This is a genomic window from Micromonospora sp. NPDC005305 (genome assembly GCF_040607315.1).
Taxonomy (GTDB): Bacteria; Actinomycetota; Actinomycetes; order Mycobacteriales; family Micromonosporaceae; genus Micromonospora.
The window spans coordinates 1-55,219 of record NZ_JBEXGL010000022.1 but is presented as its reverse complement, the minus strand read 5'-3'; the positions used below and the strand labels follow the sequence as shown (position 1 = coordinate 55,219).

Genomic DNA, 55,219 nt, shown 5'->3' with positions numbered 1-55,219 from the left:
CGTCGGGCGGCTCGTCGGCCCGGCCCGCCGGCTGACCCTGATGCGCCCGCTGGCGGTGATCGCGCCGGCGGTGCTGGTACCCGCGCTGCTCGACCCGCCGCCGGTCGTGGTGGCGCTCCTCGCCGCCGCGTGCGGCTTCGCGGTGGCGGGGCTCATCCCGGTCGCCAACGGGCTCTTCGTCCAGGCGCTGCCGGAGGGCTACCGGGCCCGGGCGTTCGGCGTGATGGCCAGCGGGACCCAGATCATCCAGGGCGCCGCCGTGCTGGCCACCGGGGCGCTCGCCGAGCGGTTCGCCATCCCCTCGGTGGTCGGTGCGTGGAGCGCGGCCGGCGTGCTGCTGATGCTCCTCGCGGTGCTCACCTGGCCCCGCCCGGCGACCATCGAGGCGGCCGTCGAGGCCGCCCGGGCGGAATCCGCCGCCACGGCCGCCCCGGACGGGCGCGGCGGGCACACCCCGGGCCGCGGGGCGGCGGCGGGCGACCGGGGCGGCGAGCGCGGCCGGCGCCGGCATGCCGTGACCTGACTCCTTTTCCGAAGGTGGGCGTGGGCGGCCTCCGGGCGGCGCCTGGCAGGATGGGTGGCGTGACTTCCCCAGGCGAGTCGATGCCCCTCTTCGAGGCGATCGGCGGCGAACCCACCTTCCGCAAGCTGGTGGACGAGTTCTACGCCGGTGTCGCCACCGACCCGCTGCTGCGGCCCATGTACCCGGAGGAGGACCTCGGCCCCGCGGCCGACCGGCTGACGCTCTTCCTCATCCAGTACTGGGGTGGCCCGCACACCTACTCGGAGCAGCGCGGCCACCCGCGGCTGCGGATGCGGCACGCCCCGTTCCGGATCGGCGCGGTCGAGCGGGACGCCTGGCTGCGCCACATGCGCCGGGCCGTGGACCGGCTGGACCTGCCACCGCAGCTCGCCGCCGCGCTCTGGGACTACCTGGAGCGGGCCGCCTATTTCATGGTGAACGTGATGGAGGACCCGGCGGCCGAGGGCTGATCGGGCCCGCCGAGCGGGCCCTGAACGCCGCCCGGCGGACTCAGAGCAGGGCGCCCTCGTCGTGCAGCCAGTCGACGAAGGTGGTGGCCACCGCCGCACCGCAGTCGAGCATCTCGACCAGCAGCGCGTCGTGAGTGCCGGCACCGAGCGGGACCTGGAGCTCCGCGTAGATGGGCAGCTGGCCGCGCTCGGTCGGGTCGCCGATGTATGCCTTGCAGAACCGCCGGGTGTGGTTCCACTCGTTGACCACGCGGTAGGCGCGGTCGGCCCAGTCCGGCGGGACGGTCGCGTGCGGCCGGGCCCGCATCACGAGGATCTCGTCCTCGGGGCCCTCCAGGGTGACCAGCACGGCGTGGCGCTCCCACATGGCCAGCAGGTTGCCGTCGCCGTCGGCCAGGTAGCGCACGTCGAGCAGGTCGAGCGCGTCGCAGACCCGGCGGAGGGTGACCGGGGCGACGGTTGCCGGCATGTCGGCGATCACGGGCCGCTCGGCGGCCGCCGCGTCGTCCGCCGGCTGACGGGGGGTCGGTGGCCCGACCCGGACGGTGTCATCCACTGTGATCCCGCTTCGAGTTTCCGGGTCGCCGCCACCAGCGGGACCTGGGCGCCATGACCACCACGGCATCGCTCGCGCACCTCACTCCCCAGCGGATCCAGCCGCCTACGGTGCGTTGGATCCGAGGATGGACGGTACCCGGACAGCCGGCAGGAGGCATCCCCCCAACGGTCGCCCCAAACCGGAAGAACGACTATGGGTCATCCGTTCGGATGAACTCAGATGGGCGTCAGTGCGAGGTCCGCGACCTTCCGCGACCAGGCCGCTCCGTACGGTCCGACGAGCCCGACCCAACGGCCGGCCACGCGTACCTGGACGTCGCCGGCGCCGAGGAAGCCCATCCGGACCAGCCCCTGCACCAGCCGCTGCGGCACCTCCACCGGAACGCCCGGCGCCTCGTCCGGGGTCACCACCACGGCGACGTGGTCCAGCAGCGCGTCCCGCAGCGCCCGCTGCCCCACCGCCCGGCCCGCCACGCCGTGGGTGGCCGCCTCGCGCAGCGTCCCCGCCGCCGCGGCGGCGATCCGCCGGACCTCGGCGGCGGGCAGCGCCTCCACCGCCCGGCTGGCCGCCGGCGGCAGCGGCCAGCGCCACCCGTCGTCCCGGCGCCGGGGCAGCGCGTCGCCACCCGCCGACAGCTCCGCCAGCAACTCCCCCGCCGCCACCGTGGCGTCGCCCGGCGCCGTGCCGGACACGGTCCGGACCACGAACACGTCCCACGGCAGCCGGGCCCACAGGGCGGTGCGCCCGGCCCCCGGCACCGGCCGGAGCCGGACCAGGGTGCCCGGGTCGAGCCGGACCAGGCGGGCCAGGAACGCGCCCGCGTCGGCCACGTCGTCGAGCCCGTGCCCGGTGACCGGCGTGGTCATCCGGACAGCCCGGGCGCGTACCGGAGCAGGAAGGCCCGCTCGTCGGCGGAGATCCGGCGGGGCCGCTGCGCGGCCAGGTCGAACGGGACCAGGACCGAGCGGGCCCGGCTGGCCAGCACGTCGCGGTCGTAGAGCTCGTAGGCGACGGTGAACGACGCCGCCCGGATCTCCTCCACCCACAGCTCGATCCGGACCGTGGGGGCCGCCTCCGCGGTGGCCCGGCCCAGCGCGTAGTCGACCGGGCGCAGGTAGTCGACCTCGTGCCGGCGGATGACCACCCCGTCGGCGAACGAGCCCACTCCCCACGCCCGGCCGCCGGCGAACATCATCGCCACCCGCGCCTCCTCGTAGAGCGTGAGGAAGCGGGAGTTGTTGACGTGGCCGTACGCGTCCAGGTCGGACCAGCGCAGCGCGCAGTCGTAGACGAACCGGTCAGTCACGGGTGAGCTTGCGGTAGGTCACCCGGTGCGGCCGGGCGGCATCCGCGCCGAGTCGGTCGATCTTGTTCTTCTCGTAGGCCTCGAAGTTGCCCTCGAACCAGAACCAGCGGGCCGGGTTCTGGTCGTCGCCCTCCCAGGCCAGGATGTGCGTGGCGACCCGGTCCAGGAACATCCGGTCGTGCGAGATGACCACGGCGCAGCCGGGGAACTCCAGCAGCGCGTTCTCCAGGCTGCCGAGCGTCTCGACGTCGAGGTCGTTGGTCGGCTCGTCCAGCAGGATCACGTTGCCGCCGATCTTGAGGGTCAGCGCCAGGTTGAGCCGGTTGCGCTCGCCACCGGAGAGCACCTTGGTCGGTTTCTGCTGGTCCGGGCCCTTGAAGCCGAACGCCGCGATGTACGCCCGCGACGGCATCTCGACCTTGCCCACGAGCAGGTGGTCCAGCCCGTCGGAGACCGTCTCCCAGACCGTCTTGTCCCCGGCCAGGCCGGCCCGGCTCTGGTCGACGTACGACAGGGAGACCGTCTCGCCCACCCGGACCGAGCCGGCGGTCGGCTCCTCCAGGCCCACGATGGTCTTGAACAGGGTGGTCTTGCCGACGCCGTTCGGGCCGATCACGCCGACGATGCCGTTGCGCGGCAGGGAGAAGCTGAGGTCGTCGATCAGCACCCGGTCGCCGAAGGCCTTGACCAGGTTCTTGGCCTCGATCACCGTGCTGCCCAGGCGCGGGCCCGGCGGGATCTGGATCTCCTCGAAGTCCAGCTTGCGGGTCTGCTCGGCCGCGGTGGCCATCTCCTCGTAGCGGTCGAGGCGGGCCTTGGACTTGGTCTGCCGGGCCTTGGCGTTCGAGCGGACCCATTCGAGCTCGTCGTCGAGGCGCTTCTTCATCTTGGCGTCGCGCCGGCCCTCGACCGCCATGCGGGCGGCCTTCTTCTCCAGGTAGGTGGAGTAGTTGCCCTCGTACGGGTAGGTACGGCCGCGGTCCAGCTCCAGGATCCAGTTGGCCACGTTGTCGAGGAAGTACCGGTCGTGGGTGATGGCGATCACCGTGCCGGCGTACTTGGCCAGGTGCTGCTCCAGCCACTGCACGCTCTCCGCGTCCAGGTGGTTGGTGGGCTCGTCGAGCAGCAGCAGGTCGGGCGCCTCCAGCAGCAGCTTGCACAGCGCCACCCGGCGGCGCTCACCGCCGGAGAGCTGGAGCACGTCGGCGTCCGGCGGGGGGCAGCGCAGCGCGTCCATGGCCAGTTCGAGCTTGGAGTCGACGTCCCAGGCGTCGGCGTGGTCGAGCTCCTCCTGGAGCTTGCCCATCTCCTCCATCAGCTCGTCGGTGTAGTCGGTCGCCATCTGCTCGGCGATCTTGTTGAACCGCTCCAGCTTGGCCTTGGTCTCGGCGACCGCCTCCTCGATGTTGCCGAGGACGGTCTTGGCGTCGTTGAGCGCCGGCTCCTGCGCCAGCATGCCGACGGTGTAGCCGGGCATGAGCCGGGCCTCGCCGTTGCTCGGCTGGTCCCAACCTGCCATGATCTTGAGGAGGCTGGACTTACCGGCGCCGTTCGGGCCGACCACACCGATCTTGGCCCCCGGCAGGAAGTTCAGCGTCACGTTGTCGAGCACGACCTTGTCGCCGTGCGCCTTGCGCGCCTTTTCCAGGACGTAGATGAACTGGGCCACGGTGCGGGCTACCTCCGTCGGTTGCGATCGCGAGCTGGCGGCGCGGGCGCGGGCTGCGAGGTTTGCCCGCCGCCGCCGGCCGGGGCCGGCCGCGCGCACGCCGTCGCCAATCCTGACAGGTAAGCCCCGCTCCGCCCACATCACCCCGCCCCCGAGTGCGCGGCGCGCCGCCGCTGTCGACAAGATCACGATGTGGGTTCGGCGCTTCCGGGACGGGTAGGGAACTCCGGCACGGGGCAACAGAGGCCGCAGCTACGCTCAGTACGCTCAGCGCGGTGGACCCGTCAGCAACCGGAGGTGGCCGATCGTGACCGTCCGTAGCTCCTTTGTCGTTGTGGCGAACCGACTGCCGGTCGACGAGGTGAGCACACCCGAAGGGCGGCAGTGGCGACGCAGCCCGGGCGGCCTGGTGACCGCGCTGCATCCGGTCCTCGCCGAGCACCAGGGCACCTGGGTGGGCTGGGCCGGTGGCACCGGCGCCGCCCCCGAGCCGTTCGACCTGGAGGGGATCCGGCTGCACCCGGTGCCGCTGAGCGCCGAGGAGCTGGAGCGCTACTACGAGGGGCAGTCGAACGCGACCATCTGGCCGCTCTACCACGACGCGGTCGAGACCCCGGCCTACAAGCGGCGCTGGCGCGAGGCGTACCGGTTGGTCAACGCCCGGTTCGCGGAGGCCGCGGCGGACGTGGCGGCCGAGGGCGCCACGGTCTGGGTGCAGGACTACCAGCTCCAGCTCGTGCCGGCGATGCTCCGGGAGCTGCGGCCGGACCTGCGGATCGGGTTCTTCCTGCACATCCCGTTCCCGCCGATCGAGCTGTTCATGCAGATGCCGTTCCGCACCGAGATCCTGCGTGGCCTGCTCGGCGCCGACCTGGTCGGCTTCCAGCAGCGGCTGGCGGCGCAGAACTTCGTCCGGCTGGCCCGGCACCTGCTCGGCCTCCGCTACGAGGGGCAGATGATCCAGGTCGACGGGCGGCAGGTGAAGGCCGGCGCGTTCCCCATCTCGATCGACACCCGGGAGATGGAGCGGCTGGCCGAGGACCCGGCGATCCAGGCCCGCGCCAAGCAGATCCGCGAGGAGCTGGGCAACCCGAAGACGATCATCCTGGGCGTCGACCGGCTCGACTACACCAAGGGCATCGAGCTCCGGCTGAAGGCCTTCCGCGAGCTCCTCGCTGACGGAAAGTTGACAGTCCCCGACGCGGTCATGGTGCAGGTAGCCACGCCGAGCCGCGAGCGCGTGGAGCACTACCAGGCACTTCGGGTGAAGGTCGAACGCGAGGTCGGCCGGATTAATGGCGAATTCGGACGGGTCGGCGTGCCGGCGGTGCATTATCTGCATCAGTCGTACAGTCGCTCCGAACTCGCCGCGATGTACGTCGCGGCAGACGTGATGATGGTGACCCCGCTGCGAGACGGAATGAATCTGGTGGCCAAGGAGTACGTCGCATCGCGCGCCGACCAGGGCGGCGCGCTCGTGCTCAGTGAGTTCGCCGGCGCCGCCACCGAGCTGCGCCAGGCGTTCCTGTGCAACCCGCACGACCCCGACGCGGTGAAGGACGCGCTGCTGCGCGCCGTGCACGTCGAGAAACCCGAGGCCCGCCGCCGGATGCGGATAATGCAACGCCACCTGCGCAGCCACGACGTCGGCCACTGGGCCAAGTCCTTCCTGACCGAACTCGGCGTGCCCGATGCGGAGGCTGCGTGAGCACGAGCACCCCCACCACTCCGCCCGGCGGGGTGATGGATCCCGAGCTGCGCGCCGCCATCGGCCGGATCGCCCGGGTCCCCCAGCTCCTGGTCGCCTGCGACTACGACGGCACCCTGGCGCCGATCGTCGAGGACCCGAGCAAGGCCGTGCCGCTGCCGGAGTCGGTGGCCGCCGTCCGCGCCCTGGCGTCCCTGCCGCAGACCAGCGTCGCGGTGGTCTCCGGCCGCGCGCTGCGCGACCTGGCCACGCTCTCCCGGCTGCCCAGCGAGGTGCACCTGGTGGGCAGCCACGGGTCCGAGTTCGACATCGGCTTCGTCGAGCGGCTCACCCCGGAACTGATCGCGGTCCGGCACCGGCTCCGCAGCGAGCTGCGCGAGATCGCCGCGGCCCACCCGGGCGTACGCCTGGAACGCAAGCCGGCCAGCGTCGCGGTGCACACCCGCGGGGTCGACCCGCAGATCGCCGCCGCGGCCATCGAGGCGGTCCGCAGCGGCCCCGCCACCTGGGAGGACGTCACCGTCACCCAGGGCAAGGAGGTCATCGAGCTGTCGGTCGTGGCGACCCACAAGGGCACCGCGGTCGACCAACTCCGCACCCAGCTCGCGGCCAGCGCGGTGCTGTTCATCGGCGACGACGTCACCGACGAGAACGCCTTCGGCAACCTGCACGGGCCGGACGTCGGCATCAAGATCGGCCCGGGTGACACCCGGGCCGACTACCGGGTGGCCGAGCCGATCGAGGCGGCCCGGGCGCTGGGCCTGCTGCTGGAGACCCGGCGGCACTGGCTCTTCGGCGAGCGGGCGGTGCCGATCGAGCGGCACTCGATGCTGGCCAACGGCCGCACGGTCGCGCTGGTCACCCCCGAAGCCAAGATCACCTGGCTGTGCCACCCGAAGCCGGACTCGGCGGCGATCTTCGCGGACCTGGTCGGCGGCAGCCCGGCCGGGCACTTCACGGTCGGCCCGCAGCGGGGCGGCATCCCGCTGGGCCAGCGCTACCGCAGCAACACCATGACGGTGGAGACCCGCTGGTCCGGCCTGACCGTGACCGACTGGCTGGACCTGCCGGCCAAGGAGACCACGCCGGACGGCCCGGTGGTCGTCACCGGCGACTCGACGCTGGTCCGGGTGCTCAGCGGCACCGGGCGGGCCCGGGTCGACTTCGCCCCGCGCCCCGAGTTCGGCCAGGTCGCCGTGCAGCTCCAGCCGCTGGACGACGGGCTGCTGGTGCTCGGCTCCAACGAGCCGGTGGCCCTCTACTCGCCGGGCGTCGAGTGGGAGGTCACCAACGACGCCGGCTACGAGACGGCCAAGGCCGTGGTGGACCTGTCGGCCGCCGGCGGCCAGGTGGTGCTGGAGCTGCGCTTCGGCACGCAGAGCCTGGAACACCACCGGGTGCCGATCCACGAGCGGCAGGCCGCCGCCGAGCAGCCCTGGAAGGACTGGGTGGCCTCGCTGCGGCTGCCCGGCACCGCCCGGGACCTGGTGGCCCGCAGCGCGCTCACCCTGCGCGGGCTCTGCCACGAGCCGACCGGATCGATCCTCGCCGCGGCGACCACCTCGCTCCCCGAGGAGCTGGGCGGCGTCCGCAACTGGGACTACCGCTACTGCTGGCTGCGGGACGCGGCCATGACCGCCCGCGCGCTGGTCGACCTCGGTTCCACCGAGGAGGCGGAGGGCCTGCTGCGCTGGGTCGACGGCGTCATCGACCGCACCGGGGGGCACCCGGAGCGGCTGCACCCGCTCTACACGGTCGACGGCTACGAGCTGGGCGCCGAGGCGGTCATCGACACCCTGCCCGGTTACGCCGGCTCCCGGCCGGTCCGGGTCGGCAACCTCGCCAACCACCAGCTCCAGCTCGACGTCTTCGGGCCGGTCGCGGATCTGATCGCCGCGGTGGCCGACGCCCGGGGCTCGGTGCGCGACGACGAGTGGCGGGTGCTGGAGAACATGGTCGAGGCGGTCCGCCGCCGCTGGCACGAGCCCGACCACGGCATCTGGGAGGCCCGCCTCCCGCCCCGGCACCACGTCTTCTCCAAGGTCATGCTCTGGATGACCGTCGACCGGGCGCTGCACGTGGTGCGGCAGCACGGCGGCCAGGACCGGCCGGAGTGGGTCGAACTGCGCGACCGGATCGCCGACAACGTGCTGGAACACGGCTGGCACCCGGAGGCCGAGGCCTACAGCGTCGCCTACGGGTACGAGGAGATGGACGCCTCGTCGCTGTGGATCGGCATCTCGGGGCTGCTCGCCGGTGACGACCCGCGCTTCCTGTCCACGGTGCTGAAGATCGAGGCGGAGCTGCGCAGCGGCCCGGTCGTCTACCGCTACCACTGGGACGACGGCCTGCCCGGCCGGGAGGGCGGCTTCCACATCTGCACGGCGTGGCTGATCGAGGCGTACCTGCGCACCGGTCGGCGCACCGACGCGGAGGAGCTGTTCGCCCAGATGGTCGACACGGCGGGGCCGACCGGGCTGCTCCCCGAGCAGTACGACCCGCTCGCCGAGCGCGGGCTGGGCAACCACCCGCAGGCCTACAGCCACCTCGGGCTGATCCGCTGCGCCCTGATGCTGGACAACATGCTCAAGCAGTGATTTGAACGGCCACGACGGCGGCCCGGGACCATCAGGTCCCGGGCCGCTCGTCTGGTCCGCTCCGGCTCGGCGTCGTGGCGGTGCGCGGGCCCGTCAGGTGTCGAGGGCGCCCACGACGTCGCCGACGACCACGATGGCGGGTGGGCGCAGTCCGGCGGCCGTCACGTCGGCGGCCACCGTGCCGAGGGTCGAGCGGAGGGTCCGCTGCCCGCTCGTGGTGCCCTCCTGGATCACCGCGGCCGGGGTGCGCGCCGCCCGGCCGTGCGCCACGAGGGTGGCGCTGATCGCCGCGAGGTTCTTCAGGCCCATGAGGATCACCAGGGTGCCGCGCAGGCCGGCGAGGGACTCCCACCGGACCAGGGAGTCGGGCGAGTCGGGCGCGACGTGTCCGGAGACCACGGTGAACTCGTGCGCCACGGCGCGGTGGGTGACCGGCACCCCGGCCGCCGCGGGCACCGAGATGGCGCTGGTCACCCCGGGCACCACGGTCACCGGCACGCCCGCCTCGGCGCAGGCCAGCAACTCCTCACCGCCCCGGCCGAAGACGTACGGGTCGCCGCCCTTGAGCCGGACCACGGCCTTCCCGGCCCGGGCGCGGTCCACCAGGATCCGGTTGATCTCCTCCTGTGCCCGGGCCGGCCCGTACGGGATCTTGGAGGCGTCGACCAGCTCGACGTCGGAGCGCAGCTCGTCGAGGAGCAGCCCGGGGACGAGCCGGTCGGCGACCACCACGTCCGCCTCGGTGAGCAGCCGCCAGCCCTTCACGGTGATCAGCTCCGGGTCCCCCGGCCCGGCGCCCACGAGCGCCACCCGCCCGCCCGCGTTGGCAGGGGCCCCCTGCTCTACCGCAGGCGCTAACAGGGGGCCCTTCCTTTCAGCCAGGAGGTTGCGCACGGCGTCGCGAACAGCCATCGCGCGGCGGGGGTCGCCGCCGCCCAGCACGGCCACCGTCACCGGGCCGTGCCGGGTCACCGCCGGGGTCCACGCGGTGGCGGCGGTCCGATCGTCGGCGCGGACGCAGAAGACGCGCCGCTCGGCGGCGGCGGCGCTGACCGCGGCCGCGGCGATCCGGTCGTCCACGGCCACCTGGACCAGCCAGGCGCCGTCCAGGTCGTCCGGTGCGAACCGGCGCGGCTCCCAGCGCAGCCGGCCGGCGTCCACGTGCGCCCGCAGCGCCGGGGTCAGCTCCGGCGCCACGAGCAGGACGTCCGCTCCGGCGTCGAGCAGCGCGGGCACCCGCCGGGTGGCCACCGCTCCCCCGCCGACCACGACCACCCGCCGGCCGGCCAGCCGCAACCCGAGCGGGTACGGGTTGCCGCTCACCGGGCCGCCTCCCCGCCGGACCGGGCCGGCGCCCTGAGCCGAGGGCCTCGCCCGCTCACTTCTCGGCCACTCCCGCCGAGTCGAAGGTGGCGACCTCGTGCAGCACCCGGACCGCGCCCGTGACGACGGGGAGCGCGAGCAGCGCGCCGGTGCCCTCGCCGAGCCGCAGCCCGAGGTCGATCAGCGGGTCCAGGCCGAGGTGCCGCAGCGCGGCCGTCGCGCCCGGCTCGGCCGAGCGGTGCCCGGCGACCATGGCCCCGACCGCGTGCGGCGCGAACGCGGCGGCGGCCAGCCCGGCGCTGACCGCGATGACGCCGTCCAGCAGCACCGGCACGCGGCGCGCGGCGGCGCCGAGCACCAGCCCGGCCAGCGCGGCGTGCTCCAGGCCGCCGACCGTGGCCAGCACGCCGAGCGGGTCGGCCGGGTCGGGTGCGTGCCGGTCCAGCGCGGCCCGCACCACGCCGACCTTGCGGGCGTACGTCTCGTCGTCGACCCCGGTGCCCCGCCCGGTCGCCGCCGCCGGGTCGACCCCGGTGAACGCGGCGATCAGCGCGGCGGCCGGGGTGGTGTTGCCGATGCCCATGTCCCCGGTGAGCAGGATGCCCGCCCCGGCGTCGACCAGCTCCCCGGCGATCCGGATGCCGGTCTCCACGGCCGCGCGGGCCTCGTCGCGGGTGAGCGCGGCGGTGACCATCATGTCCCGGGTGCCGGGCCGCACGTTCGCGGCGACCAGGCGGGGGCCGGCCGCGTCGGCGGCGGGGTCGGCCGGGAGCGGGGTGGCCACCCCGACGTCCACCACGGTGACCGACGCGCCGGCCTGCCGGGCGAACGCGTTGACCACCGCGCCGCCGGCCAGGAAGTTGCCGATCATCTGGGCGGTGACCTCCTGCGGCCACGGGGTCACACCCTGGGCGTGCACGCCGTGGTCGCCCGCGAAGATCGCCACGGCGGCCGGCTCGGGCAGCGGCGGCGGGCAGGTCCCGGCGAGGCCGGCGAGGCGGACGGAGAGCGGCTCCAGGGCGCCGAGCGAGCCGGCGGGCTTGGTCAGCCGGCCCTGGAGTTCGCGGGCCGCCGCCATGGCGGCCTCGTCGAGCGGCCGGATCGCCGCGACGGTGGACTCCAACATCATGCCTCCAGGATCTCCGCCAGCACGTCCGTGAAGGCGTCGGTCGTCGCCGGATCGCGCACCGCGATCCGCAGCCAGTCCGGGCCCAGCCCGGGGAAGGTGTCGCCGCGGCGGACCGCCCAGCCGCGCTCACGCAGCCGTTCCCGCACGCCGGCGGCGCCGGCCAGGTGGACCAGGACGAAGGCGCTGGCGGGACGGCCGACGACGCGTACCCCCGGCAGGCCGGACAGGCGGGCCACCAGGTGGTCGCGGTCGGCGGCGAGCCCGGCGGCGATGGCGCGCTCGGCCGCGGCGGCGGCCGGGGACGCGCAGGCCGTGGCGGCGGCGAGCGCCGGGGTGGAGACCGCCCAGAGCGGCTGGGCGGCGGCGAGCCGGGCGAGCAGCGCGGGGTCGCCGAGCAGGTAGCCGATCCGCAGCCCGGCCAGCCCCCAGGTCTTGGTGAGGCTGCGGACCACCAGGAGGCCGGGCAGGTCGCGGCGGGCGGCGAGCGACTCGGGCTCGCCCTCGACATCGGGGGCCGCCGTGGTGTCGGCGAACGCCTCGTCGACCACGAGGACCCGGCCGGGGCGGGCCAGCGCGGCGAGCGCTTCGGCGGGGTGCAGCACGGAGGTGGGGTTGGTGGGGTTGCCGAGCAGCACCAGGTCGGCGTCGGCGGGCACCCGGGCCGGGTCGAGCCGGAAGTCGTCGCCCGCGTCGAGCAGCACCCGCTCGACGTTGTGCCCGGCGGCCCGCAGGGCGGCCTCCGGCTCGGTGAACTGGGGGTGCACCACGACCGGCCGGCGGGCCTCGCGCAGCGCCCGGGCGATCAGCACGAAGCCCTCGGCGGCGCCGGCGGTGAGGAGTACCTCCTCCGGGGGACGCCCGTGCCGGGCCGCGACGGCGGCCCGGGCCGGGCCGGGATCCGGGTACGCGGCCAGTGCCCCCATCGCGGCGACCAGCGGGTCGGCCAGCCACTCCGGCATCGGGGCGCGGCGGACGTTGACCGCCAGGTCGACCAGACCGGGCGTGGCCTCGGCATCCCCGTGGTGGCCGAGGTCGGGCTCGCCCGCCGCGGCGGCGGTCCTGATCAGCTGAGCACGCATGTCCGCGATCCTGCCGGGAAGCCGCCGCCCGGGACAGCGCATCCCGGCGTGGGCCGCGTCACCACCGCTGAACCCCCTCGCCCGTTTATGAATTCTTCTCATTTCCGAATCGGAAATGTCATAGCTTGACCACGTGAGCAACCGACCCCTTGCCTCCGCTGGTCGTGCCGTGCCCCTCCTCCGCGCCGGGCTCATCGCCGGCATCGTGGTCGCCGCCGCGGCCTATCCGCTGGCCGCCGTCACCGGCATCGGAGCCAAGGCCACCGCACACGCAGTGGAGCAGAAGACGAACATCCTCAAGACCGCGCTGCCCGCCGAGACCTCGTACCTGTACGCGCCGGACGGCAAGACCGTGCTGACGATGTTCTACGAGGAGTACCGGCAGTACACCAAGATCGACGAGATGTCGCCGAACATCCAGCAGGCGATCGTCGCCGCCGAGGACAACCGCTTCTACCAGCACCACGGCGTCGACCCGAAGGGCGTGGCCCGCGCCTTCGTGTCCAACGCCCGGTCCGGCGGCGTCTCCCAGGGCGCCTCGACGATCACCATGCAGTACGTCCGGATGGCCCTGCGGGACAGCGCGAAGACGCCGAAGGAGGTCCAGGAGGCCACCCAGCAGACCAGCCTGCGCAAGGTCAAGGAGATGCGCATGGCGCTGGACATCGAGAAGCACGTCAGCAAGGAACAGATCCTCGAGCGCTACCTGAACTCCGCCTACTTCGGCCACCGGGCGTACGGGATCTACGCGGCCTCGCAGATCTTCTTCTCCAAGACCCCGGCCACCCTCAGCCCGGTCGAGGCGGCCACCCTGGCCGGCCTGGTCAAGTCCCCGTCGGAGTACGACCCGATCACCTCCGACCAGAAGGACGCCACCGGCCGGCGCAACTACGTGCTCGACAACATGGCCCGCCTCGGCTACCTCTCGCCGGACGCCGTGGCGGCGGCCAAGACCGAGCCGATCAAGCTGCGGCTCACCAACCCGCCGAACGACTGCGCCTCGCTCCTGGAGAAGTACCGGGCGACCTGGGGCTTCTACTGCGACTACCTGAAGAACTGGTGGAGCAGCCAGCCCGCGTTCGGGGACAACCGGCTGGAACGGATGGACAAGCTGCGCCGGGGCGGTTATCGCATCGTGCTCGCCCTCGACCCGAAGATCCAGGAGGCGGCGGAGAAGAACGTGGGCGCGAAGGACGGCACGGGCAGCCCGTTCGCCAACGGGCTGGTGGTCGCCGAGCCGGGCACCGGACGGATCAAGGCGATGGCGGTGAACCGGACCTATTCGCTCGACCTGGCCGAGAACCCGAACAGTTCCAACCCGGAGGCCGGCCCGAACGTCAAGGCGAACTATCCGAACACGGTCGCGCCGTTGCTCGGCGGGGGCACGCTCCCCGGGTACCAGGCCGGATCGACGTTCAAGATGTTCACGATGCTCGCCGCCCTCAACTCCGGGACGAAGCTCTCCGACACCATCAACTCGCCGTACCGCTACCAGTCGAAGGTCTACGACGGGTGGGCGCCCTCGAACGCCAGCGGCGCGATGACCGGCGTGCAGACCATGTGGTCCGGCTTCGGCAAGTCGGTGAACACCTTCTTCGTGCAGTTGGAGGAGAAGGTCGGCGCGGAGAAGGGAGTGCGCCTGGCCGAGCAGCTCGGGCTGCGCTGGCGTACCGATGTGGACCGCGAGCACGCCGCGCCGGACAAGGCGAACAAGTGGGGCGCGTTCACCCTGGGCGTCTCCGACGCCACCCCGCTGGAGGTGGCGAACGCGTACGCCGCGGTCGCGGCCGACGGCCGGTACTGCGAGGCGATCCCGGTCAACTCGATCATGAACCGGGACGGCACGCCGGCCACGTACCGCACGCCGGGCGGCGTGCAGCGGGAGGTCGCCAAGCCGCGCTGCCGGCAGGTGGTGAGCGCCGACGCGGCCCGGGCGGCCACCGACGCGGCCCGCTGCCCGACCGGAGACTCCCCGGCCAAGGGGGGCTGCGGCGGCTGGTCGACCGCGGACAGCGTGCGGGGCACGGTCGGTCGCCCGGTCGCCGGCAAGACGGGTACCACCGACAGCACCCGGTCCGCCTGGTTCGCCGGCTACACCCCGGAGCTGGCCGCGGCGAGCTTCATCGCCGACCCGGACAACCCGTTCAACGCGGTGGGTGACGGGTTGTCCCAGGTACCCGTCAACGCGGTGGCGATGACCCTGCGCGACGCCCTGAAGGGCCAACCCACCCGCCAGTTCACCCCACCATCCGACCAGATCGTGGGCTGACCGCGCCACCCCGAACCGCCCGGGGGTGCGCCCGGGCTAGTCGATCAAGAGGTTTGCGTCAGGAACCAGCCGGTTCCGCGCGCGAACCTCTTGATCGACTTTCTGTTGCGTGGTCACCGGAGGTCGGCGCTCACGAAGGACCACAGTTCCAGGTCCACCCGGGCGCCGTGGACGAAGCCGGCGTTGCGGAGGAGGCCCTCGTAGCTGAAGCCGGCCTTCTCCGCCACCCGGCGGGAGGCGACGTTGCCGGCGGCGACCCGCAGCTCGACGCGCTGGAACCCGTGCTCCAGGATCAGCGCGATGGCGACCGCGTCGACCGCCTCGACGGCCAGGCCGTAGCCGCGGGCGTGCGGGGCGATCGCGTAGGACACCTCGGTCAGCCGGGCGCCCCAGTCGGTGCGCCGGGTCCAGAGGCAGCCGACCACCCGCCGGTCCTCGCGGCGGACCACCGCCCAGTGATCGCCGTCGCCGCTGTCCCGGCGCTGCCGGGCCAGCTCGGTGCACCAGGCCCGCCCGTCGATCTGCCCCGAGGCATCGGCCAGCGGCAGCCACCGCTGGGTCTGCCGGTCCGCGAACACCTCGTCGACCGCCTCGGCGTCCGCCGCGACGAGCTGGCGGACCTCGGTGCGCGGGGTGGAGACGGTCAGCGTCGGGAACCGGCGCACCGCCACCTGACCGATCACGCCGGGGCCTCCGCGGGGGCCAGGGCCGCCGCGACCAGCCGGGCCGCGACATCCGGGTACGCGGACCAGTGCGGCACGAGCTGCGAGGCGTGCACGCCCCGCCACACGAAGCCCTCCGGGGCGCCACCCTCCCAGCGCCACGCCGCCCGCTCGCCGGCCCGCGGGGTGAGCACCGCGGCGTGCTGCTTGTGCCCCACCACCGTGGTGCCGGCCCGGGCCACCACGCTGTCGACGGCCGCGGTCGCCTCCCGGTAGCCGACCACCAGGCCGTCCCGGCTGGCGCCGATCGCGTCGAGCACCCCGCACATGGGCAGGCCGTCCAGCTCCCGGGCCAGCCAGAGCAGGCCGGCCCCCTCGGCGACCACGGGGCGGCCGGTGCGGGCCAGCTCGGCGACCGCGATGCAGAGCCGGCGGTTGGCGGAGAGCTGCTCCGCGTACGTCTCGGGGAGCCCGCCGCCGACGACCAGCGCACGGGTGCCGGCGGGCAGCGCCTCGTCGCGCAGCGGGTCGACGGTGACCACCTCGGCGCCGGCGGCGCGCAGCAGCTCAGCGGTCTCCGGGTGGCTGTAGCTGCCGCCCGGGCCGCCGGCCAGCGTGACCACCGGCCGCTCCCCGGCGGGCGGGGCGGCCGGCTCCGGCGACCACGGCGCGGCGGTCAGCTCCGGGGCGGACCGGGCCAACGCCAGCAGCCGGTCGAGGTCGATCGTGGCGGCGGCCGCCTCGCCGAGCCGGCGGACCGCCCGCTCGGCCTCGGCGTCGCGCTGGACGACCGGCACCAGGCCGTGGCGGCGGGCGGGCAGCACCGGGGGCAGCTCATGGCGGCGCAGCGCGCCGTAGACCGGCACACCCACGTCGTCGAGCGCCTCGCGCAGCATCGCCTCGTGCCGGGGTGAGGCCACCCGGTTGAGGATCACGCCGCCCAGCCAGAGCTGCTCGTCGTAGGCGCGGAAGCCGTGCACCAGGGCGGCCACCGACTGGCCCATGGCGGCCACGTCGACCACCAGCACCACCGGGCTGCGCAGCGCGGTCGCGACGGCCGCCGTGGACTCGGTCTCCGGCCGGCCGGCGATCGAGTCGTAGAGCCCCATGGTGCCCTGGACCAGCGCGAACGCGGCGTCGGCAGCGCCGTGCGCGAAGAGCGGGGCGACCCGCTCCGGGCCGACCAGCCGCGGGTCGAGGTTGCGCCCCGGGCGCCCGGCGGCCAGCCCCAGGTAGGCGGCGTCGACCTGGTCCGGCCCGATCTTGAACCCGGCCACGTCCAGCCCCCGGTCGGCGAGGGCCGCGAGCAGGCCGAGGGAGAGGGCACCGGTGCCGTGCCCCGAGGAGGGCGCGCTCAGCACGACGCGCGGCACGACGGTCATCATCGACTCCTGCTCTGGGGTGGTTTCCGCCCGCGTGACCATACCCGTCCGGACCGACGCGCGGCGGCCGGCGATCGCCCCGTTCCGGGCCGGCCGGGGCCAGTGGCGCCGCTCATACGGGTAGCCTTGGCCAACGTGTACCGGTTCCTGCTGACCCCGCGCTGGCTCGGCTATCTCGCGCTGACCCTGGTCGCGGCCGCGGTGATGGTCTTCCTCGGCAACTGGCAGCTGGACCGCTACCGGGGCCGCACCGCGATCAACGAGCGGATCGACGCCGGCGCCACCATGACCCCCGCGCCGCTGCGCGACGCCCTGCCGGCCCCCACCGGTGGCCCGGGCACCGCCGGCCCGGCCCCCGCCGACCGGCTCACCTGGATCAGGGTCACCACCACCGGCCGGTACGACAGCGCCAACGTCGTCCTGGTCCGCGGTCGCACCGTCGACAACAAGGTCGGCTTCGAGGTGCTCACCCCGCTGGTCCTCGCCGACGGCAGCGCCGTGCTGGTCGACCGGGGCTGGGTCCCGCCCGTCCCCGGCGGAAACGCCACCGCCCAGCCGCAGGTGCCGGCCGCGCCGGCCGGCGAGGTGACGGTCACCGGCCGGCTGGTGTCCAGCGAGAGCGGCGGCGGCGCGGTCGACCGGCGCGACGGCAAGCTGGAGACCCGGCGGATCAGCATCCCCCGCCTGGCGAAGCAGCTTCCCTACCCGGTGTCCGGCGGCTACGTGCTGCTCGACCAGCAGACACCGGCCGCCGACCCGACCTTCCAGGCGGTGCCCATCGGGCACACCAACAACTGGCAGAACTTCGGCTACGTGGTGCAGTGGTGGCTCTTCGCCGCCATGAGCCTGGTCGGCTACGGCTGGGTCGCCCGCCGGGAGGCGCGCCGGCTGGCCGGCCTCGACGGGCCGCGCGAGCCGGTGGACCGGGCCGCCGAGCCGGCCGCCACCTGAGTCCCGCTCCGCGCCGGGCCCGATCGCCCGGTCAGCCGGTGACCCGACCGACGTGGATGGCCCGGACCGCGTCGATGGTGTCCGCCTCGGCGGCGGTCTTGTCGTCCCGGTAGCGGATCACCCGGGCGAAGCGCAGCGCCATCCCGCCCGGGTAGCGGCTGCTCGTCTGCACCCCGTCGAAGGCGATCTCGACGACCTGCTCCGGCCGGACCCGGACCACCCAGTCGCCCTTCTCCACGGCCAGCGCGAGGAAACGCTCGGTCTGCCAGCGCAGCAACTCGTCGGTGAGCCCCTTGAACGTCTTGCCGAGCATGACGAAGTCGCCGGTGCGCGGGTCGCGGGCGCCCAGGTGCAGGTTGGAGAGCCACCCCTGCCGCCGGCCGCTGCCCCACTCGACCGCCAGCACCACCAGATCGAGGGTGTGCCGCGGCTTCACCTTGACCCAGGCCGCGCCGCGCCGGCCGGCGTCGTAGGGTGCGGCCGGGTCCTTGACCACCACCCCCTCCTGGCCGGCGTCCACCGCCGCCGCGAAGGCGGCCCCGGCCTGCTCGGCGTCGTCCACCTCCACCCGGCCGACCAGCAGCGCCGGGTCGACCGCGCCGGCCAGCGCGGCCCACCGCTCCCGGCCGGGCAGGTCGATGAGGTCCGCGCCGTCGAGGTGCAGCAGGTCGAAGAAGTACGGCGTCAGCACCGTCTCGCCGGTGCGCTCGGCCGCGGCGAGCACGGCGGGCGCCACCGGTGCGCCCCCGGTGGTGCTCGGGGTGATCCGCCGGGCGGCCCGGCTGGAGGTCTCCTGGAACGGCAGCGGGCGGCCCTCGGCGTCCAGCCCGATCGCCTCGCCGTCGAGCACCAGCTCGCGGGCGGGCAGCGCGCGGACGGCGGCCACGACCCCGGGCAGCCGGCCGGTGATGTCGTCGAGGCTGCGGGTGAAGACCGCGATGTCCCGGCCGGACCGGTGCACCTGGATGCGGATGCCGTCGAGCTTGACGTCGACCACCGCCGGGGTGCCCGTGGCAGTGAGCGCCTCGTCGACCGAGGGCGCGCTCTGCGCCAGCATCGGGGCGAGGGGGCGGCCCACCTGGAGCCCGAACCCGGCCAGCGCGGCCGCCCCGCCGGAGAGCGCCGCGACCGCCACCGCCCGCAGGTCACCGGCGAGCAGCAGCGCCCGCCGGACGGCGGCGACCGGCACGTCGGCGGCCCGGGCCACCGCCTCGGTGAGCAGACCGGCCTGGGCGCCCTGGCGCAGCTCGCCGCGGAACAGGCCGACCAGCAGCCGTTGCTCGTCGGCGGTGGCCGCGGCGAAGAGCCGGCCGAGCAGCTCGCGCCGCCGGGCCTGCGAGCCGGCGCCGCCGACCGCCGCGATCTCCTCGATCGCCGCGTCGACGCCACCCACGGTCAGGCTCGGCTCGGCGGCCGGCGGGGGCAGGTCACGCAGGCTCGCCCAGCCCACCCCGGTCTGCCGCTGCCGCAGCTCGCCGGCCAGGTAGCCGGCGCCCGCCGGCACCTCGTCGGGATCGAGCGACCGCAGCGCGGCGGCCAGCAGCTCCACCTTGGCCCGTCGGCCGCTGGTGGCGCCCACCGCCGCCGACGTGGCCGCCAGCTCAAGGAACCGCACGTCCCTCATCCTGCCAGCCACCCCCGACACCTCGGGCGCTTCCGATCGTGGCGGGTTGGCGTCCCCCAGGAACGTCAACCCGCCACGATCGCGGAAACGGCGGGCCGGCTCAGGCCGAGACGGGCTCCTCGATGCGGAGGCCCCGGGCACGCACCTCGTCGGCGACCCGGGTGAGCAGCGTGTCGAGCGCGACCAGCACGGCGGAGAGCTCGCCGAGCTGATCCTTCAGCGTGTCCTCGGGCCACGCGGAGACATCGACGTCCCCCAGAGCACTGACGGCGGCCTGGAGCCGCGACATCTCGTCGTTCGTACGCATGTTCGAGAGGCTATAACACCCCGTCGCCCGACACACCGCAAACTCCGACATCGGCCCCGAAGTTGCGGTTTCGACACCTCAGGGGCGGTTCGCGCCCGCCTCCGCGACGTTCGCGAGCAGCAGCGCCTCGGCCACGCAGACCCGGGCGAACTCGCCCAGGTGCAGGCTCTCGTTCGGCCCGTGCGCCCGGGCGTGCGGGTCCTCCACACCGGTCACCAGGATCGCCGCGGCGGGGAACATCTCCTGGAAGGTGGCGATGAAGGGGATCGACCCGCCCACGCCGATGTCGACCGGGTCGGTGCCGTCCCAGGCCCCCCGGAACGCCGCCCGCGCCGCCTCGAACATCGGCCCGGTAGCGTCGATGACGCAGGGCGAGCCGTCGTGCTCGAAGGTCACCGTCACCCGGGCGCCCCACGGGGCGTGCTTCTCCAGGTGCGCGGTCAGCGCCGCGTACGCCTGCTTCGGGTCGTCGCCCGGCGCCAGCCGTACGCTCAGCTTGGCCTTGGCGGCCGGGACCAGCGCGTTCGGCGCCTCCCCGGTGGCCGGGGCGTCGACACCCAGGATGGCCAGGGCCGGCTTCGTCCAGAGCCGGTCGGTGATCCGGCCGCTGCCGAAGAGCTGCGCGCCCTCGACGAGGCCGGCCTCCGCGCGGAACCGGTCCTCCGGGTAGTCGACGGCGGCGCCCTCCCGGCCCACCAGGCCCTCGACGGCCACGTTCCCGGCATCGTCGTGCAGCGTGCCGAGCAGCTTCACCAGGGCGGTGAGCGCGTCCGGCACGGCACCGCCGAACATGCCGCTGTGCACCGCGTGGTCGAGGGTGCGCACCTCGACGAAGCAGTTGACGATGCCGCGCAGCGAGGTGGTCAGCGCGGGCACCCCGATGTCCCAGTTGCCGGAGTCGGCGATCACGATGACGTCCGAGGCCAGCTCGTCGCGGTGCTCGGCCAGCAGCCGCTCCAGCGAGTCCGAGCCGTACTCCTCCTCACCCTCGATGAAGAGGACGACGCCGACCGGAAGCTGGTCGCCGAACGCGCGCAGCGCGGCGACGTGCGCCATGATGCCGGCCTTGTCGTCGGCGGCGCCCCGGCCGTAGAGGCGGCCGTCCCGCTCCACCGGCTCGAACGGGTCGGACTCCCAGAGCGAGAGGTCGCCGACCGGCTGGACGTCGTGGTGGGCGTACAGGAGGACGGTCGGCGCGCCGGGCGGGGCCGGCTTCGTCCCGATCACCGCCGGCTGGCCGCCGGAGCGCACGATCTTCGTGTCGAGGCCGCAGCCGCGCAGCAGCTCCGCCACCGCCTCGGCGGAACGCTCCACGTGCGAGTGGTCGAAGCCCGCGAAGGCGATGCCCGGGATGCGGACGAGTCGCTCGAGGTCGGCACGGACGCCGGGCAGTTCCCGCTCGACGGCGGCCCGCACCTCGGACTCGGACATGATCGGTGTGGTCATGACCGGAATCGTATGCCGGCCTTACCTGCCCTCGCCGTCCGAGCCCGTCTCCCCCGGCCGGCGGACGTAGTAGCGGTCGGCGTCGTGCGGCAGGTCGGGTGCGCCGTCGACCACCAGGTCCACCGCGGCCGCGGTGCCGTCGGCGGCGAAGTGCGCCCGCTCCCCGGCGTGCCAGCGGCGCAGCTCCGGCAGGGTCTCCGCGCCGTCGCGGGCGAGCGCCCGGGACAGCCGCAACCCGGCCGGCGCGGTGACGAGGACCGACAGGGTCAGCTCCGGCCGGATCGCCGCCCGCGCGGCGCTCACCCCCTCGACGATCAGCACCGGCCCGGCCGGCACCGGCACCGCCCGGTCCAGGAAGCGCCGGCGCACCCAGCTGTACCGGCGGTAGGCCCCCGGCCGGCCGGCGCGGACCGGCCCGAGCACCCACTCCTCTAACCGGGGCCAGAAGGTGAGCTGGTCGTCCCAGCCGTCGAGCAGGTCGTCGGTGCGGACCACCGGCGGCCGGGCGCCGCCGGGCAGCGCCGCGACGGCGTCCGCGAGGCGCGTGGCGAAGACACTCTTGCCCGCGCCGCTCGGCCCGTCGACCGCCACCAGTCGGGTACGCCCCAACCGCGCCGGCCCGGCCAGCACCCGCCGGGCCAACCCGGCGTACGCCTCGACCACCGCCACCGTCACCCGGCCGACGTTAGCCGTCCCCCGTCCGCTGGATCCTGCGGCACCAGCGGGCCGTTCACCGGGCGGGTCCGCCTCGCCGTCGGCATGATCGGGGGGTGCTCCATGACGTGATGAGTCCGGGCGTCGACGCCCTCCTCGAACAGGCTCGGGCCGGTCTCCGCCGGCTCACCCCGCACGACACCGTCGAGGCGGTCCGCGCCGGGGCGCTGCTGGTCGACACGCGCTCCGAGGCGCAACGCCGCGAGCAGGGCGAGCTGCCCGGGGCGATCGTCATCGACCGGACCGTGCTGGAGTGGCGGCTGGACCCGGCCAGCGCCTGGCGCATCCCGGAGTCGACCAGCTACGACCGGCAGATCGTGGTGGTGTGCCGGCAGGGTTACAGCTCCAGCCTGGCGGCCGCCAGCCTCCAGGCGCTCGGCCTGCGCCAGGCCACCGACATGATCGGCGGCGTGCAGGGCTGGCGGGAGGCGGGCCTGCCGATGTCCGACCGCCCCGCCGACATCCGCCACTGACCCCTCACACGTTCGGGGCGCCGGGTGGGATGAACGGCAGGTCCGCCGGCGGGCCGGACTCGATCAGCCGCCACAACGCCTCGGTGTCGAGGTGCTCCTCGACCAGGTCGCCGAGCAGGTCCAGGGTGCGCTCCCGGGCGGCGGCGAACGAGGTGTCCGGGGCGACCTTGAACCCGGTCCGCCCGGCCAGCGCGGCGACCTCGGTGAGGAAGCGCCGCCGGAAGGCGTCGGACTCGAAGGCGCCGTGCCAGTGGGTGCCGTGCACCGCGCCCAGCCGGGCACCCTCGCCGGCGCCGTCGGCGTAGCGGAGCAGCGGCGGCAGGCCCGGGTCGGCGGCCGAGACCTGGCCGTGGTGGATCTCGTAGCCGTGGACCGGCACATCCCCCGCCGCGGTGCCGGCGGCACGCCGGACCGTCTTGCGCGGATCGAAGGTGATCTCGACGGGGAGCAGCCCCAGGCCGGGCACGCTGCCCTGGCGGCTCTCCACCGGATCGTGGATGGCCCGGGACAGCATCTGGAACCCGCCGCAGATGCCGAGCAGCGGCTTGCCGGCGGCGGCGTGCGCCAGGACGGCGTCGGCCAGGCCGGACTCCCGCAACCATGCCAGGTCGGCCACGGTCGACTTGGAGCCGGGCAGGACCACCAGGTCGGCGGCGGCCAGCTCGGCCGGCTCGATGGTGAGCCGCACCCGGACGCCGGGCTCGGTGGCCAGCGCCTCGACGTCGGTGGCGTTGCTGATCCGGGGCAGCCGGACCACCGCCACGTCGAGCCATTCGGTGCCCCGGGGCGCCGCCGGCCGGCCGAGCACCCGCCCGTACGCGAGCGAGTCCTCTGCGTCCAGCCAGAGGTCGAGCGCCCAGGGCAGCACGCCGAGGCTGGGGCGGCCGGTGACCCGGTGCAGCATGTCCAGCCCGGGTTGGAGCAGCCCGAGGTCGCCCCGGAACTTGTTGATCACGAAGCCGGCCACGAGGGCCTGGTCGGCCGGGTCGAGCAGCGCGACCGTGCCGAACATCGAGGCGAACACCCCGCCGCGGTCGATGTCGCCGACCACGACGGCGGGCAGGCCGGCGTGCCGGGCGAGCCCCATGTTCACGTAGTCGCCGGCCCGCAGGTTGATCTCGGCCGGGCTGCCCGCGCCCTCGCAGATCACCACGTCGTACTCGGCCCGCAGTTCGGCCAACGCCGCGTACGCGGTCCCGGCGAGCCGGGGACGCAGCTCCCGGTAGTTGCCGGCGGTGACCGTGTCGACCGCCTCGCCGAGCAGCACCACCTGGCTGGCGTGGTCGCTGCCCGGCTTCAGCAGCACCGGGTTGAAGCGCAGGTCCGGCGCGAGCCCGCAGGCGGCGGCCTGCATGGCCTGGGCACGCCCGATCTCCCCGCCGCGCCCGTCCGGCCCGACCACCACGGCCGAGTTGTTGGACATGTTCTGCGCCTTGAACGGGGCGACCGACACACCACGGCGGCGCAGCCAGCGGCAGATCCCGGCGGTGAGCACGCTCTTGCCGGCGTCGGAGGTGGTCCCGGCGACCAGCAGCCCGCCGCTCATCGTCCGCTCCCCCGTCGCGTCCCGCTCCCGGCCCGCGCCCCGCTCCCCGATCGCGCCCCGCTCGCGGCCCGCGCCTGGTGGAGGGCGCGCAGCGCGGCGCGGCCGGTCGCGCCGACGAGGCGGCCGACGGTCACCGGGTACGCCGCCGCGAGGCCGAGCGCGGCCAGACCGACCGCGCCGGAGATCCGGGCGGCCCGCTTCAGGTGCCGCGCCTCGGGCCGGGGCCCGTCACCGAGGAACGGCCGGGTCTCCTCGCGTCCGAAGTAGACGTTGCGCCCGCCCAGCCGGACTCCGAGCGCCCCGGCCATCGCCGCCTCGCACTGGCCCGCGTTCGGGCTGGGGTGGTCGTTGCGATCCCGCCGCCAGACCCGCCAGGCGGTGGCGCGGTCCCCGTGCGCGGCCGGCGCCACGGCGACGGTGAGCAGCCCGGTCAGCCGGGCGGGGATCAGGTTGAGCAGGTCGTCGAGGCGGGCGGCCGGGGTGCCGAACCGCGCGTAGCGGGGCGAGCGGTGGCCGACCATGGCGTCGAGCGTGTTCGCCGCCCGGTAGCCGAGCAGGCCGGGCAGCCCGGCGACGGCGCCCCAGACCAGCGGGGCGACCACCGCGTCGGAGGTGTTCTCGGCGACCGACTCGACGGTGGCCCGGGCCAGTTCCGGCTCGTCGAGCGCCGACGGGTCCCGCCCGCAGAGGTGGTTGAGCCGGCCCCGGCCGGCGGGCAGGTCACCCGCGTGCAGGGCCCGGGCCATCAGCCGCGACTCGTGCCGCAGGGTGCGCCCGCCCAGCACCGTCCAGGTGCCGGCAGCCACCAGCGCGGCCCGGGCCACCGGGTGACGCCGGGTGGCGAGGCCGGCGGCCACCCCGAGCAGCACCGGCGCGCCGACCGCGAGCGCGGTGAACGCGGCGCCGGCCGATCGCTCGGGTCGGTGGATCCGTCGCTCCAGGGCGCCGGCCGCCCGGCCGAAGCCGGCCACCGGGTGCCACCGTTGAGGATCGCCGAGCAGCGAGTCCAGGGCGTAGCCCGCCACCAGTCCCGCCGCGTTCGCCATGGCGGTCGCCTGCCGCACCCGTCACCACCTCCGGCCGGCCAGCCTAGCCGTACGGCGGGGTGGCCACGCCGGCGTCGCCACCCCGCTCCCCCGTTGCACGATCCGGGGCTGCTCAGGCGGGCACCGCGGTCCGCCCCCGGCCCCGCCGGCCACGGCCGGACCCGGTGCCGCCCACAGCCACGCCGGCCGGATCGGGCCCGCCGCCGACCGGCTCGGCGCCCAGCTCGTCGTCGTCCGCGGCGGCGGCCAGGTCGTCGTCGTCCGCGGCGGCGGCCAGGTCGTCCGGCTCGGCGGCCAGGTCGTCCCGCCCGGCGTTCACGTCGTCCCGCTCGGTGGTCGGGCCGTCGGGCCGCTCGTCGAAGGGGTCGGCCAGCTCGTCGAGGTCGCCCGTCGTCGCGTCCGCCCCGCCGGAGAGGCCGACCCGGGAAACCGAGAACTCGGGTGGCGGGAACTCGTCGTCGAACGGCCGGTCGTCGAGCGCCGCGGGGGCCTGCCCGACCGGCACGGGCTCGGTGGCCTCGCCGTGCACCCGGCTCTCCGCCTCGGCGTCCTCGACCGTGCTGGTCGTCATGCTCGGCCGGTTGCGCAGGAACCGGGCCCGGCCCCGGGCCAGGTCGTGCCCGACGGCAACCGCCTCCAGCTCGTAGAGGGTGCGGTGGTTGCCGGCGTCGTCGGTCCAGTCGCGGGTGTAGAGGCGGCCCGCCACCACCACCGGGTCGCCGACCGCCACAGAGGCGGCCACCCCCTCGGCCAGCTTCCGCCAGCAGTTCACCCGCACCCGAAGGCTGTTGCCGTCGACCCAGCGGCCGCTCTCCCGGTCGAGGCGGCGGGCGGTCGACGCGACCTTGAAGTTGGCCACCAGGGTGTTGCTCTGGGTGGTCCGGCGCCACTCCGGCGCGGTCAGCACGTTGCCGACGATCGTGACGTACGTATCGAACATCGCCCCTCCCAGGGGAACTCGGCTTGTGGGGTGAGCCTCGGCCGGCGGCCGGCGGGGGACCAGCCGTCGCCGGGCGGGCTGTGGACGGCGGAGCCGGCTGTGGACAACCACCGGATCAAGCTCCCCGTCTGCTAGGACCAGCGGCCCTAGGGCCCTGACCTGCGAAGGAACATGGTCAGCAGCCGTGTTCCGGACGCGCCCGGATTGGGTATGAACTTGATCAACCGAGAGAAAGGGAGCGACGATGCTTCTCCGAGACGTCTGCGAGGCCCGGCGATGAGCGCCGTGGCGAACCCCGCGACCGTGGCCGAGTGCCTGCGGGTGGGCGCCGGGTTCTCCCAGGGCGACCGCACCTGGATCGCGGAGCAGTTCGCGACCCTCGACGCCCGGCTCGCCGGGTTCCACGCCGACGCCACCGAGCTGGAGGTGTCGGTCAAGGACCGGAACGCGCGGGGTCAGAAGGTCACCCTGGAGTGCTGGATCGCGGGCCGGCAGAAGATCGTCACCACCTCCTCCGAGGAGGACCTGCACGCCGCGCTCAACGACGTCCGGGACGACCTGCGCCGCCGGCTCAACGACGCGAAGACCCGGCAGGAGCCGCGCCACAACAAGCACCTGCGCGAGATCGACCAGCCCGAGGGCGTCCCCGCGCAGGCCGCCGAGCGGGCCGACGCGGAAACCGTCTGAGGCCCTCCCCCGCCCCCGTCCGCACCCGGTGCCGGCGGACGGGGGCGGGGGCTACCGCCGGGTAGCTTGGCGGCGTACCGTCGCGGTCGTGGAACCCGACGTGCTGGGACCGCCGTACGAGCGGCAGACCATCGACCTGGGCACCGACGACGAGGGACCGGTCGTCGCGACCCTGGTCCGCCGGCGGGCGGACCGCCCGACCGGCCGCGCCGTGCTCTACGTGCACGGCTTCGTCGACTACTTCTTCCAGACCCACGTCGCCGACTTCTTCGCCGAGCGCGGCTGGGACTTCTACGCGCTCGACCTGCGCAAGTACGGCCGCAGCCTGCAACCGCACCAGACGCCGAACTTCTGCCACGACCTGAGCGACTACTTCCCCGAGCTGGACGCCGCCGCAAAGATCATCCGCGAGGACGACGGCCACGACACCCTGCTCGCCATGGGCCACTCCACCGGCGGCCTGATCATCTCGCTCTGGGCGCACGCCCGCCGCGAGGCCGGCCTGGTCGACGGCATCGTGCTGAACAGCCCCTTCTTCGACATCAACGCGCCCTGGCTGGTCCGTCGGCCCCTCGCGGCCGCCGTCTCCCGGCTGGGCCGCCGGGCGCCGCAGCGCATCCTCCCGTTCGGGCTGGGCACCGTGTACGGCGAGAGCCTGCACGCCGACCACCGCGGCGAGTGGCGCTACGACCTGGCCTGGAAGCCGCTCGCCGGGTTCCCGGTGCGGGCCGGCTGGATCAACGCGATCCGCGCCGGGCAGCGCCAGCTCCGGGCCGGCCTGGACATCCCCGTGCCCGTGCTGCTGGCCTGCTCGACCCGCAGCTACCGGGGCACGAAGTGGCACGACTCGGCCACCCTCGCCGACGCGGTGCTCGACGTGGAGCACATGGTGCGCTGGGCACCCCGACTCGGCCGGCACGTCACCCTGGCCCGCTTCGACGGCGGGCTGCACGACCTGACCCTCTCCGGCTCTGCCGTACGCGAGAAGGTCTTCACTGAGGTCGGGCGGTGGGCGGAGGGCTTCCTCGGCGCAGGCCCCACCGAGCCGGCGGCGCCGGCGCCGCGGCGGCCGGCCGACGAGGCGGCCGGCGCGACCGCCGAAGGCTGAGCCGGGCCGTTCAGCGGTGACCGGAGTGCTGAGCCGGGCCGTTCAGCGGTGACCGGAGGGTTGAGCCCGGCCGGTCAGCGGTAACCGGCGGTCGCCGCCGCCAGGGCCGACCGGATCCGGTCGAACGTCGCGACCGGGTGGCCACCCTCATCCGCCGGCAGCAGGAGGCCCAGGCAGCGCAGCGAGAGCTCCCCGTCGAGCGCCTCGACGCCGAACACCGGCGCGCCCACGTACCCGGACGGCAGCTCCGTGGTGACCCGCACCCGGTCGCCGGCCCGCGCCACCCGCTCGATCACCGCCTCCAACGGCCGCGAGCCGTCGTCGCCGACGCCGAGCGCCAGCACGAACGCCGACCCGGGCTCCACGCCGACCCGGGCGACCACGTCGGCCGGCGCGGCGACTGCGTCGGTCACCTGCTGGGTACGCCAGCGCCAGCCCCCGTCCTCGGCATGTCCGTGCAGCCCGCCAGTGGGCATGGCGGCCAGGCCGAGCTCCGCCAGGTGCAGCCACCGGTCGGCGAAATCAGGCAGCGCGATGGGCTCCGCCGCCGCCTCCGCCGGCTCGGTGACGCTCGGCCGCAGCCCCATCTCCCCGTACGGTGTCCGGGTGGTCGCGGCGGCCGTGAGCAGCCACTCGTGCACCACCTCACCGTCGTCGGTCGCGCCGACCAGCTCGCTGTAGAAGAAGGCGGCGCCGAAGGTCGTACCCGGCGCACCGGGCCCGTCCGACCCGCTCACGGGGAGGATGGCGCGGCCGAGGAGCTGGCACAGCTCGTACGCGATCTCGTTCTCGGTTTCCTGGTCGAGCAGCACGACGCCGAGGGTACGGACCGGCCCGGCGTCGGTGGACCGTGACCCGGATATCCGGGATGCCCGCGGCGGCCATGACGTGGGACGCTGAGCAGGACGTGGCCGCGACCACCCGTTCCCCCGGCGAGCCCGGGGTCGGCGGTACCCTCTTGGCGCGACATCGTCGGCGCGCGCCCGTAGCTCAGCGGATAGAGCAGGGGACTTCTAATCCCAAGGCCGCAGGTTCGAATCCTGCCGGGCGCACCACCGTCACCCCAGGTCAAGGGCCTGCCGCTCCCAGCCCAGTCAGTCGCCACCGGTCCCGTACAGCCATGTCAGCCGAAGAGGCGCTTCGCGGCCTCGTCCACGGCGGCCCGCTCGAGGTCCGGTAGGACATGGGCGTAGGTGTTCATGGTCAGCCCGATCTGGACGGGAAGACCAGCCCGTGATCCTGCCACCGCTCCCCCGCCGCCAGTCGGTCCGCGGCTTGCTGCCGGCGATGAGCCCGGAACAGCGCAAGGGTCCGCGCCGGCACTGGCACCGTTCTACGGGACGGCTCCGTCTTGGGTGCCACGATCTGCAGCCGGCCCCCGGCCCGCTGAACGGTTTGCCGAACGGTCTGGGTGCCAGCGTCGAAGTCGATGTCCGACCAGGCGAGCCCGAGCAGTTCTCCGCGACAGAGCCCGACCGTCAGGGCGCAGACGTACAACGCTTCCAGGCGGTGACCCCGCAGCGCATCGAGCAGCCTCTTGGCCTCATCCACGCCCAGGGCGCGACGCTCGACCTGCTTCATTGCAGGGGGACGAACCGACTTGGCGGCGCTGCGATGCACCAGTTCCTCCCGCTCCGCGTCACCGGCCCGACCGGCTAGCGCAGGAACACCACACTGCGTAGATCGGCTACCTGGCCTCGGCTCTGCCAGTCGTTGCGGACCACGTACGGGATCTTGAGGACACGAGTAGCCCATGGCAGGCTCGTGCCGCATGAACGATGAATTCGCGAAAGCCAACCTGCACGGGAGACTGCGGCGGGACCGCGAGGCGCTGCTCTGGAAACTCGACGGCTTGTCCGAATACGACGCCCGCCGACCTTTGACAGCGACCGGGACCAACCTCCTCGGCCTGGTCAAACACGTGGCCACCGTCGAGGCCCGGTACTTCGGCGAGGTCTTCAACCGCCCTTCCCCGGAACCGCTGCCCCGGTGGCAGGACTCCAACGGCAACGATTTGTGGGCGACCGAGGACGAGACCCGCGATCAAATCATCGCGTTCTACCGGCGCACGTGGGAACACTCGGACGCGACGATCAACCAGCTTCCCCTCGACGCCCCCGGTCACGTGCCGTGGTGGCCGGAGCCTTATCCCAACACGAACCTGTTCGCCATCATGGTCCATGTCCTCGGCGAGTCCATCCGGCATGCCGGGCACGCCGATATCCTGCGCGAGGGCCTCGACGGCCGGACCGGGGTGCGCGCCGAAAACGAGCAGCAGATCGACGAGGAAGCCCGTGCAGCCCACTGCGCGAAGATCGAGCAGGCCGCCAGGTCGGCCGCACCAATCAAGGCTTAGGGCCTGCCGCGCGCGGCCGGCAGCAGTCCTCATCTAGTCCTCAAGAGGTCGGACGCTGGCTCGCTGCTCTGCCAGGCGCCCAGCCTGTCCTTGCCGGGGCGCGCCACGCTGGCAGAAACCTAGGGCGGCACCTGTTCGAAGACAGAGTCATGTACGCCAGTACCGAGCCATGCCCCATGTGCCTCATGGCCTGCTACTGGGCACGCATCCCCCGCCTCATCTTCGGAGCCAGCAGCCACGACGTAGCCACCTACGGCTTCGAAGACCTTCAGTTCTACCGCGAGGTCGCCCTGCCAGCCGACCGCCGGTCGCTGCGCGAAGAGGTTGCCGACGCAGCCCTCCGGGACCAGGCCGTCGACGTACTACGCAAGTGGGCCGACATGCTGCCCTCATCGGTCGAGCCCAAGTTCTGACCAGGCGCGCGCTGCCGAGGCGCGCTGCAGACCTCCGCTACCGCCACTGGCGCGGACCGCCGACGGCATCCGGATCTGCCGATGAGCGGATGGTGGCGCACGTGCTGTGGTGGGCTAGGAGGTGCGGGCTCGGTAAGTGCGCATTTTGGCTCGGCTTCCGCAGATGGCCATGGTGCACCAGCGACTACGGCCTGCGGGACTGCGGTCGTAGTACACCCACTGGCATGGATCGGCCGCGCACGCTTTCAGCCGCGACCATGTGCCGGCCGCAACGGCCGAGAAGACGGCGGCTGCGATTGTGGCGACTACCAGCGATGAACGTGTCAAGTTCGGCGCGGGCTGCAGAGACGCATCGCCTGACGTGTTCACGCGCAGAACCAGTGGGCCTTGTCGAAATGTTTCGTCCAGCGTCGACGGCAATGGCACCTCCACGCCAGCGTGCGCGCGGCACGCCGCCCGCAACGCGTTGCGCAGATCCCGACAAACGGCGACATCCTCAGCGGTAAGAGCAGAGAGATCGGACTTGCTGCCGCCGTGACTCACCCAGAACGACACCACTTCGTCCGTGTCACGGAGAAAGTCGCTTCCACCTTCGAGGTCGGCTGTGTTGACGAAGTCCTGGACCAAGGCAAGAGAACCGGGTGCCGGGTCCCGATCTCCGGGTTGTCTCATGCGGCAACGTTACCGCTATGCCACGATAACCGGTAACCGTTACCGAAGGAGGACCTCAGGTGGTAACAAACCCAGGGCTGCTCAAGCGTGACCGCGACTTCCGCTGGTTCTGGAGCGGTCACACCATCTCCGCCTTCGGAACGCAGATCACCGCGGTTGCGCTCCCTCTGGTGGCCGTGCTGACCCTCCACTCAGACGCCGCGGAGGTGGCCGCCATCTCGACCGCCGCTTTCCTGCCGAACGTGATCTTCCCGCTGGTCGTCGGCCACCGGCTGGAGCACCGGCGCCGCCGCAACGTCATGATCGGGTCAGACATCGCGCGCGCCTTGCTGCTCGCGGTCGTCCCGCTGGCGTATGTCGCCGGCGTCCTGTCGGTCCCGCTGCTCGCGGTGGTCGCCTTCCTGGCCGGCGCGGCCGGCGTCGTCTTCGACACGGGCAGTTTCGCCTACGTGCCCAACATGGTCGATGAGGTAGACCTGCCCGCTGCCAATCGCGCCGTACAAGGCTCCCGGACCGCCTCGGAAATCGCAGGACCGGGTATCGCCGGCGTACTGGTCAATCTTCTCGGCCCAGCGATCGCGGTCCTCGCCGACGCCGTCAGCTACGTCGCGAGCGCGATCGGCGTGGCCGCAGCCAAACGGCCCGAGCCCGCGCCGCCGGCCCCCGACCTGGAGGCCCGATTCTGGGACGGCCTGCGTCCGGTCGTTACCAATCCGTTTTTGCGCGCGCTCACCGTCCACGCGGCCACGTACAACATGGCCTGGCAGATCTTCAGCATCAACCTGGTCGTCTATATGGTCACCGACCGCGGCCTCAACGCCGGCCTCTTCGGGCTCGCGCTGAGCGCGAGCGGCGTCGGCGCCTTCATCGGAACCATGGCCGCGCTGCGCTTGGCCCGCGCGCTCGGCTACGGCAAAGCGTTCGCCAGCGCGCTGGCGTTCTCGACCGGCGTCCCCCTGCTCATCGCGCTGCTCCCGGGCCGCGGGGCCGGGCTCGCTGCCGGGCTGGCCGTTTGTCAGCTAGCAGCGGGTTTTGGCCTCGGCATAGCCAACGTGCTGTCGCTGACCCTGCGGCAGATCGTCGCCCCGAAAGGGTCCCTGACTCGCACGGGCGCCGGCTACCGCCTGATCATCTACGGCGTCATCCCGCTGGGCAGCGCACTCGGCGGCTTGATCGGCAGCACGCTGGGCAGCCAGGTCGCGGTGGCGGCCGGCTCGGCCGGTATGGCGCTGTCAACCATCCCCATGACGGCTCGCCCCATCCGTGGCCTGGCCGCCCCCGAGGACGCCCGGCAGCCCAGACCGTTTGCGGCAAGCGCGCCCGCGGCGTAGCCCAGAGCTGCCTAAGGTCAGATGCACTGATCTGCGATCAGCGCGCTGAGGTGTCGCAGATCAGTTGGCGGACGACTGTGGCGTATCAGTCGACGGAGGGCACTGCCGAGGGGACAAGCTCCCGAGGCCCGCGCAGTGCCGAATTGTTCTCTTATGGATCAAGGCGGCGCCGGCCCGGCCCCGGTCTGCTGGCGACCTGCGTCCGGCATCGGCCGGGCCGGCCGGCCACGCTGGCGGACTGCAAGAGCTGTTTGCCCTCCGGGCAGGGATCTACGACAGAGATGGGGGAAGTCCGTCCGGACGGTGCGGTAGTTGGTGGTTGCGCGGGTCGCCGCGTGGCAGCAGGCCCAGCAGGTCCTGGTCAGCCCTGATACTCGTCCTTCCAAATTGCGGCTGTGATCATGGCCAGACCGCTACGCCCCCGCCAGGCTGGCCGATCAGGCGGAGGCTTCCCGGTCCGGTCGCACCCCAGGACTCGTACCGCGGATGAGGCTTCACGTTCAGGTGCGCTCCAGTGCTGAACACCAGCCGCAGTGCTCCCGTCTTGAACACGACCGAAGAGAGGATCTTCGCGCCGAAAAGCGATAGGGCGGGTGCGACCTCTTGGTGCTCGGGAATTAGACGAACCGGAACCGCGCCCGGAGCGGTCAACGGACCATCGGTGAGCAGGGCCTCGGTCTCCATGTCCACCTGAGCGCCATCTAGGACCAGCGTCAGCTGATAGCTAACCCGGATCTGGACCACCTGCATGTCGCGATAAGGCAGCAGCCAGCGGTCTTCCGACTCGACCAGTCTCGTCCGTCCGTTCACGGTCGAGACACTGCCAGAACCTCGGCGAGGAGCAGCGGGCGGCATGCGTACGCAACCTGCTCGCGCCGCTGCGAACTTCACAGGAGTTGCTTGCCGACCGACAGCATCCGATGACAGCAACGGCGCTGGACGGAGCCACGCAGCATCGGATGGGTAGAGCGCTGCGACCAATCGTCGAGGGCGCTCCTGCACCGTGCCGGGCAGTCTGGCCGAGGCTACGGATCAGAGGACCGGCCGGGCCATCCGCGGGCCACAAGGCGGTGTCACCGGAGGCCAAACCAGCCACCAGAGAGCGAATCCAGCGGCCACTACCCCCGCTCCAAGCCGATCTTGTGTGACTCGGGTCTGACGCTCGGGAAGGAGCGCTGGCCGGAGCTCAGACCTCGGCCTGATCACTTCTGCCACCGCGTGGCCAGTACCTAATGAGACCGAGTGCCAATGACGCGAAGGCCAAGACCATCAGTATCCAGCCAGCCGCAGGTCCGAGGATGCCGGTCAGTCGACCGAGGTACCCCGCCGCCAGCAGCACGAGGCATAGCCCACCGCAGACGAAGTACATGCCGGCGTCGACTGGTCGGCTCCACCTCCTCCGCACAAGAGCCGACATGCGGCGCGTCAGCAGCAGATGAATACCGCGACCGGCAAAGACCAGGCCGGTGACGCCCAACAACACGTTCCACCAGTCTTGAGGGCCCATAGATCGTCCTCTACCCGGAGGGCTAGGTTGGCAACCACTCGCAGTCTTCCGCCGTGCCCCTTGCGTGCCCGATGACGCGGGAGCCGAGGGTCAGCGGCGGTCAGCTCCTACACGAGGCCGCCGGCACGGCGACGCAAGGCCAGGCAGCTCGGTGGCCCACGACTCTCGGCTGTATCCACACTTTCTCGGTCATTCCCAGGCAAGCGGCCAGTCGATCACCACGGCTCCCGCACCGCCACGTCACGGGCGCGGTTTCTGGGCGCGTCGCACAGTCCGGGCTGGTGGCCGTAGTGAGCGGCCGAGGAGGGTCTGGTCAGCTCGGGGCGAGGAGGCAGAACTCGTTGCCTTCCGGGTCGGCGAGGACCGTCCACGAGACGGCGCTCTGGCCCAGGTCGACGGTGGTGGCGCCGAGAGTCCGCAGTCTTGCCGCCTCGGCCCCCGGGTCGTCACCCGGGTACGGGCGGATGTCGAGATGGACGCGGTTCCACACGGTCTTCACGTCGGGTGTGCGGAGGAACTGCAGATATGGGCCGACGCCCTTGGCGGAGCGCAGTACCGCGCGGTGGTCGGTCACCTCATGCAGGGTCCAGTCCATGGCCTCGCCCCAGAAGCGGGCCATGGCTCGCGGATCCGCGCAGTCGACGACGACCGCGGCGATCGGTCCGGTGTCCCGATAGCGCGGTCGGGGCTCCAGCACGCAGAACTCGTTGCCTTCCGGGTCGGCCACGACCGTCCAGGGGACGTCGCCCTGGCCTACGTCGGCGGGTGTTGCGCCGAGATCCTTCAGGCGCGTGACCAGCTCCGCCTGATGGGCCGCCGAGGTGGTGGCGAGGTCCACGTGCACGCGGTTCTTCACCGTCTTGGGTTCCGGGGAGACGACGAGGTCGATGCAGACGGCGACGGGGTCGGGGTAGACGAAGCCCTCGGGTTCGAGGTTGGTCACACCGGGGCCCTCGCTGGAGACTCCCCAGCCGAGGACCTCCGCCCAGAAAGCGCCCAGCGCCGAGTCGTCCCGAGCCTTCATGTTGATCTGCACGAGCCGCGTTGTCATGCCGGCGATGCTAGGGCCTGCGTCGAGTCGGCGGTGAGCCGAACCGGAGTGACCGTTCGGCGCATCGACGGTAATCGACTTCGGCGCGGGCCCTGGTCCCACCACATGCTGACGAAGCCGTCCCAGGACATGCTTGACGTTGCGCCCAGGACGCGCCCATCTGACCGGCAGCGAAGCCGCTACGTCCACGGCGGGGTGTATCGGCTCACGTAGGCGCGAGCACGTGGGAGCGGGTCCCGCCAATACTGGTCCGGCATGCGGGAGTGGTGGGTTTCGCAGAAGCCAGCAAGGCCGTCCACTATCGTGACGCGCTCCAGCGGGCGACCTTCGAAGGCCGTGTTCGCCGCCAGCAGGTGCGGCTCCGGGTTCCAGCCCGAGTGGTCGAACGCCCAGCCGTTCCAGACCGCGTAGACGTGGAAGACCTGCCAGCCTCCCGCCTCACGCACCCCGGCTATCTCGATCGCCCGGTCGGGGTAGGAGTCCCGGCAGACCCAGGCCAGGATGTGGCACGCTCCCGCGGCGAAGAATGCCTGGTCCGTCCGTTCCCAGGCGATCCGCTGATCTGATCGCTCGATCGCCGTCCGACGAAAGACCCCCGCTGCTTCGGCCGTCACGATCCGGGACGTTATCAGCGCTCCGACGGACCGGGCGGCACAGCGAACCTCTGCGCCAGGGGTCGAGCCTTCTTCCCGGGCAGGGTCCTCTCCGGGGAGGTCACAAAACCGGGTGGCGTCAGGAGACATGGTGGTCAGCCTTCTGGCGACTGCCGCCCAGCTGCCTCGCTCCACCGGCGGGCCTCCGCCGACAGCTTCGTCATCGTCTCTTCCTTCGCGGCGCCGTACCGGGCCCGACTGTCGGGATGCAGCTCGGCTGCACGCTGCTTCACCACCTCGTACCGGCGGGCGGCGGCGGGGTTGGCCCCGAGGTAGGCGCGGAAGACCCGGTTCCCTTCCGGCACCAGCGACGTGGCGCCGAAGACGTGCAGGTGGTGGCTCCGCTTCCCGGCGGTGTCCTTGGCGAAGAACAGGTGTTCGCCGTCCTCGGGGAAGGCCATGGGGCGATAGACGTACCCGAGCTGCTCGAGTGGCCGAAGATCGGCGACGACACCGTCGACCTCGGGCACCACCGCCGAGATGTCGATGATGGGCTTGGCCGCCAAGCCGGGGATGCTGGTGGATCCGATGTGCTCGATGCTCAGCGCCTCGGGCAGGGCCTCCGACAACAGCCGCTGTTCGGCCTCGAACAGCTCCGGCCAGGCCGGGTCGTAGGGCACCACCTCGACCACACGTGCGTCGTCGTTCACGTCGTCACCGTAGCGGCGCATCCGCCCCACCCACCTACGCGTGGGGCGCGCACATGCTCCGGGCGTCGCGTTCCCAGTCGCTTCCCACGAGGGCGACGGGGTAGCCCACCTCCCTGACTCGCTTGTCCTCGGTCTCGACCGAGAACCGTAGCGACAGCGGCTCCTGCTGGAAGGCGGTCGAACAGTCGAAGCTCAGCTCGACCAGGAGCTGACGGGTGCCGCCAGGGGGCAACCGCGGCCCTTCTCCCGTGCTGCGCACCACGACGCCCGGCCTCTCGCCGTGAGCCCCACGCACGGTGACGGGTGCCGGGCCGGCGTTGATCAACGTCAGCTGCCCGGACAGTGCGACCGATCCCTGGGCGGACGAGCCGCCCAGGTTGGCCGACACGGGGAGGGCGACGAGAGCGACCACACCGTTCCGCTCCCGCTCGTCACGCGAGTCGCGCAGCTCGCCGACAGCGAAGCCGCCGAGCACAACGCCGACCACGAAGGCGGCGGCGAGCCGCAAGGTCCGCTTCCGCCCGGCCCGGAGACGGTCGGGGGTGGTGCTCCCCGGGTCCGCCGGCTGGTGGCCCTGCTCGTCCAGGTCGATCACCGCATGCTCCGCGACATGAGCGTCAGCCTAGGTTTCCCCGCGCCCGCGTGTGGTCCGCAGCCTCCCGTCACTCCGGTGCCGGAGGTGCGGGTGCGGTCGGTCGCGCCGACCCGGCTGGAAGGCCGTCTTCTCGGTCTCCCTGACGAAGTCCGGTTCACCCGGAGGGCCCGCGGCCGGACGGAGGCGGTCGGCGGCGGGAGCCGGGCGGACGTAGTCTCCGCTCATGGTGACCGAGACGGATCTGCGCCTGGGCGACGGCCGCATGTTGCACGTCTACGACACCGGCGGTTCGGACCGGCTCCCCGTCTTCTGGCACCACGGCACGCCGAACATCGGCGCCCCGCCCGCGCCGCTGTTCGCAGCGGCCGACCGGCTCGGTCTCCGCTGGGTGTCCCACGACCGCCCGGGCTACGGCGGGTCGACGCCGCTGCCGGGCCGCGACATCGCCTCCGCGGCGGCCGACGTCGCCGCGGTGGCCGACGCGCTGGGCCTCGACCGGTTCGCGGTGCTGGGCCACTCCGGCGGCGGCCCGCACGCCCTGGCCTGCGGCGCGCTCCTGCCCGACCGGGTGGTCGCCGTGGTGGTGGGCGCCGGCCTGGCGCCGCACGGCGCGGCCGGGCTGGACTGGTTCGCCGGCATGGTGCCCGCCGGGGTGGCGTCGCTGCGGGCGGCCGCCGCGGGACGGGCGGCCAAGGAGGCGCACGAGGCTTCGGGCGCCGCGTACGACCCGGAGTTCACCCCGGCGGACCTGGCCGCGCTGCACGGCGAGTGGTCCTGGTTCGACAGTGTGGTGGGCCCGGCGATGCGGGCCGGCCCGGGCGGGCTGATCGACGACGACCTCGCGTACGTGCACCCGTGGGGCTTCGACCCCGCCGACGTGACGCCGCCGGTGCTGCTGGTGCACGGGGAGCGGGACGGGGTCGCGCCGGTGGCCCACGCCGAGTGGCTGGCCGGCCGCTGTCCCACCGCCGAGCTGCGCCGCTACCCCGAGGACGGGCACATCTCGGTGCTGCGCCACGCCGGGCCGGCGCTGGAGTGGCTGCGCCGGCGCGCCGACGAGGCGTCCGCCCGGTAGCGGTCAGGTCGCCCTGCGTCCCGGCGGCGCCGGGCTGGGCGGACTGCCGGACGAAGCCCTCCCGGCCGGCCCGCTCGTGCTGCGGCCGGCGGGCTAAATCGGGTGACCGGCCGGGACGCGGCGTACACCATCGACGCATGCCGCAGCATCGAGGCGCCGAGCCGGACATCCGGCGCTACTACACCGAGGTCTTCGCCGAGGCGGACCGGTTGGACCGGACGCCGCAGGGGCAGTTGGAGGCGTATCGCACGCGCGACCTGCTCACCCGGCTGCTACCGGCGCCGCCGGCCGACGTGCTGGACGTCGGCGGTGGCCCGGGCGCGTACGCGGGCTGGCTCGCCGCGGCCGGGCACCGGGTGCACCTGGTCGACCTGGTGCCCGCGCACGTCGCGGCGGCCCGGGCCGCGTACCCGGGGATCGACGCGACGGTGGGTGACGCCCGGAAGCTGCCGCTGCCCGACGACGCGGCCGACGCGACCCTGCTGCTCGGCCCGCTCTACCACCTGCCCGACCGGGCGGACCGGGTGGCGGCGCTGCGCGAGGCGGCCCGGCTGACCCGGCCCGGTGGTCCGGTCGTCGCGGCCGTGATCAGCCGCAACGCGGCCCTGATGGACCTGACCGCCCAGGGGCGGGTGGACGAACGCAACCGTCACCTGCTGCGCGAGGAGTACGCCACCGGGGTGAACGACCCGCGGACCGGCTTCACGACGGCCTACTTCCACCGCCCCGAGCAGCTGGTGGACGAGTTCGTCGCGGCCGGCCTGCCCGCCCCCGCCGTGTACGGGGTGGAGGGTCCCCTGTGGCCGCTGCTGAACGCGCTCGATACCGGCCCGGCCGAGCAGCTCTTCGCCGACGCCGTGGTCTGCGCCGAGACGTTCGAGCGGGATCCCGCCGTGCTCGGGGCCAGCGCGCACCTGCTCGCGGTGGCCCGCACCGGAGCGGGCGGGAGCCGGCCCGCCGGCGGCTGAAATCTGCACAGCGACGCGCCGCGCACCGAGGGTGACCAGCCCCGCGTACACGTGTTATTCTCCGGCGTCGATCTACCGTGCGGACCCGACCGGGTCGCTGCCGGAAGGACACCTCCCCCGATGCCGGTCGTAGCCGCCACGACCCTGCCGCCGTCCCCGCTGGACCGGCCGGCGGGCGGCGCGTTCACCCTGATCTTCACGACCCTGCCGGCGCTTCTCCGGCTCACCTGCGGGCTGGTCGCCGCGGTGGTCGCGCTGACCGTGCGCACCCCGCCGGTCCGGGTGTCCCTGCTGGTCCCGGCGATCGTCGCGCTCACCGCCTGGTCCGTCTGGTACGCCGTCCGCGCGCTCCGGTACGGGTTCACCGGCCCCCTGGTGGCCGGCGACGTGGCGCTGACCACCGCGGCCGGGCTGGCGATTCCCTGGCTGGTCGCGCCGGAGGTGCTGCCCGGCGAGGGGAGCTGGATGGCGGTGCTGGCCAGCACGACGGTGATCAACGCGCAGGCCACCGCCCCGGCCCGCTGGTCGGTTCCGGCCGGTCTGCTGGTCACCGCCGGCTACGCGACCGGCGCCTCCCTCGCCGGCAACCCGGTCGAGGCGCGTGCGCACGCCGGGACGCTGCTGGTCCAGACCGGCTGCACGGCGGTGATGACCGCGGTGATGCGCCGCCGGATCGGGCGCGCCGACGCGGCCTTCGCGGACTACCAGCGGCTGTCGCGGGAGGCCGTGGTGGGGCAGGCCGCCCGGGAGGCCGAGCGGCGGCAGAACCGGGACCTGCACGACACCGTCCTCGCCACGTTGACCATGGTCGGGCTCGGCGCGGTGCCCGGCCCGTCCGGAGCGCTGCGCGAGCGGTGCGCGGCCGACCTGCGTACCCTCACGGCCCTGGCCGACGCGCGCGCGACGCCGGCCGGCGCGGTGGCCCTCGACGAGCGCCTGCGGACGGTCCTGGCGCGGCTGCCCGAGCTGACCGTGGACGCGACGCTCGCGTCGTGCCGGGTGCCCGCGACGGTCGCCGCGGCGCTCGCCGACAGCGCCGGCGCCGCGCTGGCCAACGTGGTCCGGCACGCGCCGGGCGCCGCCGCCACGGTGCGCCTGACCGGGGACGCGGCGGCCGTCGTGGTCGAGGTGGCCGACGACGGCCCCGGCTTCGACCCGGCCACCGTCCCGGCCCACCGGTACGGGCTGCGCGAGTCGATCCACGGCCGGATGGTCTCGGTGGGCGGCCGCGCGGTCGTGACCTCCGCCCCTGGCGCCGGCACCCGCATCCGGCTGGAGTGGTCCGGTGTCCACTGAGTGGGGAGTGGTCGGGACCGGCACGGCGGGTCCGACGATCGTGCGGCAGCGGACGCCGGAGCATGCCGGCCCGGGGGCGGCAGCGACCGCGGCGTACGCGGTGGGCGACGCCTCGGACCGGGGCGCCCGGATCGCGGCGGTGGTCATCGCGCTGGCCTGGCACCTGGCGATCGGGTTGCCGGCGCTGCTCACCTCGTGGTCCCGGCTGGCCGCCCCGCCGGCGGTCGCCGCGGGCTGGCTGGTGACCGCGGCGGTCGGCGTCGCGGCCGGCGTACGCCTGCTGCGCGGCGGGCTGCCGCCCGCCCGGCTGCTGGCGGTGGCGCTGCTGCTCGTCGACGGGGTGGTCTTCGCGGCGGCGGGTAAGCGGCAGCTCTTCACCGCGGGCAACTGGGTGTGGGGCGGGCTGGCGTGGTTCTTCCTGCTGGTGCTGTGGCGGCGGCCGGTGGGCTGGCTGCTCGCGCTGCTCGGCGCGCACGCGGCGATCGCCCTGGCCGCGGTGGTCCTGCACGACGCGACCGCCCCGGCCGACCTCAGCCGCTACGCGATGTACGTCTACGGCACCTCGTCGCTGCCGGTGGCGGTCTTCGCCGGGGCGGCGGCCATCGCGGCGCTGGCCCGGGACCGGGCCTCGACCGCCGCGGCGGCCCTGGCCGTGGAGGCGGAGCGGGACGCGGCGGAACAGGCCCAGCGGGACCGGCAGGCGCGCCTGGCGCTGGCCAGCGGCACCGCCGAGGAGGTGCTGGCCGCCCTCGCGGCCGGCGACGCCGACCCGGCCGACCCGGCGGTACGCCGCCGCGCCGGGCTGGCGGCGGCCCGGCTGCGCCGGCTGATCGCCGAGTCGGACGACGTGCCGGATCCGCTGCTGCACGAACTGCGCGCCGCCGCGGACCTGGCGGAACGGAACGGCCTGCCGATCGAGCTGGTCGCCGTCGGGGCGCCGCCGGAGCTGCCGGTCGAGGTCCGCCGCCGGCTGGCCGACCCGGCGACGGCGGCCCTCGCCGGCGCCCGGGGCTGGGCCCGGCTGACCGTGGTGGCCGGCCCGGACGAGGTGGTGGTCAGCCTCGTCACCCCGGACCACGACGGGCCGGACGCGACCGGCCCGCCGGGCGGGGACGGGGACGGGCCGGTGGAACACCTGCACGAGCGGGACGGGGAGATCAGATGGACGCAGACCCGGTGGCGGAGGACGTGACCGGCGGGCCGCCGGTGGGCGTGGCGATCGTGGACGACCATCCGGTCGTGATCGACGGGGTACGGGCCTGGCTGGCCGGCGAGCCGCGGCTGCGCGTGCTGGCCACCGGGGACGACCCGGACGTGGTGCTGCGGGCCGCCCCGGAGGCCGAGGTGGTCCTGCTCGACCTGCGGCTGCACGGGCGGATGGTGCTCGACAAGCTCGCCGAGCTGAGCGCCACGGGCCGCCGGGTGGTGGTCTACTCCGAGCACACCGACCCGGAGACGATGCTGGCCGCGCTGGACGCCGGCGCGGTGGCCTTTCTGGCCAAGCACGAGGGCCGGGAGCACTGCGTGGCCACGGTCCTCGCCGCGGCGAGCGACCGCCCGTACGTGCCGCCGGCGCTGGCCGGGGCGATCGTGGGCGATCCGCGCCCGGACCGGCCGGCCCTGTCGGACAAGGAGCGCGAGGCCCTGCTGCTGTGGTTCCAGTCGATGTCGAAGGCGTCGGTGGCGCGTCGGATGCGGATCAGCGAGCACACCGTGAAGCAGTACGTGGACCGGGCGCGGATCAAGTACACCCGGGCGGGGCGGCCGGCAGCAACCAAGGCGGCGCTGCTCGCCCGGGCGATTGAGGACGGCCTCGTCCGGCCGGAAGATATCGGCATCTACCGGTCACAGGCGTCCGCCGACCGGCCGACCCCCTAACGGGTGTCATGACAGCCGCCCCGCGCTGGGCCAGGCTCGACGTATCGCCAACCGCCACCGGGAGGTCGTGACCGTGCAGGAGGACGCCGCACCCTTCTTCATCGGGCCCCACCGCTTCGACGCGGATGACGACCCCACCCGTCCCCTGCTCGACCGCCGCTACGCGCTGCTCCCGGAGCCGGGCGAACGACTGCTCGGGCAGCACCGGCTGCTGGTGGCCGGTCACCTGCTCGGCCCCACCGACGACCTCCGGTCCTGGGCGCTGCCCACCCCGGCGGCGGTCACCGTGACCGACCGGCGGCTGGCGTACGTCTGCACCGGCTCCGAGCTGTCCCTGGTCTCCGGGCGGGACGGCCGGCCGGACGCCCGGCACCGGCGCCCGGTCCGGCTGTCCCGCCTGGTCAGCAGCCAGATCCGGTGGCAGTGGCCGTCCCGGCTGGAGCTGGCCGAGAGCCCCGACGGCACGGGCGAGCTGCGGCTGGTCTGCGACGCGCTGCGCACCATCCGGCAGCCGGCCCTGGCGCTCGCCGGCCCGGTCGACCTGGTCGCCGCGCTGGCCGGGCAGGTACGCCGCTCGGTGGCCGCGTTCCGGCTGGCCCGCCCCGAACTGGTGGACCTCTCCCCGCCGGAGCGGGACACGCTGGCGGTCCGGATGAGCCCGACGCCCGGCCCGACCCGGGGTGCGGTGACCCTGCCGGGTTCGCTGCCGGTCGAGTTCCTGTCCGGGGACGACTACTACCGCCCGGCGGTGGCGGAGCCGCTGGCCTGGCCCCGCCAGGACGTGCCGGCGCGGGACCGCCCCGGTTCCGCCTGCTGACCCCGCGCCCGCCGGCCTGGCCGGCGGGCGCCGTCAACGATCCGGTCAGGAGGTGGGGGTGCGGCGACCCGGGCGGTCCAGCTCGGCGGCCTGCTCCGGGGTGGGCGCGGTGCCGCCCAGGTGGGCCGGCTGCCACCAGGCGTCGTCCGGGCCGGCGGGCTGGTCCGGATATTCGCGCTGGGCCCGGTCGACCAGCGCGGTGAGCCGGGTGCGCAGCTCGGCGGTCAGGGCGTTGCCGTCCGGGTGGGCGGCCGGGTCGATCGGCTCGCCCACCAGGATGGTGATCGGAGTGTGCCGGCGGGTGAGGGTGCGCGGCCGGCCCTTGGTCCACAGCCGCTGGGTGCCCCAGAGCGCGACCGGCAGCAGCGGCACGCCAGCCTCCTGCGCCATCCGGGCCGCGCCGTTCTTGAGGTCCTTGACCATGAAGGAGCGGCTGATCGTCGCCTCGGGGAACACACCGACGACCTCGCCGCGGCGCAGCGCGCCCACCGCCGAGGCGTACGAGCCGGCGCCCGCGGCCCGGTTGACCGGGATGTGTTTCATGCCGCGCATCAGCGGGCCGGAGACCTTGTGCCGGAAGACGGAGTCCTTGGCCATGAACCGGACCAGCCGACCGGAGTCCCGGGCGCCGTACCCGCAGAAGATGAAGTCGAGGTAGCTGACGTGGTTCGAGGCCAGCACCGCCCCGCCGGTGCGCGGCACGTGGTGGCTGCCCTCGACGCGCAGGCGCAGGTCGAGAGCGCGGAACATCGTCTTGGCGGCGAGGATCACGGGCGGGTACACGAGTTCCGACATCCGCCAACTTTACCCCGGGTAGGTTACGCGACCGTAGGGGCGAAGGTCGCCTCGCTCTGCCGTTGGCAGAGCGGGTCGCGGTGGCCGGGGCACAGCGGCCAGCATGGCCGGATGACCGATCGCGCCGTAGTGCTCTGGATCCACGGCGGCGGGTGGCGGGCCCGCTCCGACGAGGACGGGGCCGCGCTCGCCCCGCTCGGGCTGCGGGTGGTGCCCGCGACCTACCGCTTCTCGGCCGAGGCCCGCTGGCCGGCCCAGCTCGACGACGTCCGCGCCGCCGCGCGGGCCGCCCGCGCCACGGCGGGCGGGCTGCCGCTGCTGGTCGGCGGCGACTCGGCCGGCGCCATGCTGGCCCTGCACCTGGGCCTGCGCGGGGTGGACCGGCCCGGCGACGTCCGGGGCGTCCTCGCCTACTGGGCGCCGGTCGACCCGCTGGACGCGGAGTGGCGGCGGCTGCGCCGGCACGACGACCCGTGGGCCGACCTGCTCGGCCACCCACCCGCCGAGGGCGACCCCGCGACCGTCGACGCCACCGTGGCCAGCCACCTGGGTTCCGGCGTGCCGGTGCTGCTGGTGCAGGGCCGCGACGACGCCGCGGTGCCGGCCGCCCAGTCGGTCGGGCTGGCCGGCCGGCTGCTCGCCGCCGGCCACCCTACGCACCTCTGGCTCACCCACGGCGGGCACGCGCTGGACCTGGCCCGTCCGGACATCCGGGCGGTCACCGCCACGTTCCTGGACAACGTCCTCCCGCCGGCCTGAGCCGACTACGGTGCAGGGCATGCCCGACCTCACCGCGATCGTCATCCACTGCCGCGACCCCTACCTGCTCGCCCCGTTCTGGAGCACGGTGACCGGGCTGCCCGTGGTCGAGGAGGACCGGGCGAAGCTCGCCGACCGGTCGCTGGAGCCGGACGAGTCGGTGCTGCTGCGCGACCCCGCCGCCCGCCGGCCCGACGTCTGGATCAGCCCCGTCGAGGACCTGCCGGGCGCCGGGCGGATGCACCTGGACCTGGTCGGCGACGCGGAGGAGCGGGCCGCCGTGCTGGAGGCGGGCGCGACGGTCGTCCGCGAGCTGCCCCGGTGGACCGTGCTGGCCGATCCCGAGGGCAACGAGTTCTGCCTGCTCCCCCGCAGCGAGGCGCACGGCGACTCGCTGCTGCCCGGGCACTGAGCCGCGACGGCGCGCCGCCGGCCGGGCGGCCGGCGGCGCACAGGTTCCTGGGGGTCAGGAGCCGGCCGGGTGCTCCAATTCCAGCCGGCCCCGGGCGAAGGCGTCCACCCGGCCCCACCGGCCCGGGATGTCCAGCACCTCGATCCGCCCCATGCCGGCCGGCAGCTGCGGGTCCACCGCGAGGTGCCCCTCGTGCGGCTCCAGCCCCAGCATGGTCCGGATCAGCAGCAGCGGCGCGCCGGTCGACCAGGCCTGCGGGCTGCACGCCGTCGGATACTCCACCGGGAACTTCGTGAGCTCCCGCTGGTAGCCGCCGAACGCCTCCGGCAGCCGCCCGTCGAAGTACCGCGCCGCCTCCAGGATGCCGCTGGCGATGGTCGCGGCCTCCTCGGCGAAGCCGTACCGGCGCAGGCCCCAGGCGACGAACGAGTTGTCGAACGGCCAGATCGTGCCGTTGTGGTAGCCGATCGGGTTGTAGCGCACCTCGCCCTCGGCCAGCGTGCGCACCCCCCAGCCGGAGAAGAGCCGCGGGCCGACCAGGTGCGCGGCGATCTGCGCCGCCCGGTCCTCCTGCACGATGCCGCTCCACAGCAGGTGGCCGATGTTGGAGCTGAGCACGTCGCACTGCCGGCCGTTCGGGTCCAGCCCCAGGGCGTAGAAGCCGCCGTCGGCCACCCACCAGTCCCGGTTGAACCGCTCCTTCAGCTCCGCGGCCTCGCGTTCCAGCTGGTCGGCGTACCCCGGGTCGTCCCAGAACTGGCGGGCCATGCGCGCGGCCCGCGTCTTCGCGTCGTACGCGTACCCCTGCACCTCACAGGTCGCCCGGGGGAACGGCGGCAGCGTGCCGTCGGAGTACGAGAGGGAGTCCCACGAGTCCTTCCAGCACTGGTTCTCCAGGCCGGTGTCGCTGTTGCGCCGCTCGTACCAGATGTAGCCGTTGCCGACCAGGTCGGCGTAGTCGTCGATCCACTTCAGCGCGGCCCGGCACTCCCGTTCCAGCTCCTTGACCAGCGCGACGTCGCCGCTCCACTTCTCGTACTCGTCGAGCAGCACGATGAACAGCGGCGTCGCGTCCACCGAGCCGTAGTACGGCGAGTGCGGCTGCTCCTCGAAGGCGGCGGTCTCGCCGTACCGCATCTCGTGCAGGATCCGGCCCGGGTCCTCGTCGCGGAAGTCGTCGAAGCGGGTGCCCTGCAACGCCGCCAGGATGCGCAGCGTGGTCTTCGACATCTCCGGCGCGAACGGCAGCACCTGGAGGCAGGTGAGGATGCTGTCCCGGCCGAACATGGTCATGAACCAGGGCAGGCCGGCGGCCGGCAGCGCCTGCCCGCCGAGCGAGAGCGGCGAGAACCGCAGCGCGGCCAGGTCGATGAGGCTGCGCCGGTACGTCGCGGCCACCCGTTCGTGCTCGCTGTTCACCTTCGGCGCCTTGGCGATCCACTGTTCGAGGTCGTGCTGGAGGGCCAGCCGCTCGGTGCCGTGCGCCCGCAACCCCATCCGCAGGTCCCGGCCGCCCGGCCCGACGGCGTGGGTCTGCACGTCGATGGAGGCTTCCCACTGCTCGTTCGGTTCGAGATGGAGGGTCCAGGCGAACCCGTTGCGGTCGTACCGGGCCGGCCGGGAGGCGGAGATGACGGTCTCCCGCCGGAAGTTGCCGCGCCGGTAGCCGAGCCGGAGCTTGTCCGCCTCCGCCTCGGCGTACGTCTCGCCCTTCTTGTTCAGGATCTCGTCCTTGACCTGGAACAGGTCGGCGAAGTCGGCGCCCGCGTCCATCCGGATCTCCAGGTCCACGGCCTTCTCGTCGTGGTTGAGGATGGTCAGCGACTCCCGGAAACTGCCGCCCACCGCCCGCTCCCGGATGATCGACAGCTTGGCGTCGCTGTAGTGCGTGGCCATCCCGGGCACCAGGAAGAACCGGGCCTCGTAGTACTGGAGGTCGTCGTAGGAGAGCGCGTTGAGCCGCTCGCCGTTGACGGTCAGCACCCACTTCGACAGGAACCTCATGTCGAGGGAGAAGAGGCCGGTCGGCTCGCTCGGCGTGGCCTCGATGTCGCCGGTGTCCTCGGAGACCACGAACGTGTTGCCGTCCAGGATCCGGATGGTGTTGCTCGCGGCCATCAGGCAGCCCTCCTCTGGAACGCGTGGTGCGGCCCCCGTGACTCCGGCGGACCGGGGAAGATCCGTTCGACCTGCAACACCAGGCGCAGGTCGCCGGCGACCGTCATGTCCCCGCGCAGCAGCGCCGCGATGGTGTTCTCCTCGCCGGTGACCAGCTCCTCGAAGAGCCGCGGCTCGGTCCCGACCACGGTGTCGGCCTCCTGGTCCTCCTGGCGGACCCGCAGGTGACCCCGGTCGATCTCCAGCAGCCAGTGCGTGGTCCGCGCTCCCTCGTGCAGGTCGAACCGGAGGGTTCCGGCGGCCTTGACCAGCAGCGGCTCGAACCCTTGCCGGTCCAGGCCCTCGAAGAATCTGGTGGTGACATCCATCGGGCGACTCCTCCCGCGATCCGCGGCCTCCTACGTCGGAAGAACGGGTCCCCCCCGGGTACGGGGTCAACCTCGCCCGGTTCGGGTGAGTCACCCGCCAGGGGCCCGGACGCGCGAACGCCGGCCCCCGAACCGGGGGCCGGCGTCACCGCGGCGGACGAGTCAGTTGTTCGGGTCGTCGGCGCTGACGTCCGCGAGCACCGACTGGGGTTCCCGCTCCACGGCCAGGTCACCCATCGACACCAGGCCGATCAGCCGGCCGTCCTCCGTCACCGGCAACCGGCGGACCCCGTAGGTGCGCATCAGGTCGGCGGCGGCCACCGCGTCGTCGTACTGGCTGACCGTCACCACGTCCTTGCTGGTGATCTGGTCGAGCTTCGTCGTGTTCGGGTCCAGGCTCTCGGCCACGCCCCGCACCGTGATGTCCCGGTCCGTGACGATGCCGACCACGTTGTCGCCATCGGTCACCACCACGTCGCCGATGGCGCTGTCACGCATCTCCTGCGCCGCGGCGGTGAGGGTGTCGCTGCCGGCCATCGTCACCAACCGGGTCGTCATGAACTCTCCGACCGTTGTCATGGTGCTCCCCTCTCGGTGTCGGCACCGCGGTCTACCCGGCGGCGCGGGCGAGGTAACCGGGGGGCCGGCACGGGTCAGCCGCGCGGGGGCATCCCGTAGAGCCGCTCGACGTGCAGCCGAAGCACCAGCCGGCGTTCGGCCACCATGGCCCGCCGGAAGTCGTCCCAGTCCGGGTGTTCGCCCTGCACCGCCCGGTAGAGCCCGACCAGTTCCTCGACGGTCGGGTCGTCCGGTCGCTCCGCCACCGGGGTCAGCTCGGCCCGGGCCTCCACCACCGCGTACGCCCAGCCGTCCTCGCTGCTCACGTGGAAGCTGGCCCGGGGGTCGCGGCGCAGGTTCGCGGTCTTCGCCCGGCCGTCGGTCACCGAGATCCGGATCAGCCCGGCGTCCCGGTCGAAGGAGTGGACCACGGTGGACAGTTGGGGCCGGCCGTCGCGCTTCAGGGTGGCGAGCACGCCGAGCCGTCGGCTCGCCACGAGATCGGCCAGGGCGGGCCCGGTCCGCTCGTCCGCCATCAGCGTCCTTCCGCGGCGACGAGTTCGGCGAGCTGCACGGCGTTGAGCGCCGCGCCCTTGCGCAGGTTGTCGTTGGCGCAGAACAGGGCGAGGCCGTGCTCGACGGTCTCGTCGGCCCGGATCCGCCCGACGTACGTGGGGTCCTGGCCGGCCGCCTCCAGCGGGGTCGGCACGTCGGAGAGCGCCACGCCCGGCGCGCCGTCGAGCAGCTCGCGGGCGCGGGCCGGGGTGATCGGGCGGGCGAAGCGCGCGTTGATCTGGAGGGAGTGCCCGGTGAAGACCGGCACCCGGACGCACGTGCCGGAGACCTTGAGCCCGGGAATCTCCAGGATCTTCCGGCTCTCGTTGCGCAGCTTCTGCTCCTCGTCGGTCTCGTCGGAGCCGTCGTCGACGATCGAGCCGGCGAGCGGGAGGACGTTGAAGGCGATCGGGCGGGCGAACGAGCGCGGCGCGGGGAACTCCACGGCCGACCCGTCGAAGGCGAGCCCGGCGGCGTGCTCGGCGACCTTGCGGACCTGCTCGTCCAGCTCGGCCACGCCGGCCAGGCCGGCACCGGACACCGCCTGGTAGGTGGCGACCACCAGGCTGACCAGCTCGGCCTCCTGGTGCAGCGGGCGCAGCACCGGCATGGCGGCCATGGTGGTGCAGTTCGGGTTGGCCACGATGCCCTTGGGCCGGTCGGCGACGGCGTGCGGGTTGACCTCGGCGACCACGAGCGGCACCTCGGGGTCCATCCGGTACGCCGAGGAGTTGTCGATGACGACCGCGCCGGCATCGGCGACCCGGGGTGCGAGCTCCCGGGCCGTGCCCTTGCCCGCCGAGAACAGCACGATGTCCAGCCCGCGGTAGTCCGCGGTGGCCGCGTCCTCGACGGTGACCTCGCCGTCGCGCCAGGGCAGCGTGCGCCCGGCCGACCGGGCCGAGGCGAACAACCGCAGCTGCTCCGCCGGGAAGTCGCGCTCCGCCAGCACCTGCCGCATCACGCCACCGACCTGGCCGGTGGCCCCCACAATGCCGATCCTCATGCCCGCGAGGCTACCCAGCCGGGCGGGGCCGGCGGGAAGCCTTTCCCAGCGCGCGGGCCGCCGGCCGCCGACCGGGCCCTTCGCCGATCGAGGCGTCGACCTGCAACGACACCGGCCGGCGACGGGCCGTCGGTGGAGAATCGCCCGCCATCCGGGGCTCGGACCGCAGCATCCGCGTCCCCGGGCGGCGCGCGGCGACCGCGGGACGCGACGGGAATCACATCCCGCGCCCCGGCGCGGCGGCGTCCGGGTCGAACACCGCCACGCGCCGAGCCGGTCAGGACCGGTGGTCGACCACGTCGCCGAGGCCGGCGGCCACCAGCTCGTCCCGGATCACCGCGGAGTCGCCCTCGACGACCAGGGTGAGCGCCTCCGGGTGCAGGTGGGCGGCGGCCGCCGCGGAGACCTCCTCGACGGTGGCGGCGAGCAGCGCCTCGCGCAGCTGGGCGTGGTAGTCGTCCGGCAGGTCGTGCACCACCAGCGTGGTCAGCGCCGAGGCGATGGCCCGGGGGCTCTGCAGCTCGACGGAGAGCTGGCCGGCCCGCCAGGAGCGCGCCACCGCCAGCTCGTCCTCGGTCACCCCGGTCAACTGGGTACGCGACACCTCGCCCACCGCCTCGACCAGGGCGGGCGCCGTCACCGCCGTCTGCACCCCGGAGCTGATGGCGAACCGGCCGAACCGGCGGGACGAGGCGAAGTCGCCCCGGATCCCGTACGTGTAGCCGCGCACCTCGCGGATCAGGTGGTTGAGCCGGGAGGTGAAGGCCCCACCGAGCACCGTGCCGGCCAGCGTCATCGGCACGTGGTCCGGGTGGGCGCGGTGCGGCGACGGGTGCCCGAGGCGGAGCGTGGACTGCACCGAGCCGGGACGGTCGACCAGGATGATCCGCCGCCGGTCGGACAGCGGCACCTCGATCGGGCCGCCCTTGTCGGCCGCCGCGCCGCCGGCCCCGGTGAACACCGTCGCGGCGAGCGCGTCGAGGTCGATCCGGTCCAGGTCACCGGCGACGATCAGCGTGCCCGGGCGGATGAACCACTCGGAGTGGAAGACGGTCACGTCGTCCACATCCAGGGCCGCCACGCTCTCCGGGTCGCCGTACATCGGGCGGCCCCAGCGGTTGTCCGCGCCGAACAGGTCGGCGCGCAGCACGGCGTCGGCCCGCGGACCCGGGTTCGCCCAGTCCATCCGCAGGGCGGTCGCCTCGTCGTCGCGGACCCGCCGCACGTCGGCCGGGTCGAGCTTCGGCGTGCGCACCGCCTCGGCGAGCAGTTCCACGGCCGCGCTCAGCCGGTCCACCGGCACCTGCACGCTGGCCTGGAACGAGTCCCAGTCCAGGCCGGTCACCAGCTCCGTGCCGAGCGCCTCGATGGCCAGGGCGTACGCGGTGGCGTCCCGCTGCGCGGTCCCCTCCTCCAGCGCCTTGGCCAGCACCCCGCCGAGCCCCTCCTTGCCGACCGGCTCCCGGCCGGCGCCGCCGTCGAGCAGCAGCAGCGCGACGGCGAGGTTCTGCCCGGGGAGGTGCGCGGCGACGACCTGCCCGCCGGCGGCGGACCGGCGGACGACCTGCGGGAACCGGTACGGGCGGGCGGCGCCCGGCCCGGGACGGGTGGCGATCAGCGTCATGAGGTCTCCTCGGGCAGGTAGGTGAGGGTCGCCCGGTCGGCCGCGCCGAGCAGCTCGGTGGCCTGCTCGGCGACCTGCTCCGCGGTGACGGCGAGCCAGGCGGGCAGCCGCTCACCGATCTTCGCCGGGTCGCCGAACTGGGTGGCGTACCGGCCGAGGACGTCGGCTCGACCATCCACCGTGGACATGTGCCGCCACCACTGGGTGCTCAGCAGCGCCTTGGCCCGGTCCAGCTCGGCCGTCGTCACCGGCACGGTGGCCAGCTCGTCGACCACCTCGGTCAGCCCCTCGCGCAGCCGGTCCCCGGACACCCCCGGGCGGGCCGTGGCGGTGGCGATGAGCGGTGCCGGGCCGTGCGCCAGGTCCACGCCGTACGCCCCGACCAGGTCCGGCTGGGCGATCCGTTCCCCGTCGGCGAGGCGCTGGTAGAGACGGCTGCCCCGGCCGGTGCCCAGCACGGTGGCGAGCACGGTCGTCACGTCGTACCCCGGGGTGCCGTAGGGGTGGGTGCGGTGCGCGACGTAGACCCGGGGAGCGGGCACGTCGGCGGTGACCGTCTCCACCGCGGGCCGGCCGGTGGCCGGGACGGCGCGCCCGTCCGGGGCCGCCGGGATGTCCTCGCGCGGCGGCAGCCCGCCGAAGTACTTGTCGGCCAGCGCGAACACCTCGGCGGCGGTGGTGTCGCCGACCACGGTGAGCACGGCGTTGTTCGGCGCGTAGAAGGTGCGGTGGAACGCCTGGAAGGTGGCCAGGTCGGCGGCGTTCAGGTCGGCCATCGAGCCGATCGTGGCGTGGTGGTAGGGATGCCCGGGCGGATAGAGCAGCGGCAACAGCCGCAGCCAGGCGTCGCCGTACGGCACGTTCTCGTAGCGCTGTCGGCGCTCGTTCTTCACCACCTCCCGCTGGTTGTCCAGCGTCTCCTGGGTCAGCGCCGGGACCAGCCCGCCCATCCGGTCGGCCTCCAGCCAGAGCGCCAGCTCCAGGTGCTCGGCCGGGACCGTCTCGAAGTAGTTGGTCCGGTCCGGGTTGGTGGTGGCGTTGAGCGAGCCGCCGGAACCCTGGATGAACCTCATGTGCTCGGTCTTCGCCACGTTGACCGAGCCCTCGAACATCAGGTGCTCGAAGAGGTGGGCAAAGCCGGTCTGGCCGGCCGGTTCGTGGCGGGAACCCACGTCGTACCAGATGTTCACGGCGACGGCGGGGGCGGTGCGGTCCTCGCTCACCACCACGCGCAGGCCGTTGTCCAGTCGGGTCGTCTCGATCGGCCAGGGGTAACCGCTGTCGGGCATGGCACGACGCTATCCGATCTCGCGGGTGGAAAGGTGACGTGCGGGGAGCATCGTCGCCGCGCGCCGGGGTACTCGCCCGGCATGTCCACCCCCGCATCGTCCGCGGTCGAACGCGCCGCCCTCCTGCTCGCCCGGCTCCGGCGCGCCCGGCTGCTGCATCCCGCCGGCCGCACCTTCTCCGCCGAGGTCCTGATCTGGGGTACGCCGGGCCCGCCGACCGGCGTGCCGCTGCTGGACCTGCCCGGCCGGTGGCCGGCGACGGTCCGCCTGTCGAAGGGCGTGCCCACCCCGGGGAGCTGGCCGGACGTGCTGGGCGTGGGAATCCGGCTGCACCGCGACCCGGAGCCGCCGGTGGACCTGCTGGCCAGTTCCAGCGCCGCCGCACCGGTGCTGCGCCACCTGCCGCTGCCCCGGCGCGGCTTCACCGGGACGTACACCTCGATCATGTCCTACCGGGCGGGCCGGCGGCGGCTGTACCTGGCCGTGCTGGCCGACCCCGACTCGCCGGAGCTGGGCCGCGGCCTGGCCGAACTTCCGGCGGGGGCCGGCGACGAGGGGCCCCGGCTGGTGCTGGCGGTGGCTTCGGCGGTCGGGCCGTGGCGGCCGTTCGGCGAGGTGCGCCTCGGCGGCCGGCGCGACGCCCGGGAGGACGCCGCGCTGGCGTTCGATCCGGTCGGCAACGTGCCGCCGGGCCTGCGCCTGGCCGGTCCACTCGCGTGGTTGCGGGAGACCACCTACCCGGGTTCCCAGCGGGGTCGGGGGGTCCCGGTCAGTCGGGCGGCTCGGCGGCGGGGGTGACGGTCTCGTCGGAGGTCCGGTGCTCCAGGACAGTGTCCGGCGCGACGTTCCGGTCCTCCTCCCGGATGTCCGATTCGGCGAGGATGGCGTCGGCCTGCGCCTCGGGATCCTCGCTGCCGACCGCCGCCTCCTCGGGCAGCAGGTGGGCGCGGGACTCGATCCGGTCCTGGTCGCTCTGGTCGTGGCTCATGCCGTCCTCATACCCCCGCCGGGGCGTGGCGTACCCGACGAGCGGGTGGGACCCGCCCCTGACGTCGGGTACGCTGACGGGCGTGACGCGGTCGTATCGATGGTTTAGGCAGCCGGCTGGAGGAGCCGGTGACTCGACCATGAGCTGACGTCACTTCCTCTTCGAGCCGGCCGGGCAGGGATGATTCCCTGCCCTTTCGCTTTTCGAGCAGCCGGCTCGATCCCGGGCGCCGGCCCCGGGCACGGTCGGCGGAAGGAACCCCACCGTGACGACCCCGGACGCCCATCGGGTCATCGACCAGCGGATCGACCGCGTCGTGCCCCTGACCACCCCGGCCCTGCTGCACCACCACCTGCCCCTCGAGGGCTCCCTCGCCGAGGCCGTGGTGGCGGGCCGGCGTGCCGTCGGCCAGGTGCTGGACCGCGCCGACGACCGGCTGCTGGTCGTGGTCGGCCCCTGCTCGGTGCACGACCCCGCCGCCGCCCTGGAGTACGCGGGCCGGCTGCGCCAGGTCGCCGACCGGCTCGCCGACGACCTGCTCGTGGTGATGCGGGTCTACTTCGAGAAGCCCCGCTCGACCGTGGGCTGGAAGGGCCTCATCAACGACCCGGGCCTGGACGGGTCGGGCGATGTGAACACCGGCCTGCGCACCGCCCGGGCGCTCCTGCTCGACGTGCTGCGGCTGGGCCTGCCGGTGGGCTGCGAGTTCCTCGACCCGATCACCCCGCAGTACATCGCCGACACGGTGGCCTGGGGCGCGATCGGCGCCCGGACCGTGGAGAGCCAGGTGCACCGGCAGCTCGCCTCCGGCCTGTCCATGCCGATCGGCATGAAGAACCGCCCCGACGGCAGCATCGCCACCGCGGTGGACGCGATCCGGGCGGCCGGCGTGCCGCACGTCTTCCCCGGCATCGACGTCTCCGGCACCCCGGCGATCATGCACACCCGGGGCAACGCCGACGGGCACCTCGTGCTGCGGGGCGGCGGTGGCCGGCCCAACTACGACGCCGAGTCGGTGGCGGGGGCGCTGGACCTGCTGCGCGCGGCCGGGCTGCCCGAGCGGGTGGTGATCGACGCGAGCCACGCCAACAGCGGCAAGGACCACCGCAACCAGCCGGTGGTCGCCGCCGACGTGGCCGCCCAGCTCGCCGCCGGCCAGCGCGGCATCGTCGGCATCATGCTGGAGAGCTTCCTCCAGCCCGGCCGCCAGGACCTCGACCCCACCCGCGAACTGGAGTACGGCAAGTCGGTCACCGACGCCTGCATGGGCTGGGACGCCACGGCGGAGGTCCTCGACCACCTCGCCCAGGCGGTCCGCGCCCGGCGGGCCACCCTCCCCACCCCCGCCTGAGCGGCCGGTGGGACGTTTGACCGATTCGGGCCCGGGTAGCTGGTCGGCGTGACCGACGACGCGCCCGTGACCGAGCAGCCGGACACCCGACAGCTCGACGAACTGCTCGACGACATCTTCCGTGGCCAGGAGCGGATCAGCCAGGCGGACATCTACCGCCGGGCGGTGGCCGCCGAACTCCCCGCCGACCTGCTGTCCCGGATCGACGCGCTGCCCCAGGGCGAGTACGCGGTCGACGAGGCGGCCGACCTGCTCGGCGGGACGGTGGCCTGAGCCATCCGGCGGACGCGGCCCGAGGACGGAGAGGACAGCGCAATGACCGACCGCAACGAGGAACACGAGCACCCCCCGGCGCTCGGCCAGCCGCCCGAGGGCACCGACACGCTGCCGGATCCCGACTTCGCCGGCGAGCACGACCAGAGCGCCGTCTCCGACGACGTCATCACCGGCGAGGACCGTGACGAGCGGGAGCCGGAGGCGTCGCGCGGTTGGGCCGGCGAGGACCACGGCACCACCCCCACCTGAGACCCGGACGACGGAGAAGGGGCCGGCGCACTGGTCGTGCTCGCCGGCGAAGTCGGGATCCGGCAGCGTGTCGGTGCCCTCGGGCGGCTGG

56 protein-coding genes, 1 tRNA gene and 1 pseudogene (1 of these 58 cut by a window edge) are annotated in these 55,219 nt (G+C 73.9%); 25 read left to right on the top strand and 33 right to left on the bottom strand.

What is annotated here, in order from left to right; genetic code table 11:
- Positions 1-523, top strand: the end of a protein-coding gene (locus tag ABZS80_RS27380) for an MFS transporter (RefSeq protein ID WP_355060236.1). It extends 863 nt beyond the left edge of the window; only the last 523 of its 1,386 coding nucleotides appear in the window; its start codon lies off the left edge, out of view; its stop codon occupies positions 521-523.
- 80 nt (positions 524-603) lie between these two features.
- The gene (locus ABZS80_RS27375; RefSeq protein ID WP_192579759.1) at positions 604-993 is read left to right on the top strand and encodes a globin; all 390 of its coding nucleotides are present in this window, start codon (positions 604-606) and stop codon (positions 991-993) included.
- Positions 994-1,033: 40 nt separating this feature from the next.
- Here the strand turns inward: ABZS80_RS27375 and ABZS80_RS27370 are convergent, their stop codons facing one another.
- The 4 genes from ABZS80_RS27370 to ettA all read right to left on the bottom strand — a co-directional run bounded on the left by ABZS80_RS27370 (position 1,034) and on the right by ettA (position 4,527).
- Positions 1,034-1,618: a YbjN domain-containing protein gene (locus ABZS80_RS27370; protein ID WP_313718602.1), complete on the bottom strand. Its 585-nt coding sequence runs from the start codon at positions 1,616-1,618 to the stop codon at positions 1,034-1,036.
- 149 nt (positions 1,619-1,767) lie between these two features.
- Positions 1,768-2,418 (bottom strand): hypothetical protein, encoded by a 651-nt coding sequence (locus ABZS80_RS27365; protein WP_355060234.1) that lies wholly within the window; start codon positions 2,416-2,418, stop codon positions 1,768-1,770.
- The gene (locus ABZS80_RS27360; protein ID WP_151461799.1) at positions 2,415-2,858 is read right to left on the bottom strand and encodes a thioesterase family protein; all 444 of its coding nucleotides are present in this window, start codon (positions 2,856-2,858) and stop codon (positions 2,415-2,417) included. The genes ABZS80_RS27365 and ABZS80_RS27360 overlap by 4 nt, the downstream gene beginning before the upstream one ends.
- Positions 2,851-4,527 carry an energy-dependent translational throttle protein EttA gene (gene ettA, locus ABZS80_RS27355; protein WP_355060232.1) on the bottom strand — a complete coding sequence of 559 codons (1,677 nt, stop codon included), beginning with the start codon at positions 4,525-4,527 and terminating at the stop codon, positions 2,851-2,853. Before ettA ends, ABZS80_RS27360 begins: the two co-directional genes overlap by 8 nt.
- Positions 4,528-4,834: 307 nt before the next feature.
- Between ettA and ABZS80_RS27350 the strand changes: the two genes are divergently transcribed.
- Positions 4,835-6,235, top strand: a complete 1,401-nt coding sequence (locus ABZS80_RS27350) for a trehalose-6-phosphate synthase (RefSeq protein ID WP_091269672.1) — start codon at positions 4,835-4,837, stop codon at positions 6,233-6,235.
- Positions 6,232-8,832, top strand: coding sequence for a trehalose-phosphatase (gene otsB / locus ABZS80_RS27345; protein ID WP_355060229.1), 2,601 nt, complete (start codon positions 6,232-6,234; stop codon positions 8,830-8,832). The genes ABZS80_RS27350 and otsB overlap by 4 nt, the downstream gene beginning before the upstream one ends.
- Positions 8,833-8,925: 93 nt before the next feature.
- Here otsB and cobA read toward each other — a convergent pair whose 3' ends face one another.
- Genes cobA through cobC form a run of 3 tightly spaced genes read right to left on the bottom strand, consistent with a single transcriptional unit; the run spans position 8,926 to position 12,363 of the window.
- Positions 8,926-10,155, bottom strand: a complete 1,230-nt coding sequence (gene cobA, locus ABZS80_RS27340; protein ID WP_355060228.1) for a uroporphyrinogen-III C-methyltransferase — start codon at positions 10,153-10,155, stop codon at positions 8,926-8,928.
- Between the two features lie 55 nt (positions 10,156-10,210).
- The gene (gene cobT, locus ABZS80_RS27335; protein WP_355060316.1) at positions 10,211-11,281 is read right to left on the bottom strand and encodes a nicotinate-nucleotide--dimethylbenzimidazole phosphoribosyltransferase; all 1,071 of its coding nucleotides are present in this window, start codon (positions 11,279-11,281) and stop codon (positions 10,211-10,213) included.
- Positions 11,281-12,363, bottom strand: coding sequence for an Rv2231c family pyridoxal phosphate-dependent protein CobC (gene cobC, locus ABZS80_RS27330; RefSeq protein ID WP_355060226.1), 1,083 nt, complete (start codon positions 12,361-12,363; stop codon positions 11,281-11,283). Before cobC ends, cobT begins: the two co-directional genes overlap by 1 nt.
- A 133-nt stretch (positions 12,364-12,496) precedes the next feature.
- On the opposite strand from cobC, the gene ABZS80_RS27325 reads away from it, so the two are divergent.
- Positions 12,497-14,632 carry a transglycosylase domain-containing protein gene (locus tag ABZS80_RS27325; RefSeq protein ID WP_355060224.1) on the top strand — a complete coding sequence of 712 codons (2,136 nt, stop codon included), beginning with the start codon at positions 12,497-12,499 and terminating at the stop codon, positions 14,630-14,632.
- 113 nt (positions 14,633-14,745) lie between these two features.
- Here ABZS80_RS27325 and ABZS80_RS27320 read toward each other — a convergent pair whose 3' ends face one another.
- Both ABZS80_RS27320 and ABZS80_RS27315 read right to left on the bottom strand, forming a co-directional pair.
- On the bottom strand, positions 14,746-15,315 hold the full coding sequence (locus ABZS80_RS27320; RefSeq protein ID WP_355060222.1) for a GNAT family protein: 570 nt from the start codon (positions 15,313-15,315) through the stop codon (positions 14,746-14,748).
- The gene (locus ABZS80_RS27315; RefSeq protein WP_355060220.1) at positions 15,312-16,676 is read right to left on the bottom strand and encodes a cobyrinate a,c-diamide synthase; all 1,365 of its coding nucleotides are present in this window, start codon (positions 16,674-16,676) and stop codon (positions 15,312-15,314) included. Before ABZS80_RS27315 ends, ABZS80_RS27320 begins: the two co-directional genes overlap by 4 nt.
- Positions 16,677-16,811: 135 nt before the next feature.
- Here ABZS80_RS27315 and ABZS80_RS27310 point away from each other — a divergent pair, with 135 nt between their 5' ends.
- Positions 16,812-17,627: an SURF1 family protein gene (locus ABZS80_RS27310; protein WP_355060218.1), complete on the top strand. Its 816-nt coding sequence runs from the start codon at positions 16,812-16,814 to the stop codon at positions 17,625-17,627.
- 31 nt (positions 17,628-17,658) lie between these two features.
- Here the strand turns inward: ABZS80_RS27310 and ABZS80_RS27305 are convergent, their stop codons facing one another.
- The 4 genes from ABZS80_RS27305 to ABZS80_RS27290 all read right to left on the bottom strand — a co-directional run bounded on the left by ABZS80_RS27305 (position 17,659) and on the right by ABZS80_RS27290 (position 21,679).
- Positions 17,659-19,251, bottom strand: a complete 1,593-nt coding sequence (locus ABZS80_RS27305; RefSeq protein ID WP_355060216.1) for an ATP-dependent DNA ligase — start codon at positions 19,249-19,251, stop codon at positions 17,659-17,661.
- A 100-nt stretch (positions 19,252-19,351) separates the two neighbouring features.
- Positions 19,352-19,558, bottom strand: a complete 207-nt coding sequence (locus tag ABZS80_RS27300) for a hypothetical protein (RefSeq protein WP_151464953.1) — start codon at positions 19,556-19,558, stop codon at positions 19,352-19,354.
- A gap of 78 nt (positions 19,559-19,636) precedes the next feature.
- A complete protein-coding gene (locus tag ABZS80_RS27295; RefSeq protein ID WP_355060314.1) occupies positions 19,637-20,989 on the bottom strand; it encodes a dipeptidase in 1,353 nt (450 codons plus the stop codon).
- A 36-nt stretch (positions 20,990-21,025) separates the two neighbouring features.
- Positions 21,026-21,679, bottom strand: a complete 654-nt coding sequence (locus tag ABZS80_RS27290; RefSeq protein WP_355060214.1) for a hypothetical protein — start codon at positions 21,677-21,679, stop codon at positions 21,026-21,028.
- Between the two features lie 110 nt (positions 21,680-21,789).
- On the opposite strand from ABZS80_RS27290, the gene ABZS80_RS27285 reads away from it, so the two are divergent.
- Positions 21,790-22,191, top strand: coding sequence for a rhodanese-like domain-containing protein (locus ABZS80_RS27285; protein ID WP_355060312.1), 402 nt, complete (start codon positions 21,790-21,792; stop codon positions 22,189-22,191).
- Here the strand turns inward: ABZS80_RS27285 and ABZS80_RS27280 are convergent.
- The 3 genes and pseudogenes from ABZS80_RS27280 to ssb all read right to left on the bottom strand — a co-directional run.
- Positions 22,090-23,737 (bottom strand): annotated as a pseudogene (locus ABZS80_RS27280) (cobyric acid synthase); the annotation flags it as partial. The gene ABZS80_RS27285 and the pseudogene ABZS80_RS27280 overlap by 102 nt on opposite strands.
- Positions 23,734-24,801 (bottom strand): cobalamin biosynthesis protein, encoded by a 1,068-nt coding sequence (locus tag ABZS80_RS27275; protein ID WP_355060212.1) that lies wholly within the window; start codon positions 24,799-24,801, stop codon positions 23,734-23,736. The pseudogene ABZS80_RS27280 and the gene ABZS80_RS27275, both read right to left, overlap by 4 nt.
- Positions 24,802-24,895: 94 nt before the next feature.
- A complete protein-coding gene (ssb, locus tag ABZS80_RS27270) occupies positions 24,896-25,723 on the bottom strand; it encodes a single-stranded DNA-binding protein (RefSeq protein ID WP_355060211.1) in 828 nt (275 codons plus the stop codon).
- A gap of 276 nt (positions 25,724-25,999) precedes the next feature.
- Here ssb and ABZS80_RS27265 point away from each other — a divergent pair, with 276 nt between their 5' ends.
- Complete coding sequence (locus ABZS80_RS27265) at positions 26,000-26,410, top strand: HPF/RaiA family ribosome-associated protein (protein ID WP_151461107.1); 411 nt, start codon at positions 26,000-26,002, stop codon at positions 26,408-26,410.
- 88 nt (positions 26,411-26,498) lie between these two features.
- On the top strand, positions 26,499-27,518 hold the full coding sequence (locus tag ABZS80_RS27260) for an alpha/beta hydrolase (protein WP_355060209.1): 1,020 nt from the start codon (positions 26,499-26,501) through the stop codon (positions 27,516-27,518).
- A 74-nt stretch (positions 27,519-27,592) separates the two neighbouring features.
- On the opposite strand, the gene ABZS80_RS27255 is transcribed toward ABZS80_RS27260, so the two are convergent.
- Positions 27,593-28,330: a hypothetical protein gene (locus ABZS80_RS27255; protein WP_355060207.1), complete on the bottom strand. Its 738-nt coding sequence runs from the start codon at positions 28,328-28,330 to the stop codon at positions 27,593-27,595.
- Positions 28,331-28,497: 167 nt separating this feature from the next.
- Between ABZS80_RS27255 and ABZS80_RS27250 the strand changes: the two genes are divergently transcribed.
- Positions 28,498-28,573 (top strand) — tRNA-Arg (locus ABZS80_RS27250).
- Between the two features lie 148 nt (positions 28,574-28,721).
- Here the strand turns inward: ABZS80_RS27250 and ABZS80_RS27245 are convergent.
- A complete protein-coding gene (locus ABZS80_RS27245; protein WP_355060205.1) occupies positions 28,722-29,138 on the bottom strand; it encodes a site-specific integrase in 417 nt (138 codons plus the stop codon).
- 151 nt (positions 29,139-29,289) lie between these two features.
- On the opposite strand from ABZS80_RS27245, the gene ABZS80_RS27240 reads away from it, so the two are divergent.
- Positions 29,290-29,874 carry a DinB family protein gene (locus ABZS80_RS27240; protein WP_355060203.1) on the top strand — a complete coding sequence of 195 codons (585 nt, stop codon included), beginning with the start codon at positions 29,290-29,292 and terminating at the stop codon, positions 29,872-29,874.
- On the top strand, positions 29,823-30,287 hold the full coding sequence (locus tag ABZS80_RS27235; protein ID WP_355060310.1) for a nucleoside deaminase: 465 nt from the start codon (positions 29,823-29,825) through the stop codon (positions 30,285-30,287). The genes ABZS80_RS27240 and ABZS80_RS27235 overlap by 52 nt, the downstream gene beginning before the upstream one ends.
- A 114-nt stretch (positions 30,288-30,401) precedes the next feature.
- Here ABZS80_RS27235 and ABZS80_RS27230 read toward each other — a convergent pair whose 3' ends face one another.
- Entirely contained in the window at positions 30,402-30,959 is a 558-nt protein-coding gene (locus tag ABZS80_RS27230) for a CGNR zinc finger domain-containing protein (protein ID WP_355060201.1), read from the bottom strand.
- Positions 30,960-31,018: 59 nt separating this feature from the next.
- Here ABZS80_RS27230 and ABZS80_RS27225 point away from each other — a divergent pair, with 59 nt between their 5' ends.
- Positions 31,019-32,290 carry an MFS transporter gene (locus ABZS80_RS27225; RefSeq protein WP_355060199.1) on the top strand — a complete coding sequence of 424 codons (1,272 nt, stop codon included), beginning with the start codon at positions 31,019-31,021 and terminating at the stop codon, positions 32,288-32,290.
- 399 nt (positions 32,291-32,689) lie between these two features.
- Here ABZS80_RS27225 and ABZS80_RS27220 read toward each other — a convergent pair whose 3' ends face one another.
- The 5 genes from ABZS80_RS27220 to ABZS80_RS27200 all read right to left on the bottom strand — a co-directional run bounded on the left by ABZS80_RS27220 (position 32,690) and on the right by ABZS80_RS27200 (position 36,746).
- The gene (locus ABZS80_RS27220) at positions 32,690-33,100 is read right to left on the bottom strand and encodes a DUF6188 family protein (RefSeq protein WP_355060198.1); all 411 of its coding nucleotides are present in this window, start codon (positions 33,098-33,100) and stop codon (positions 32,690-32,692) included.
- 1,010 nt (positions 33,101-34,110) lie between these two features.
- Positions 34,111-34,848: a VOC family protein gene (locus ABZS80_RS27215; RefSeq protein WP_355060196.1), complete on the bottom strand. Its 738-nt coding sequence runs from the start codon at positions 34,846-34,848 to the stop codon at positions 34,111-34,113.
- Positions 34,849-35,027: 179 nt separating this feature from the next.
- A complete protein-coding gene (locus ABZS80_RS27210; RefSeq protein WP_355060194.1) occupies positions 35,028-35,462 on the bottom strand; it encodes a hypothetical protein in 435 nt (144 codons plus the stop codon).
- Positions 35,463-35,596: 134 nt separating this feature from the next.
- Positions 35,597-36,151 (bottom strand): GrpB family protein, encoded by a 555-nt coding sequence (locus ABZS80_RS27205; protein ID WP_355060192.1) that lies wholly within the window; start codon positions 36,149-36,151, stop codon positions 35,597-35,599.
- A gap of 34 nt (positions 36,152-36,185) precedes the next feature.
- Positions 36,186-36,746 carry a hypothetical protein gene (locus ABZS80_RS27200; RefSeq protein WP_355060190.1) on the bottom strand — a complete coding sequence of 187 codons (561 nt, stop codon included), beginning with the start codon at positions 36,744-36,746 and terminating at the stop codon, positions 36,186-36,188.
- A gap of 223 nt (positions 36,747-36,969) precedes the next feature.
- Between ABZS80_RS27200 and ABZS80_RS27195 the strand changes: the two genes are divergently transcribed.
- The 6 genes from ABZS80_RS27195 to ABZS80_RS27170 all read left to right on the top strand — a co-directional run bounded on the left by ABZS80_RS27195 (position 36,970) and on the right by ABZS80_RS27170 (position 42,780).
- The gene (locus ABZS80_RS27195; RefSeq protein ID WP_355060188.1) at positions 36,970-37,821 is read left to right on the top strand and encodes an alpha/beta hydrolase; all 852 of its coding nucleotides are present in this window, start codon (positions 36,970-36,972) and stop codon (positions 37,819-37,821) included.
- A 137-nt stretch (positions 37,822-37,958) separates the two neighbouring features.
- Positions 37,959-38,789, top strand: coding sequence for a class I SAM-dependent methyltransferase (locus tag ABZS80_RS27190; RefSeq protein ID WP_355060186.1), 831 nt, complete (start codon positions 37,959-37,961; stop codon positions 38,787-38,789).
- Between the two features lie 120 nt (positions 38,790-38,909).
- The gene (locus ABZS80_RS27185) at positions 38,910-40,085 is read left to right on the top strand and encodes an ATP-binding protein (RefSeq protein WP_355060184.1); all 1,176 of its coding nucleotides are present in this window, start codon (positions 38,910-38,912) and stop codon (positions 40,083-40,085) included.
- Positions 40,075-41,277, top strand: coding sequence for a hypothetical protein (locus ABZS80_RS27180; protein WP_355060182.1), 1,203 nt, complete (start codon positions 40,075-40,077; stop codon positions 41,275-41,277). The genes ABZS80_RS27185 and ABZS80_RS27180 overlap by 11 nt, the downstream gene beginning before the upstream one ends.
- Positions 41,247-41,963 (top strand): response regulator transcription factor, encoded by a 717-nt coding sequence (locus tag ABZS80_RS27175; protein ID WP_151461098.1) that lies wholly within the window; start codon positions 41,247-41,249, stop codon positions 41,961-41,963. Before ABZS80_RS27180 ends, ABZS80_RS27175 begins: the two co-directional genes overlap by 31 nt.
- Positions 41,964-42,036: 73 nt before the next feature.
- Positions 42,037-42,780, top strand: coding sequence for a hypothetical protein (locus tag ABZS80_RS27170; RefSeq protein WP_355060309.1), 744 nt, complete (start codon positions 42,037-42,039; stop codon positions 42,778-42,780).
- A 45-nt stretch (positions 42,781-42,825) separates the two neighbouring features.
- Here ABZS80_RS27170 and ABZS80_RS27165 read toward each other — a convergent pair whose 3' ends face one another.
- A complete protein-coding gene (locus ABZS80_RS27165; protein ID WP_355060180.1) occupies positions 42,826-43,575 on the bottom strand; it encodes a lysophospholipid acyltransferase family protein in 750 nt (249 codons plus the stop codon).
- A gap of 111 nt (positions 43,576-43,686) precedes the next feature.
- On the opposite strand from ABZS80_RS27165, the gene ABZS80_RS27160 reads away from it, so the two are divergent.
- A complete protein-coding gene (locus ABZS80_RS27160; protein WP_151461096.1) occupies positions 43,687-44,334 on the top strand; it encodes an alpha/beta hydrolase in 648 nt (215 codons plus the stop codon).
- A gap of 19 nt (positions 44,335-44,353) precedes the next feature.
- Positions 44,354-44,746, top strand: coding sequence for a VOC family protein (locus tag ABZS80_RS27155; protein WP_355060178.1), 393 nt, complete (start codon positions 44,354-44,356; stop codon positions 44,744-44,746).
- 54 nt (positions 44,747-44,800) lie between these two features.
- Here the strand turns inward: ABZS80_RS27155 and ABZS80_RS27150 are convergent, their stop codons facing one another.
- The 7 genes from ABZS80_RS27150 to ABZS80_RS27120 all read right to left on the bottom strand — a co-directional run bounded on the left by ABZS80_RS27150 (position 44,801) and on the right by ABZS80_RS27120 (position 52,264).
- Positions 44,801-46,864 carry a glycogen debranching N-terminal domain-containing protein gene (locus ABZS80_RS27150; RefSeq protein ID WP_355060176.1) on the bottom strand — a complete coding sequence of 688 codons (2,064 nt, stop codon included), beginning with the start codon at positions 46,862-46,864 and terminating at the stop codon, positions 44,801-44,803.
- Complete coding sequence (locus ABZS80_RS27145; RefSeq protein ID WP_355060174.1) at positions 46,864-47,232, bottom strand: SCP2 sterol-binding domain-containing protein; 369 nt, start codon at positions 47,230-47,232, stop codon at positions 46,864-46,866. Before ABZS80_RS27145 ends, ABZS80_RS27150 begins: the two co-directional genes overlap by 1 nt.
- Before the next feature lie 162 nt (positions 47,233-47,394).
- Complete coding sequence (locus ABZS80_RS27140) at positions 47,395-47,811, bottom strand: CBS domain-containing protein (protein WP_355060172.1); 417 nt, start codon at positions 47,809-47,811, stop codon at positions 47,395-47,397.
- 74 nt (positions 47,812-47,885) lie between these two features.
- Positions 47,886-48,326: a PPOX class F420-dependent oxidoreductase gene (locus tag ABZS80_RS27135; protein ID WP_355060170.1), complete on the bottom strand. Its 441-nt coding sequence runs from the start codon at positions 48,324-48,326 to the stop codon at positions 47,886-47,888.
- Positions 48,326-49,351, bottom strand: a complete 1,026-nt coding sequence (locus ABZS80_RS27130) for an aspartate-semialdehyde dehydrogenase (RefSeq protein WP_355060168.1) — start codon at positions 49,349-49,351, stop codon at positions 48,326-48,328. The genes ABZS80_RS27135 and ABZS80_RS27130 overlap by 1 nt, the downstream gene beginning before the upstream one ends.
- Before the next feature lie 277 nt (positions 49,352-49,628).
- On the bottom strand, positions 49,629-50,975 hold the full coding sequence (locus ABZS80_RS27125) for a pitrilysin family protein (protein ID WP_355060166.1): 1,347 nt from the start codon (positions 50,973-50,975) through the stop codon (positions 49,629-49,631).
- Positions 50,972-52,264, bottom strand: coding sequence for a pitrilysin family protein (locus tag ABZS80_RS27120; protein WP_355060164.1), 1,293 nt, complete (start codon positions 52,262-52,264; stop codon positions 50,972-50,974). Before ABZS80_RS27120 ends, ABZS80_RS27125 begins: the two co-directional genes overlap by 4 nt.
- 81 nt (positions 52,265-52,345) lie before the next feature.
- On the opposite strand from ABZS80_RS27120, the gene ABZS80_RS27115 reads away from it, so the two are divergent.
- A complete protein-coding gene (locus ABZS80_RS27115) occupies positions 52,346-53,062 on the top strand; it encodes a phosphodiesterase (protein WP_355060162.1) in 717 nt (238 codons plus the stop codon).
- Here ABZS80_RS27115 and ABZS80_RS27110 read toward each other — a convergent pair.
- A complete protein-coding gene (locus tag ABZS80_RS27110; RefSeq protein WP_355060160.1) occupies positions 53,034-53,252 on the bottom strand; it encodes a hypothetical protein in 219 nt (72 codons plus the stop codon). The two genes, ABZS80_RS27115 and ABZS80_RS27110, sit on opposite strands and share 29 nt — an antisense overlap.
- Before the next feature lie 265 nt (positions 53,253-53,517).
- Here ABZS80_RS27110 and ABZS80_RS27105 point away from each other — a divergent pair, with 265 nt between their 5' ends.
- The 3 genes from ABZS80_RS27105 to ABZS80_RS27095 are packed head-to-tail and all read left to right on the top strand — an operon-like array spanning position 53,518 to position 55,128.
- A complete protein-coding gene (locus tag ABZS80_RS27105; protein WP_355060158.1) occupies positions 53,518-54,603 on the top strand; it encodes a 3-deoxy-7-phosphoheptulonate synthase in 1,086 nt (361 codons plus the stop codon).
- A 48-nt stretch (positions 54,604-54,651) separates the two neighbouring features.
- Positions 54,652-54,876: a hypothetical protein gene (locus ABZS80_RS27100; protein WP_355060157.1), complete on the top strand. Its 225-nt coding sequence runs from the start codon at positions 54,652-54,654 to the stop codon at positions 54,874-54,876.
- A gap of 42 nt (positions 54,877-54,918) precedes the next feature.
- On the top strand, positions 54,919-55,128 hold the full coding sequence (locus tag ABZS80_RS27095) for a hypothetical protein (RefSeq protein ID WP_355060155.1): 210 nt from the start codon (positions 54,919-54,921) through the stop codon (positions 55,126-55,128).
- Positions 55,129-55,219 lie beyond the last annotated feature (91 nt).

What these genes read in the sequence shown, in the direction of transcription:
- ABZS80_RS27195 (WP_355060188.1), top strand. Translation starts at nt 36,970, where the DNA reads ATGGTGACCGAGACGGATCTGCGCCTGGGCGACGGCCGCATGTTGCAC.
- ABZS80_RS27300 (WP_151464953.1), bottom strand. Translation starts at nt 19,558, where the DNA reads ATGCGTACGAACGACGAGATGTCGCGGCTCCAGGCCGCCGTCAGTGCT.
- ABZS80_RS27285 (WP_355060312.1), top strand. Translation starts at nt 21,790, where the DNA reads ATGAGTCCGGGCGTCGACGCCCTCCTCGAACAGGCTCGGGCCGGTCTC.
- ABZS80_RS27190 (WP_355060186.1), top strand. Translation starts at nt 37,959, where the DNA reads ATGCCGCAGCATCGAGGCGCCGAGCCGGACATCCGGCGCTACTACACC.
- ABZS80_RS27150 (WP_355060176.1), bottom strand. Translation starts at nt 46,864, where the DNA reads ATGGCCGCGAGCAACACCATCCGGATCCTGGACGGCAACACGTTCGTG.
- ABZS80_RS27375 (WP_192579759.1), top strand. Translation starts at nt 604, where the DNA reads ATGCCCCTCTTCGAGGCGATCGGCGGCGAACCCACCTTCCGCAAGCTG.
- ABZS80_RS27145 (WP_355060174.1), bottom strand. Translation starts at nt 47,232, where the DNA reads ATGGATGTCACCACCAGATTCTTCGAGGGCCTGGACCGGCAAGGGTTC.
- cobT (WP_355060316.1), bottom strand. Translation starts at nt 11,281, where the DNA reads ATGTTGGAGTCCACCGTCGCGGCGATCCGGCCGCTCGACGAGGCCGCC.
- ABZS80_RS27230 (WP_355060201.1), bottom strand. Translation starts at nt 30,959, where the DNA reads ATGAGACAACCCGGAGATCGGGACCCGGCACCCGGTTCTCTTGCCTTG.
- ABZS80_RS27370 (WP_313718602.1), bottom strand. Translation starts at nt 1,618, where the DNA reads ATGCCGTGGTGGTCATGGCGCCCAGGTCCCGCTGGTGGCGGCGACCCG.
- ABZS80_RS27175 (WP_151461098.1), top strand. Translation starts at nt 41,247, where the DNA reads ATGGACGCAGACCCGGTGGCGGAGGACGTGACCGGCGGGCCGCCGGTG.
- cobC (WP_355060226.1), bottom strand. Translation starts at nt 12,363, where the DNA reads ATGCGTGCTCAGCTGATCAGGACCGCCGCCGCGGCGGGCGAGCCCGAC.
- ABZS80_RS27130 (WP_355060168.1), bottom strand. Translation starts at nt 49,351, where the DNA reads ATGAGGATCGGCATTGTGGGGGCCACCGGCCAGGTCGGTGGCGTGATG.
- ABZS80_RS27240 (WP_355060203.1), top strand. Translation starts at nt 29,290, where the DNA reads ATGAACGATGAATTCGCGAAAGCCAACCTGCACGGGAGACTGCGGCGG.
- ABZS80_RS27185 (WP_355060184.1), top strand. Translation starts at nt 38,910, where the DNA reads ATGCCGGTCGTAGCCGCCACGACCCTGCCGCCGTCCCCGCTGGACCGG.
- ABZS80_RS27160 (WP_151461096.1), top strand. Translation starts at nt 43,687, where the DNA reads ATGACCGATCGCGCCGTAGTGCTCTGGATCCACGGCGGCGGGTGGCGG.
- ABZS80_RS27135 (WP_355060170.1), bottom strand. Translation starts at nt 48,326, where the DNA reads ATGGCGGACGAGCGGACCGGGCCCGCCCTGGCCGATCTCGTGGCGAGC.
- ABZS80_RS27120 (WP_355060164.1), bottom strand. Translation starts at nt 52,264, where the DNA reads ATGCCCGACAGCGGTTACCCCTGGCCGATCGAGACGACCCGACTGGAC.
- ABZS80_RS27155 (WP_355060178.1), top strand. Translation starts at nt 44,354, where the DNA reads ATGCCCGACCTCACCGCGATCGTCATCCACTGCCGCGACCCCTACCTG.
- ABZS80_RS27305 (WP_355060216.1), bottom strand. Translation starts at nt 19,251, where the DNA reads ATGAGGGACGTGCGGTTCCTTGAGCTGGCGGCCACGTCGGCGGCGGTG.
- ABZS80_RS27165 (WP_355060180.1), bottom strand. Translation starts at nt 43,575, where the DNA reads ATGTCGGAACTCGTGTACCCGCCCGTGATCCTCGCCGCCAAGACGATG.
- ABZS80_RS27215 (WP_355060196.1), bottom strand. Translation starts at nt 34,848, where the DNA reads ATGACAACGCGGCTCGTGCAGATCAACATGAAGGCTCGGGACGACTCG.
- ABZS80_RS27110 (WP_355060160.1), bottom strand. Translation starts at nt 53,252, where the DNA reads ATGAGCCACGACCAGAGCGACCAGGACCGGATCGAGTCCCGCGCCCAC.
- ABZS80_RS27315 (WP_355060220.1), bottom strand. Translation starts at nt 16,676, where the DNA reads ATGACCGTCGTGCCGCGCGTCGTGCTGAGCGCGCCCTCCTCGGGGCAC.
- ABZS80_RS27125 (WP_355060166.1), bottom strand. Translation starts at nt 50,975, where the DNA reads ATGACGCTGATCGCCACCCGTCCCGGGCCGGGCGCCGCCCGCCCGTAC.
- ABZS80_RS27115 (WP_355060162.1), top strand. Translation starts at nt 52,346, where the DNA reads ATGTCCACCCCCGCATCGTCCGCGGTCGAACGCGCCGCCCTCCTGCTC.
- ABZS80_RS27095 (WP_355060155.1), top strand. Translation starts at nt 54,919, where the DNA reads ATGACCGACCGCAACGAGGAACACGAGCACCCCCCGGCGCTCGGCCAG.
- ABZS80_RS27365 (WP_355060234.1), bottom strand. Translation starts at nt 2,418, where the DNA reads ATGACCACGCCGGTCACCGGGCACGGGCTCGACGACGTGGCCGACGCG.
- ABZS80_RS27140 (WP_355060172.1), bottom strand. Translation starts at nt 47,811, where the DNA reads ATGACAACGGTCGGAGAGTTCATGACGACCCGGTTGGTGACGATGGCC.
- ABZS80_RS27295 (WP_355060314.1), bottom strand. Translation starts at nt 20,989, where the DNA reads ATGTCCGAGTCCGAGGTGCGGGCCGCCGTCGAGCGGGAACTGCCCGGC.
- ABZS80_RS27265 (WP_151461107.1), top strand. Translation starts at nt 26,000, where the DNA reads ATGAGCGCCGTGGCGAACCCCGCGACCGTGGCCGAGTGCCTGCGGGTG.
- ssb (WP_355060211.1), bottom strand. Translation starts at nt 25,723, where the DNA reads ATGTTCGATACGTACGTCACGATCGTCGGCAACGTGCTGACCGCGCCG.